We start from the raw sequence: 55,021 nt of genomic DNA, 5'->3' as shown, positions 1-55,021 counted from the left end.
CAAGAGCCTCGCCGCCGCCGTCCAGCCGTGAGCGGGGGCGCTCCGGTCCTCGAGATCTCCGACGCCGCACTTCACCGCGGGGATCGCGAACTCTGGTCAGGGCTCGACCTGACGGTGCAGCCCGGCGAGTTCATCGCGGTGCTCGGCCCATCCGGGTCGGGCAAGACCACGCTGCTGCGCAGCATCCTCGGCCTGCAGCCGCTGTCTTCCGGGTCGATCCGCGTCGCGGGGGAGCCCGTGCACCGCGGCAACTCCCGCATCGGGTACATCCCGCAGCAGCGCAACCTCGCTCCCGACACCAGTATGCGAGCTCGGGATCTGGTGGGTCTCGGCGTCAGCGGAAGCCGTTTCGGGTTCCCGGTCCCGCACCGCGGTGACCGCGCCAAGGTCGACCGGCTGCTCGATGCGGTGGGCGCCTCGCACTTCGCCGATCGTCGTGTCGGCCTGCTCTCGGGTGGCGAGCAGCAGCGGTTGCGGGTGGGACAGGCTCTCGCCGACGAGCCGGCGCTGCTGCTGTGCGACGAGCCGCTGTCGAACCTCGACCTCGCCAACCAGCTCGCCGTGACCGACATCATCGACCGCCAGCGCCGTGAGCGCGAGGCCGCGGTGCTGTTCGTCACGCACGACATCAACCCGATCCTCGGCCGCGTCGACCGCATCCTGTACATCGCCGGCGGCCGGTTCCTCCTGGGCACCCCGGATGAGGTGCTGCAGACCCGCGTGCTCAGCGACCTCTACGGCACCCCGGTGTTCGTGCTCCGCGCGGGCGACCGGCTGGTCGTCGTCGGCGTGCCGGATGCCGAGCCGCACCACGACCACGGCGACCACCACGAACACGGAGGGGCGGCATGAGCGTCTCCGCGGCCATGGTGCCGATGGTCGACTGGAGCGACGTCTTCTCGTTCCAGGACTACGGCGAGCTCGTCGCCCTGCTCTCGAACTCGATCATCGCGGGCGCCGTCCTCGGCATCGTCGGCGGTCTGATCGGCGTCTTCGTGATGCAGCGCGACCTGGCCTTCGCGGTGCACGGCGTGAGCGAGCTGTCTTTCGCGGGTGCCGCAGCTGCCCTGCTGTTCGGCGGCAGCGTGGTGTTCGGCTCGTTGGCCGGCGCCCTCGTCGCGGCGATCCTGATCGGCATCCTCGGCGCCAAGGCCAGGGACCGGAACTCGATCGTCGGAGTGCTGATGCCGTTCGGCCTGGGCCTCGGCATCCTGTTCCTCTCCCTGTACGACGGCCGCAGCGCCAACAGGTTCAGCCTGCTGACCGGGCAGATCGTATCGGTGTCCAGCCCCGACCTCGGCTGGCTCATCGGCATCAGCATGGTCGTGCTGATCGGGCTGCTGGTGATGTGGAACCCGCTGCGGTTCGACTCGCTCGACCCGGAATCGGCCGCCGCGCGCGGAGTGCCCACCCGCGCCGTGAGCCTGCTGTTCATGGTGCTGCTGGGTCTCATCGTCGCGGTGAGCGTGCACATCATCGGCGCTCTGCTGGTGATGGCGCTGCTGGTCACACCCGCAGCCGCCGCGATGCGGGTCACAGCCGGCCCCATCGCCGTGCCGCTGCTGTCGGCGCTGTTCGGATTCGTCTCGGCCGTCGGCGGGATCCTGCTCGCCCTCGCCGGCACCCTGCCCGTCAGCCCGTACATCACGACCCTCTCGTTCACCATCTACGTCGTGTGCTGGATCGTGCAGAAGTCGCGTTCCCGGGTGCGGCGTGTCGCAGCCTGAAATCCACTCCCAGCCGTCGCCAACCCCTGCGGCCTAGACTCTTCGTATGGCTCAGCGGAACACCTGGCAGCGCGAACGCGTGCGCGAAGCACTCGCCGACGCGCGCGGTTTCGTGAGCGCGCAGAACCTGCACGCCTCGCTGCGCGACGACAACACGGGCATCGGCCTCGCCACCGTGTACCGCGCGCTCGCCGGCCTCGCCGCATCCGGTGACGCCGATTCGCTGCAGAGTCCCGAGGGCGAGGCGCTCTACCGTGCCTGCACGACCCAGGGTCACCACCACCACCTCATCTGCCGGTCCTGCGGCCTGACGGTCGAGATCGAGGCCAAGGACGTCGAGCAGTGGGCGCACCGCACCGCGGCGCTGCACGGATTCACGGATGCCGCGCACGTGGTCGACATCTTCGGGCTCTGCACGCCGTGCACGAACAAGCGCGACGCCGAGAGGGCCGCGTCCGCGTGAGCCCCTCCGCAGCAACGGCGACCCGTCACGGCCACTCCCATCGCCCGGCACCCTCGCCGCGATCGGCATGGATCGGCGTCGGCCTCGGCGCCGTCATCATCGCGGCGCTGTTCCTGATCGACGCCTTCCTTCCGAAGCTCTTCCCCGCAGCTCTCCCGACCCGCGCGCAGGACGGTCTCACCCTCGCGCTGAGCGTGTTGATCGAGGCGCTGCCGTTCGTGATCCTCGGCGTGCTGCTCTCGATCGTGGTGCAGGTGTGGCTGCCGGCCGACGTCATCCACCGCTGGCTGCCCCGGCGGGCATGGGCTCGCCGCGCCGTGCTGTCGCTGCTCGGCATGCTGATCCCGGTGTGCGAGTGCGGCAACGTGCCCTTCGCCCGCGGCCTGATGATGCGCGGGCTCGCTCCGGCCGAGGCGATGACCTTCCTCATCGCGGCGCCCATCGTGAACCCGATCGTGATCCTCACCACGCATGCGGCGTTCGGCTGGGACGGCGGCATCCTGGTCGCCCGTCTCGTCGGCGGCTACCTGATCGCGAACCTGATCGGCTGGATCTACAGCCGCCACCCCGACCCCGACGGCATGCTCACGCAGCGCTTCGTCGACACGTGCGACCGCGTGACGCACGAGCCCGGCACGCCGGTGCGGCGCAGTCTCACGCAGTTCCTCGTCGAGCTGCGTGCCGTGATGCCCGCGCTGGTGATCGGCTCGGCGCTCGCGGGAGCGGTGCAGGTGCTCATCCCGCGCGAGTGGCTGCTGGCGATCGGGTCGAACCCGGTGCTGTCGATCGTCGCGATGATGATCCTGGCGATGACCGTCGCTATCTGCTCGAACGTCGACGCCTTCTTCGCGCTGTCGTTCGCCTCGACGTTCTCCTCCGGCGCCATCGTCGCCTTCCTGCTGGTCGGCCCGCTCGTCGACGTCAAGATGCTCGCGCTCATGCGCACCACCTTCACCGGTCGCACGCTCGTGGGCATCGTGGGCATCGTCCTCGCCTCGGCTTTCGCCATCGGAATCGGGGTGAACGTCCTTGTCTGAGCAGACCGTCGCCCGCGTGCGCGCGCTCGGCACCCGCTGGCTGGGTGTGGGCCTCGCGGCCGTGATCTCTGTCGTCACACTCGGACTCGGCCTCACCGGGCGCCTCAACCTCTACATCAGTCCCGAGTCGGTGTGGTTCGCGTGCACCGCCGCAGTCGTCACGCTCGCCGGTGCGATCTGGTCCTGCACTCTCCCACTGGGGGAGGAGGGCGACCACGGACACGACCACGGGCCTGCTCCGGAAACGTCGGATGCCGTCGATGACACGGATCACGGCTCGTCCCCCGCATCCCGTCGACGCTCGCTCGCGGGTGTCGGAGCCGTCGCGGGCGGTGTGATCGCCACGGGTGTCGTGGCAGCCGCCCTCGTGCTGCCGCCCGCCTCGCTGTCGGTCGAGCTGGCGATGTCGCGCGCGGGGGAGCAGAGCGCCCTGTTCGCAGGGGCCGACACGGTCGCGCTCGGCGTCGCCGACACGTCCACCTTCGGCGTGGGCGACTGGGCGAGCGTCTTCGCCGCGTCCACGAACACCGCCGCCTATGACGGTGCACCCGTGACGCTCACGGGCTTCGTGACGCCCGACTCATCGGGCGATGACGGCGTGAACCTCACGCGACTGGTCATCACGCACTGCGTGATCGACGCGCAGACCGCCGCGCTGCCCGTCGACGTCGACCCGGAAGACTACGCGACCGGCCAGTGGGTCGAGATCACCGGCACCGTGCGGGCGGACGCCGACGGAAAGCTCCGCATCGAGCCGACCGATGTCGTCGCGATCGACGAGCCGGGGGATCCGTATGAGTACTGACGACGATCGCCCCGAGGTGCCCGCCGTTCCGCAGACCCGTGCGGAGATGCGCGCGGCCAGAGAAGCAGCCGAGGCGGCCGAGGCCGAACGGATCGACCGCGCGCTCGCGACGCACCATGAGACCGAGCCGAGCATCGATGAGCCGCGTGCCGATGCAGGCGAGACCTCTGCGCATGAGGCGGCTGCTCGGGAAGCTGCTGCCCGCGAAGCCGCCGCTCGCGAAGCCGCTGCTCGCGAGGCCGCCGTCCGCGAGGCGGGTGATCGCGAGGTCGCCGAGCAGGAGGCCGCTGCCCGCAAGATGGCCGCCTTCGAGGCCGCCGCACGGGAAGATGCCGAGGCGACGGCACTCCCCTCCGTGCCCGTCCCCACGGCGCCCGTCTTCATCGGCGCCACTCCCGCCGGTTCGGTTCCCGTCGCCGGAGAGCCCGAGCTCGAGGCCGAGGCCGAGGCCGCGCGCGAAGAAGCATCCGCTCCGACCGACTCCCGTGGCCCGTCCGCAGAGGAGCCCGCACGCACTCCCGCGACGTCACGCGGTTTCCTCCTCACGATCGGTGCGGTCCTCGGCGTCCTGGTGCTCGTGGGCACCGGCTTCGGCATCGTGAGTCTCCTGCAGGGGCCACGGGTCAGCGAGGTGCAGGTGGATGCCGCGCAGGCGATCGAGTCGTCCGGAAGCAGGGTCATCCTCACGGCGAATCAAGCCCTCGCGCCGATCGACCCCGAGCAGGTCACCGTCGAGCCGGCCGTGCCGTTCACGGTCGACGCATCGGGGCGCGGCGTCGGCGTCCGCTTCACGGTTCCGCTCGACGACTCCACGAAGTACACGGTCCGCGTCGCCGATGTCACCGGTGCCGGCGGAGGTCCGGCGACGACGCTGACGACGAGCTTCGAAACCCCGGCGTCCCACATCTTCATCCTGCGCCGCGACGTCGACGGCAAGGACAAGATCTTCCTCACCGACCTCAAGGGCGACGGGGTGGCGGTCTACGAGCACGACAAGATCAACGACTTCCGCGCGACCTCGAACCAGCTCGTCGTCGCGGTCGAGGAGGACGAGGGGTCCCGGCTGCTCGTGATGGATCGTGATGGGAAGAACCAGCGTGAGCTGAAACTCCCGGGTGACGGCTACGTGGGCGCGATCCAGGTCTCCGAGCGCGGCGGTCTCGTCGGCTACAGCTACTCCGACCGTGAGCTGAGCGACGACGAGGGACGCGCGAGCGTGCTGGTCACGCAGTCGCTGAACGGCAAGGACGATCCTCAGATCATCGAGGTAGCGGGCAAAGAGGCGAGCGTGTTCGTCTGGCAGTTCGTGCCCGACAGCGCCGCCGTGCTGTTCATCGACTTCGACGGAGCGCTCTCGCTCGTCGACCGATCCACCGACGCGGGGGTGCAGTCCCTCGGGCTCGCCGCGACCATCCAGGGCATCTCCCGGGGCACGTACACGGCGATCGTCGAGCGGCTCGATGCCACGGTGGTGGAACTCAATCTCGCCGACGGATCCGAGCAGCCGCTCGCGGCATCCGACCCCGATTACGGCACGGCCTCGTCGATCACTCCCTACCCGGGCGGCACGCTGCGACACGTGGTCTCGCGCGACGATGCGGGGCTTCCGGTCGGGCAGGCGGTGATCCGCGTCGACGACGACGGCAAGGCGACTCCGCTGGTCGAGGTCAGCTCGGCGGATTCGATCCTGCAGGCGTGCGCGTCGCCGAGCGGCCAGTACGCGGCCGTCGTCATCGCGCCCGAACTGGCGAGCAATCCGTACGACGGGATGCTGCTCCCGCTGCCCGAGAACGTCGAGACGCACCTGATCGACATGGAGTCGGGCAAGGAGATGGTCGCCCTCACCGGGTTCGACGTCTCCTGGTGCCAGACGGCACCGCGGTTCTGACATGTCGACGCACGATGCTCTGCGCCGTGCCGTCCGCGCCGATCTGAGCGGCTCCGCGGTCGACGTGGCACCGCGACTCCTCGGGGCGGAACTGCGCACGTTCGTGACCGGGCCCGATGACACCGACCCGGTCGAGGTGCGGCTGCGCATCACCGAGGTCGAGGCCTATCACGGTCGGGGGACCGGGGAGATCGCGGATCCAGGGTCGCATGCGCGGATGGGGCCGACCGCCCGCAATGCCACGATGTGGGGCGAGCCCGGACACCTGTACGTCTACCTGAGTCACGGCATCCACTCGTGCGTCAACGTCGTGTGCGGGCCCGAGGGGCAGGGCGACGGCGTGCTGCTGCGTGCCGGTGAGGTCGTGTCCGGAGCGGATGCCGCGGCTCGGCGGCGGGGTGCGGCGCTGCCTCTCGGGCGTATCGCTCTTCGCGACCTCGCCCGGGGGCCGGGGCGTCTCGGTCAGGCGGTCGGGTTGCGGCATCCTCTGCACGACGGGATCGATGCCGTGACGGGGGAGCAGCTGCACGGCGCACGGGCGGAACTGTGGCTGGGCGAACCGCGGGACGACGTGGTGAGCGGGCCGCGGGTCGGTGTCGCGGGGGTAGCCGGTACGCATGCGTTCCCCTGGCGTTTCTGGATCGACGGCGACCCCACGGTGTCGCCGTTCCGCTGGGGTCGCGGTGCCGCCGAAGCTGCGGCCGTTCCTGGTGCCCCGCCCGTGCTAAACTGACTCTTTGTCTGCGCACACTCCTGTGCGCAGTTCGCGTGCCGCTGGGTGTTTCTCGGTTCCTGAGCCTGTCGAAGAAGTCGAAGGGCCCGCGGCGTGCAGACAAGGGATCTTGGGTGAGGCCGTCCGGTCTCACGGTATAGAAGGAGTCACATCATGGCAGCAGTGTGCCAGGTGACCGGAGCTGTTCCCGGCTTCGGACACAATGTCTCGCACTCGCACCGCCGGACGAAGCGCCGCTTCGACCCGAACGTGCAGAAGAAGACGTATTTCGTTCCGTCGCTCGGTCGTAAGATCACGCTCAACGTGTCCGCCAAGGGCATCAAGGTGATCGACGTCCGTGGCATCGAGAACGTGGTCAAGGACCTCCAGGCGAAGGGTGTGAAGCTCTAATGGCCAAGAAGGCTCAGGACGTACGTCCGATCATCAAGCTGCGTTCGACGGCAGGTACGGGATACACGTACGTGACCAAGAAGAACCGCCGCAACACCCCCGACCGCCTCGTGCTCAAGAAGTACGACCCGGTCATCCGTCAGCACGTCGAATTCCGAGAGGAGCGTTGATCAATGGCTAAGAAGAGCAAGATCGCTCGCAACGAGCAGCGCAAGGTCATCGTCGAGCGTTACGCCGAGCGTCGCGCCGAGCTGAAGAAGACCCTGGTCGACCCGAACGCCACCGACGAGGCCCGCGAGGCCGCACGCGTCGGCCTGCAGAAGCTGCCGCGCAACGCGTCGCCGGCTCGCGTGCGTTCGCGCGACGTCATCGACGGCCGCCCCCGCGGTGTCCTCACGAAGTTCGGCATCTCGCGTGTCCGCTTCCGTGACATGGCACACCGTGGCGAGCTGCCCGGCGTGACCAAGTCCAGCTGGTAAGACTCAGCAGACAGAGGGGGCGAGGATCTTCGGATCCTCGCCCCTTCTGCGTCCCCGGGCTTGGTCGCGCTCCCGGGGGATTCTGTGTTCCCGGGGCTTCTACATTCCCGGGGCTTCTGTGTTCCCGGGTCCCTCACGCTCTGAAGGAGATCTCACGGAATGAAGGAGCGGATGCCGCATCCACTCCTTCATTCCGTGAGATCTCCTTCGTTCCGAGCGGGGTCGTTTCGAGCGGGGTGGGGGATGCGAGCAGGCGAGGATGCGAGCAGACGAGCAGACCAGCGGGTACCGGGGCTGTTCTCCTGCACCGGGCCCTGCGCTGAGGAAAGTCTGACCGCATGCCGGAACCGCGGCGACATGCGGCTGCTCTTCGGCGGCAGGATCGTTCGATGGATCCCGTGGATGAGCTGAGGCGTCGCGGGGGAGTCGCGCCGGTGCGGACTCTCCGAGCAGCCGGGGTCAGCGCGCACGCGCTTCGGCGGTCGAAGGAGCGGCGCGAGATCTCAACGGTGCGGCAGGGGTGGGTGGCGCTCCCGGAAGCTGATCCGAAGGTCGTCGGCGCCGTCGCGCACGGCGTGGTGCTGAGCTGTGTCACCGCGGCCGCCCGGCAGGGGCTCTGGGTTCCCGAGAAGCCCGCACTGCATGTCGTTGCCAGACCGAATGCCGCGCGGATCCAGGTGCCGGCACACGTCGTCGTGCACTGGTCGAAGCCGGTCGTCGTGCGGCCACCCGACGCGACGGTGGATGAGTTGCTGAACGCCCTCGCCCTGGTCGCTCAATGCCAGCCGTTCGAGACGGCGCTCGTCGTCTGGGAGTCGGCCATGAACAAGGGGCTCGTCGATCGCGAGCGGCTTCGTGGGCTCGATCTTCCGCCGCCGGCCCGAGCGGTCCTCGAGCGAGCGCGACCGTTCGCCGACTCTGGGCTGGAGACGATCGTCATCCACCGGCTTCGCTGGCTGGGGCTTCGGATGCTGCCCAGGCCTGGTGCGTCGACCGGCGGGTGGATCTGCTGATCGGGGATCGGCTGGTCATCCAGATCGACGGGGCGACGCACGCGGGCGAGCAGCGGACCAAGGACATCGCGCATGACGCGCAGCTGATGATTCGCGGCTACCGCGTTCTTCGTTTCAGCTATGAGCAGGTCATGCAGCGTTGGCCCGAGGTGCAGTCGGTGATCATGGAGGCCGTCGCACAGGGCGCGCACCTCGCCTGAGCATCCCCCAAGCCTGAGCACCCCCAGCCTGAGCACCCCAGCCTGAGCATCCTCCTCACCTGAGCATCCACCAGGCCTGACCATCCACTCGCCTGCGCAGCCCCACGCACGACGCGAAGGAGATCTCACGGAATGAAGGAGCGGATGCTGTATCCACTCCTTCATTCCGTGAGATCTCCTTCATTCTGTGCGGGCAGTTGCTGACGCTGCACGAGGCGTCATGACTCAGCCTCCCAGCACCTCCCCAGCCCCCAGCGCCGGCGCAACCCGGCGTCACGCGACGGCGGTGGTGGTGTGCGCGACGGCCCAGGCGAGGGCCTCGTCGGCGATCTCCTCCCAGCCGTTCTGGCTGACGAGGCGGTGGGTGCGTCCGGGGTACTCCTTGTAGTCGACGACGGCGGGGCTGCCCGTGGAGCGGTACTTCTGCACGATCGCGCGACCGATGGCCGGCGGCACGACGTGGTCGATCTCACCCGTGATCACGTACAGCGGAGCCCGGTCGGTGCGCGCATAGTCGACGTGGGTGACGCCGCCCTTCTCGTTGAACGCGGAGGCGACGCCCTCGAAGAAGACCCGGTTGTAGGAGTTCACGGCGGATTCCTCCCAGAGGCGGTCGGACTCGGCGCGGCTCAGGTCGTTGCCGAACGTGAAGTGGAAGTGGCGCTTCGACAGGGGCTTGGCGCCGTTGCGGCCGAAGGGGTTCGCGAGGATCGGGGTGCCGGTCCACAGTGTCGACAACGGCAGGGTGGTGATGCCGGCGGTCTGTCCGGGGGCGACCCCCACGTACGCCGCTCCGACGCCGCGGTCGGCGAGCATCTGCGTGATGACTCCACCGAAGGAGTGGCCCATGACGATCGGCTTGACGGGGAGCGCGCGGATGATGCGCTCGTAGTGGTCGACGATCTGCTTCAGGCCGATGCCCTTCAGGGCGGACGGGTCGCGGCGGATGTCTTCGACGGAGCGGTCGTCGATGCCCGGCCATCCCGGGACGATGACCTCGTGGCCCTGGGCGCGGAAGCGCTCGGCCCAGGTGTTCCAGCTGGCGGGGGTCATCCACAGGCCGTGGATCAGGACGATGGGGGTCTTGTCGGTGGTGTTCATGATCTTCTTCTCTCTGTTCGGCTCCCGCTGATCGGAAGTGCGTTACGCTGATAGTAGACCGAACGTTCTATCTACCGCAACCTATTCCCGAAATCGGCAAATCGGATTCGGATGCCGGGGTTCGGATGACACGATGAGAGGAAGACCATGGACACCACGACGAAGCGCCCCAGCCCCGCCCGCGCCCGGCTGATCGATGCCGCCACCCGCCTCTTCTATGAGCAGGGCATCCACGCGGTCGGCGTCGACCGCGTGATCGAGGAGGCCGGGGTCACTCGCGCCACCCTCTACAAGCAGTTCGGCGGCAAGGAGAACCTCGTGCTCGCGTACCTCGGCCACGAGGACGAGATGCTCCGCGCGATGTTCACCGAGGCGGGAGCGGCCGTCTCCGACCCCGACGCGCTGCTGGATGCGGTGGTCCAGGGCATCGCCGCCGACATCCGCGAACACCACACGCGGGGCTGCCCCTTCATCAACGCGGCCGCGGAGTATCCGGACGCCGAGGGAGCCGTGCGGCAGCTCATCGACGAGCACCGGGAGTGGTTCCGCTCGACGCTGCAGCAGGTGGCCGAGGCGGCCGGGCTCGAGCGTCCAGACGAGGTCGCCGCTTCGCTCGTGCTGCTGCGCGACGCCGCGCTCGTCGGCGGATATCTCGACGGGGAGAACCGCGTCGCGCCCGCCTTCGAGCGCACGGCCGGCGCCGTGATCAACGCTCACCGGGCGCACTGACGACCCCGGAATCTGTGACTGGAGTGACAAAAGTGGTGCGACACGCCAAGTAATTGCCCAAAACCCGCGAAATGACGCGGAAATGAGGGTGGTGGTTGATACATTCAAGGCGGTCACTAGACCAGGAGCATCCGCTCCGATACCCACAACGATGCGACGGGATCTCGTCGCTGGAGGATGACATGGCTGACAAGTCCATCACCAAGACCGAGCTCGTCGCGAGCATCGCAAGCGCCACGGGCCAGAGCCAGGCCACCGTCTCCGGTGTCCTCGACTCGCTGTTCGCCACGGTCTCCGACGCTGTTGCCAAGGGCAGCAAGGTCTCCATCCCGGGCTGGATCTCCTTCGAGCAGGTCGACACCGCTGCTCGCACGGGCCGCAACCCGCAGACCGGCGCCGAGATCAAGATCCCGGCCGGCAAGCGCGTCAAGGTGACCGCTGGCTCCAAGCTCAAGGCTGCCGTCAAGTAATCGACCGCACCTCATCGAAGGCCGCTCCCGTTCCGACGGGGGCGGCCTTCGTGCTTTCCTCCCTCCGGGCGCGCCTAGGCTGGAGGGGTGAGTTCCCGCAGCGAGTCGACGAGTCGGATCTCGGCGTATCGCATCGCCGGGATCGTCATCCTCGTCGTCGCGGCTCTGGTCGCCCTGACGTTCGCGCTTCTCGTCGGCGGGGGCGCGAAGCCGCCGCTCCTGCAGGATCCGGGCCCGTTCGTGCTCTGGGGCACGCCGATCGCCAAGCTCGTGATGAACATGTCCGGCGCGGTGATGCTCGGCTCGCTGGTGCTGGCGCTGTTCGGCCTTCGCGCGGGGGAGCGCTCGTTCGACGCCGCCCTGAACATCGCCTCGGTCGGCGCCGCGGTCTTCACGATCTCCGCGGGTCTCGCCGGATTCCTCGCCTTCATGGCGGCCTTCAACCCGAAGCTCAGCATCGAGCGCGAGTTCGGCACGCAGCTGGGGCGCTTCCTGCTGGAGCTGCCGCTCGGCCAGTCCTGGCTCATCACGACGCTCTTCGGTGCGATCATCACGGTGCTCGCCTTCGCCTGGCGTTCGTGGACGCCCACGCTCATCACGGCCCTTCTCGCCGCGGCATCCTTCCTCCCGCTCGCGACGCAGGGTCATGCGGGCGATCTCGCCGGGCACAACATGGCGGTCAACTCGATCCTGTTGCACACGATCGGCGCTGCCGTCTGGCTCGGCGGCCTGCTGCTGCTGATCCTGCTGCGCGGACGTGCCGACGTCGACACCGCGCGGCTCGTCGGGCGCTACTCGTCGCTCGCGATCGCCGCCTTCGCCGTGGTCGCCGTCTCGGGGGTCACGCGATCGATCGTGGCCGTCGGCGACTGGAACGCGCTGTGGACCACGCCCTACGGCTGGATCGTGCTCGCCAAGGTCGCGCTGCTGGGCGGCATGGGGCTGCTCGGTGCCTGGTATCGCGCCCGCCTCATCCCGAAGCTCGCCGGAGCCCGCGCCGCCGGCTGGTTCTGGCTGCTCGTGCTGTGCGAGGTCGCCCTCATGGGGCTGGCCTCCGGCGCCGCGGCCGCTCTGGCCCGCACGCCTCCGCCCACCGGCGAGACCGCGTTCCTGCAGACGCCCGCTCAGATCCTCACCGGGTCGGAACTGCCGCCGGAGCTCACCCTCGAGCGCTGGTTCACGGCGTGGGACATCGACGTGCTCTGGCTGATCGCCGCGGGGCTGGGACTGTTCTTCTACCTGGCCGGCGTGCGGCGCCTGCATGTGCGCGGCGACCGCTGGCCGATCCATCGCACGGTCTTCTGGGTGCTGGGGATGCTGCTGCTCGTCTGGGTCACCGGCGGGCCCATCAACGCGTACCAGGAGTACCTGTTCAGCATCCACATGCTCGGGCACATGATGCTGTCGATGGCGATCCCGCTGCTGCTGGTCTCCGGCGCCCCCATCACGCTCGCGCTGCGCGCGATCCGCAAGCGCGACGACGGCACCCGCGGTGGCCGCGAGTGGATCATGTGGGCGGTGCACTCGCCCTTCGCCCGCGTGGTCACGCATCCGTTCGTCGCGGCGGCGATCTTCATCCTGTCGCTGTGGGCGTTCTACTTCACCGATCTCGTGCGCTGGTCGATGTTCGAGCACCTCGGCCACGAGTGGATGGTCATCCACTTCCTGATCTCCGGCTACCTGTTCGTGATGAGTCTCATCGGGGCCGACCCGGTTCCGTACCGGCTGCCGTATCCCGGACGCCTGATCACGCTGATCGCCGTCATGGCGATGCATGCGTTCTTCGGCATCGCGATCATGATGCAGGAGGGCCTGATGGTCGCTGACTGGTTCGGGGCGATGGGCCGCGACTGGGGTGTGAGCCCGATGCAGGACCAGTACGTCGGCGGCGGCATCGCGTGGTCGATCGGCGAGATCCCGACGCTCATCCTCGCGATCACGGTCGCCATCCAGTGGAGCCGCAGCGACACCAAGCTGCAGCGTCGGGCCGACCGGCACGCGGATCGCACCGGCGACGCCGAGCTCGAGGAGTACAACGCCAAGCTCGCGGCCCTCGCCGAGCGCGATCAGCGCCGCGTGGAGCGCGAAGGACGCTGAGACCCGTCGCGGGGGTGGTCCGTCGACCGGGACTCAGTCGACCGGGACCTCGCCCGGTGCGCCGACCCTGATCGACGCCGAGCCGTTCGGCAGGATCACGATCGTGCCGTTGAGCTGGAAGGGCACGTCCTCGGAGAGCGGTGCGATCGACCCGTCGAACAGCGACTGGATCTCGACGTCGACGTGCGCCACGGCCTCGGTGGTCGGGATCTGCCACTGCCCTCCGTCGGGGACGACCGTGACCTCGGGCTGGCGGGCGATGGACCACTTCGGCGGGGCGGTGATCCGGTTGGTGACCCGCAGTCCGAACGGGCAGGCGGTCGGCTGCAGCACCTCCTGCGTCGTGCACTCGGTGAGGAACTGCTCGACCTGCTGCTGCACGACCTTGACGAACTCCTCGGTCGGCTCGGTCTGCACATCGAGCGGCGTGACGGCGAGCGGTGTATCGGCGAGCACGCCGTGGCCGGATGCGGTCGCGATGGGGGTGTCGACGGTCACCGAGTACAGGCCCGGGGTGAACACCAGCAGCGGCAGCGGGTCGAGCGCGCCCGCCTCCGGGCCGAGGACCGACACCTGTCGACGGTCGACCTCGAAGCCGTTCACCGCGAACTGGTCTGCGCCCCGCACGGTGAGGTCGATCACGGCCAGCGGGCTGGTGGTGAAACGCCAGTTCGGGGTCACGCCCGCCCAGCCGTCCTGCTCGATGAGGAACGTGCTGGTGCCGGCGTGACCGCTCGCCTGGTAGCTCACGGTGACCGCGGTACCGCCGTCTGCGGGCTTCTCCGACTCCACCTTCACATCCGTCAGGGGCGCGAGCGCCGAGCGTCGGAGCATCGCCTCCGACGCCGACGGATCGATGCCCGCCTTCTCGAGGGTCTCGCGGTCGATCGCGACCCCGGGAATGCGCAGCGCGTCGGCAGCGCTGCCGGAGGAGAGCAGGTCGAGATAGCGGACCACGAAAGCGGACGGGCCGTAGAACTGCTGGTACAGGGTCGCCCCGCCGGCGCCCAGTGCGGCCACGAGCATGAGGCCCACGACGGCGAGCATCGCCAGATCGACGCCCAGGCGCGATCGCCGGGGCGCGCGCGTGCCGGCCCGTCCCATGGCGTCAGTCTAGGAGGGCGTCCTGGGGGGACGCCGAGCGTCGGCGGCCGCAGGCGAATGCCGGGACGTAGCATGGGTGGCGCCCCGTTTCCGCCCGCTTCCCCTGTGAGTGCCGTGTCCCTTCCCGCCCTGTCCGAGGAGCAGCAAGAGCTGTTCCGGCTCATCGAGGACACCGGCGAGCACGTCTTCATCACGGGGCGCGCCGGCACCGGCAAGTCCACGCTGCTGCAGCACTTCGCCTGGAACACCAAGAAGCAGATCGCGATCTGCGCGCCCACCGGCGTCGCGGCGTTGAACGTCGAGGGTCAGACCATCCACTCCCTCTTCCGGCTTCCGATCGGTCTGATCGGCGACGCCGACATCGATCAGAACGATGCCACGCGTCGCATCCTCAATGCCATCGAGACGCTCGTGATCGATGAGATCTCGATGGTCAACGCCGATCTGATGGATGCGATCGACCGCTCTCTGCGCCAGGCCAGAGGGCGCAGGGGGGAGCCGTTCGGCGGCGTGCAGGTCGTCATGTTCGGTGACCCGTATCAGCTGGCGCCCGTTCCTCCTCGCGGCGACGAGGCCCGCTACGTGCAGGACCACTACCGCTCGTTCTGGTTCTTCGACGCGAAGGTCTGGGCCGGCCCTTCAACGGGCTCAGGGACCCATGGATTCGGGTCGTCCGATCAGGAGGGCCTGTTCGAGGTCGACACCCGCGCCCACCTGCACGTGCGGGAGCTGGTGCAGATCCACCGGCAGTCCGACGACGGGTTCAAGGCGATGCTCAACGCCGTGCGCTACGGGCGGGTGACCGCCGAGATCGCCGGGGTGCTGAACACGCAGGGCGCCCGCACACCTCCGGAGCCGGAGCCGGGCGAGGTGCCGATGATCACCCTCGCCACGCGCAACGACATCGTGAACAGCATCAACAGCAGGCACCTCGCGGCGCTGCCCGGCAAGGAGCAGACGGCGCGGGCAGAGGTCAGCGGCGACTTCGGTCGCGGCGAGGCGTCGCTGCCGGCGGAGTCGGAGCTCAAGCTCAAGGTCGGGGCGCAGGTGATGTTCCTCCGCAACGACACGGCGATGTCCGGGGAACCGCCGCGCTGGGTGAACGGCACGATCGGCACGGTCACGCGCATCATCGGCAGTGCCGTGCGCGTCGACATCGACGGTGAGGAGGTCGACGTCGAGCCAGCCGTCTGGGAGCGGTTCCGGTACGCGTACGACCAGAACACCAAGAAGCTGTCGCGTGACGTGGTGGCCGAGTTCACCCAGTTCCCGCTGCGGCTGGCATGGGCGGTCACGATCCACAAGTCGCAGGGCAAGACCTATGAGCGTGCGATCATCGACCTCGGGTCCGGGGCGTTCGCGCCGGGGCAGACCTATGTCGCGCTGAGCCGGTTGACCTCACTCGAGGGGCTGTATCTCTCGCGCCCGCTGCGACCCCGCGACATCCGGGTGGATGAGGACGTGCGCCGGTTCATGCGCGACGCGTGGCTCGCGGCATCCACGCCGGAGCTGCCGAAGGGCTGATCCCCGGCTCAGGCCGCGGCGCGCGCCCGGTCGAGGTCTTCGAAGAGCTCGGTGTTGAAGCGGTAGGCGAGGAGCACCTCGTCGATCACGCGCTCGCGCTCGGCGTCGTCCCACGGTGCCGCATCCAGCTGCTCGCGGTACACGTCCTTGAAGGCCGAGGGGTCGGCGATGTCGTCGAACAGGTAGAAGCCGATGCCGTTGGTCTCGAAGCCGAAGCGGCGGGCCATCACGCGACCGATGAAGATCCCGCCGGAGAGGTCGCCGAGGTAGCGCGTGTAGTGATGAGCCACGAAGCCGCCCGCCCAGGTCGCCCCGACCTGACGGATGCGGTCGACGTAGCGCTGCGTGGTCGGCAGCGGCACGATCTGCTCGCGCCAGTCGGCGCCGAGGAGGAACTCCAGGTCGGCCTCGAGCGCGGGAAGGCGGGTGAGCTTGTCGCTGATGAAGACCGAGGCGATCGGGTCCTGGCGCATCCGGTCGCCCGCGCTCTCGAGCGCTTCGTAGATGAAGTAGTGCTGAGCGACGAGCGAGATGTAGTCCTCGCGAGAGCCCTCGCCCTTCAGGAGGTCGGACATGAAGCCGGCGGTCTCGCTGCGGGAGTGCGATCCGGACGAGCGCTCGCGCAGGGCGGCGGAGAAGGAGAGGATCTCGGGCATGACCTCAGTGTAAGGGGAGCCTTACCTCAGAGGAAAGCCCGGAGTCGACGGAAGTCGGGTCGTCGACGCGTCTCCGCGACGCTCAGGCGTGCGGGCGGGGCTCGACGCCGAGGCGGGCGCAGGCCTGGTCGTAGAGCGCCACGACCTCGCGACGCACCGACGGACGGTCGGCGATCGGTCCGCCCGGCCACGGCACGCGCAGCTCGGAGCTGGAGCCACCCGCGGTGATCTCCCACACTCCGCCGTCGCCGTCGAAACTCGTCATGACGGACTCGGTGATCTCGGCATCGGTCTCGGCGAAGGCGCGGGCGATGAGCAGATTGTCGTCGGTGTGGTCGCCGTTCATGTGGCGGAGAACCGCGGTGATCACGTCGGCATCGAAGAGGTGGGGCACGATTCTCACCTTACGCGCGCGCCGGGAACGCTCGGCTCGATGCCGTCTTTCAGGATCGGCGTTCTAGACTCGGGAGACACATCCTCGGGGGTTCTACATGCAGCTTCTCTCGTCGCGCCGTTGGCGTGCCGCAGCGGCCAGTGCGGCCGTGCTCGCTCTCGTCCTCACCGGATGCTCCTCCGAAGGCTCCTTCACCTACACTCCACCGGCTCAGGTCGACGCTGATCTGCCCGACGCGACGGTCGAGGCCATGCAGGCGGCGATCGACAACGCGATCACCGCATCCGGCGCCTCCGGGGCGATCGTGGGTGTCTGGGTGCCGTGGAGCGGCAGCTGGGTCGCCGCATCGGGCACGCAGAACCGTGACGGTGGCGAACTGTCCACCGACATGACGTTCCGCATCGCGGACGTGACCCGGCTCATGACGTGCGATGTGCTCTACGCCCTTGCGGACGAGGGGACCCTCAAGCTCGACGCAAAGGTGACTAAGTACGTCTCCGGGGTCGCCGACATGACCGACGTCACCCTCCTCCAGCTCTGCAACGGTACGAGCGGGGCCGGGTCGTCCGAGGCCACCATCAAGGGCGCGCTGCTGAACACCCCGGAGCGGATCTGGGCTCCCCTGGAGCTCGCTGGCTACGGGCTGGGGCGCGAGAGGGTGGCACCGGCGACGAGCTACCGCGACTCCGATGCGGGATACCTGCTGCTCGGCCTCGCGCTCGAGCGGGCCACGGGGATGTCGGCATCCGAACTGATCGCCGAGTACGTCACGGATCCGCTCGAGCTCTCCGCCACGGCACTTCCCGGATCGACGCCGTCCGCGCCGGGCGACGCTCCGCTGACGGGGCACTACATGTCGGCCGTCGAAGGCGGTTTCAACTGTGCCGCCCCGGTCGACATCAGCACCCTCTCCGCCAGCTCCGGCTACACGGACTCCGGCGTGGTCTCGAACATCACCGACCTCGGCCGTTACGCCCAGGCGGAGGCGAAGCAGGTGCTGCGCACGAAGGAGAAGCCCGACCGGTTCGGCGCCCCGCTCCCGACGAGCGAGGATGGTCCTTCCTGGTATCAGGCCACCGGTGGCGCTTATCTCGCGGGGTCGATGGTCGGTCAGCATGGTTGGGTTCCCGGCTACGCGACCTCGGCCTACTCGGATCCGGCGACCGGATTCACCGTCGCGGTCGTTCTGAACGACTCGACCGGCGGCTCGCGATTCGCCCAGCAGCTGTCGTGGGAGCTCGCGGCCATCGCGTCGAAGGCCCCCGCGGCTTCCGGCCAGACCGCGCCGGAGTTCGGGCTGCCCTTCACCGCGGAGCAGTACCACGACTCGATCACGAAGTCCGCGCTCGTCTGCGTGCCGCCCGCCGCGGAGTGATCACCCGCCCGACCTCGGAGCGGAAGGGAAGGGCGACGATGGCGATCATCGACAACGCGATCTACGTGGACGGTGTGCGCACCGAGAATCCGCAGAGCCTGAGTGAGACGTTCGAGCGCATGCGGGAACGCGGCGGCATGAGCTGGATCGGGCTGTACCGGCCCAGCGAGGAGGAGATCCGCGAGGTCGCCGACGAGTTCGGCATCCACGCCCTCGTCGTCGAGGACGCGCTCTCCGGGCACCAGCGCGCCAAGCTCGAGCGCTACGGCGACGTGCTGTTCATGGTGCTGCGCCCGGCCCGCTACCTCGACGAGGCCGAGGAGGTGGAGTTCGGTGAGGTGCACGTGCTGGTCGGACCCGATTTCGTCGTGACGATCCGGCATGCCGAATCGCCCGACCTCGGGCGCGTGCGGCATCGGCTGGAGAACGACCCCGCGCTGCTCGCCCATGGCCCCGAAGCCGTGCTGTACGCCATCCTCGACGAGGTGGTCGACGAGTACGCGCCGGTGCTCGCGGGGCTCGAGAACGACATCGACGAGATCGAGAGCCAGCTCTTCGAAGAGGACTCGGATGCCACGCAGCGCATCTACGAGCTCGGCAGGGAGGTCATCGACTTCCAGCGCGCGACGCAGCCGCTCTCCGGGATGCTGGAGGCGCTGCTGCGCGGCTCGGACAAGTACCAGGTGGAGGAAGAGCTGCGACGCTACCTGCGCGACGTGCTCGACCACACGCTCCGGGTGAGCGACCGCGCGACGACCTTCCGCACCGTCCTCGACAACGCCCTCACGGTCGAGTCGACCATCGTCGCCCGCCGTCAGAACGAGGAGATGCGACGGATGACGGAACTCAGCATCCGTCAGAACGACGAGGTCAAGAAGATCTCCGGATGGGCGGCGATCCTGTTCGCCCCGACGCTGGTCGGCACGATCTACGGCATGAACTTCGACCACATGCCCGAGCTGCACTGGCTGCTCGGCTATCCGATGGCGATCGCGATGATGGTCGCGCTGGGTTTCGGCCTGTACGCGGTGTTCAAGCGCAAGGGTTGGCTCTGACGCTGGCCGGAACCGTGCGGCCGTTGGCCGGATCGGATCTTGCCCGGCGCGACGGCGGCGATCACGATGAGTCCATGACGACTTCTTCCGACACCGCGCTGCTCATCGTCGACGCTCAGGAGTCGTTCCGCCAGCGCGCCGACGACTGGGCGGCCACCGCGAACCCGGCGGTGCTCGACAACATCGCTCTCCTCGTGGCGCACGCCCGCGAGGTGGGCGACCCGGTCGTGTGGATCACCCACTCCGAACCGGGCACCGGGGGCGTGTTCGATTCCGCCAACGGATTCGTGCGCGTGATCGAGGAGCTCGATCCTCGCGATTCCGAGGACGCCCTCACGAAGACGACCGTCAACGCGTTCGGCTCCACCGACCTCGAGGAGAGACTGCGACGCGCCGGCATCCGCCGCGTCGTGATCTGCGGCATCCGCACGGAGCAGTGCTGCGAGACGACCGCCCGTGTCGCCGCCGACCTCGGCTTCGAGGTCGAGTTCGTCACGGATGCGACGACCACCTCCGCCATCCCCGCCGCCGGCGCGCTCGCCGCGATCTCCGGGGAGGACATCATGCGCCGCACCGAGAGCATCCTCTCGGCCCGCGGGTTCGCGACCGTCACGAACACGCGAGAGCGGATCGGCGTGACCGCGGCCGTCTGAACCGCGGATCAGTCCTCGTCGACGTCGACCCCCGGTCCCGGGCCCGGTCGCACCGGAGCGTCGGGGGCGATGTCGATCCGGGTGTTGCCGTCGTGCTCGCTGACCTCGATGCGCGGGGCGGCGTCGGCCTCGGTGGCATCCGGTGCGGAGGTGAGCTGATCGTGGCGCTTCTCGGCGCTCGTCATGTCGTCGGCGCTGTTCTCAGGCGTGCTCATGGTTCTCCTTCGGGTCGGTCGTGGTGTCTGGGGTCAGGGCGGTACCGAGCGGCGCCCCACCGCTGCGCTTCCGGCTCCAACGGGCCAGCAGGTACAGGATGCCGCCGACGGCGAGCAGGATCGCACCGAAGAGCCAGACGACGGGGCGCTGCTGGGTGAGCAGCAGGATGCAGGAGGCGATGCCGAGCACGGGGACGAAGGTCCACACCCGGAAGTGATCGTTCTCGACGTGATCGCGCCGGAGGACCAGCACGGAGATGTTCACGCTGAGGAAGACGACCAGGAGCAGCAGGACCACGGTCTCGGCCAGGGTGGCCAGATCGCCGACGAGCGTCAGCCCCATCGCGACGAGGGTGGTGGTGAGGATCGCGACCCACGGCGTCTTCCGCTTCGGCAGCACGCGACCGAGCGCACCGGGCAGCAGACCCTGCTCGGCCATTCCGTAGGTCAGGCGGCTGACCATGATCATCGTCAGCAGGGCGCCGTTCGCGACCGCGACGAGGGCGATGAGGCTGAACAGCCAGGAGGGGACGCTGACGCCGGTGGCCTCGACCACCGCGAGCAGCGGTCCGCTCGACTCCTGCAGCTCGGCGGGCGGGAGGGCGATCGAGCTCGCGAGGCCGACCAGCACGTAGACCGCGCCGGCGGTGATGAGCGCTCCGAACAGGGCCCGCGGGTAGGTGCGCCGCGGATCCTTCACCTCTTCGATCATGTTGGCCGACGTCTCGAAGCCGACGAACGAGTAGTACGCGATGACGGCCCCGGAGAGCACGGCCATGGCGACGCTCGTGCCCTCGGGCGCCTGGGTCACGCGGGACACATCGCCGCCTCCGCCGCCGAGGAAGATCGCGACGACGGCGATCACGATCACGAGTCCGCTGAGCTCGATCGCGGTCATCACGAGATTGGCGCCCAGGGACTCGCGGATGCCGCGGGCGTTGAGCAGGCCGACCAGGGCGAGGAAGGCGATGGCGACCGGGATGGTCGGCAGGTCGAGGAAGGTGCCGAGGTAGTCGCCGGCGAACGCGATGGCGAGCCCCGCCGCGCTGGTCACGCCCGCCGCGAGCATGCTGAAGCCGACGAGGAAGGAGACCAGCGGGCTGTGGAACGCGCGCTCGGCGAAGACCGCAGCACCGCCGGCACGAGGGTATTTGGTCACGAGCTCCGCGTACGAGCCGGCGGTGAGCATGGCGAGCAGCAGCGCCAGGAGCAGCGGCGCCCACAGCATGCCGCCCACCTTCTCGGAGAGCACGCCCATCAGCGCGTAGATGCCCGCGCCCAGCACATCTCCGAGGATGAAGGCGAACAGCAGGGGGCCGGTGATCGCTCGCCGCAGGCGCGTGGGGGCCTCGGCGCCGGAGGCAGTGTCGGTGGTCATCCTCGCACGCTACGGGGGAGGGGGAGCGCGGGCCACGGGGTTGACAGCGACATGCTGCTTCCGCCAATCGCGGGTGCGCCTCGTCGCTCAGCGGATTCACAGAATCACCGCGCGGCATCCCGATATTCCGTCGCACGCACCGATAGCGTCAGTGCCGCACGAGGGGTGCGTCGGCCGGGGTGCGCGGGCAAACGGGTGACCTACTCCTCTCCTGAATCCCCAAGCAAAGGGCTCTCTCATGACTGGTACGGCACGCAAGGCGCTCGCAGAAGCGGTCGCCACCTTCCTCTTCGTTCTCGCGATCATCGCGGCGGTGAACAGCGACAGCCCGCTGACGCCCCTCGCGATCGGCTTCACCCTGATGGTGCTCGTGTTCTCCACGGGACACATCTCGGGCGCCCACCTCAACCCGGCCGTCTCGGTCGGCGTGTTCCTGCGCGGCGGCCTCAGCGTCGCCGACTTCATCGCCTACCTCATCGCCCAGTTCGTCGGTGGCGCACTGGCCGCACTCGTGAGCCTGGCCGTGTGGCCGTTCGGCGAAGAGGCGATGGTCATCGAGGTCGGCCCGGCGTTCCTCGTCGAGGCGCTCTTCACGCTCATCCTCGTGTGGGTCGTGCTCAACACCGCCACCTCGAAGGACACCGCCGGCAACTCGTTCTACGGCCTCGCGATCGGTGCGACCGTCTTCGTCGGCGCGGCCACGGTCGGCTCGATCTCGGGTGGCGGCTTCAACCCGGCCGTCGCGCTCGGTCTCTCGGTTAGCGGTCACTTCGACTGGAGCTCGCTGTGGCTCTACATCGTCGCCCCGGTCGTGGGCGCCGTGATCGCCGCGATCCTGTTCCGCGTGCTCAACACGGACGACGCCAAGAAGATCGCCGCAGCGGAGTAACGCGCGCTGCACGGCCGAAGCGCCGCATCCTCTTCGGAGGGTGCGGCGCTTCTTGCGTGTCCTGGACCTGTGGGAGCCTGGGATCGATGGACACCACCCCGGCGCCGCGGCGCACACTCCTGGTCGGATTCGGCAAGCTCGGCGCGCGCCTCGCGCCCCGGCTTCTCAACGACGGCGGTGAGGTCTTCGCGCTGCGGCGGAGTGAGGGGGAGCTGCCCGCCGGCGTGGTCGGCATCCGCGCTGATCTCTCCCAGCCGCTCTCGGCCCCGCTGCCCGCGGTCGATGCGGTCGTGATCACACTGCCGCCTGGCACCGGGGAACACTCCTACCGCACGGCGCTCGGACACCTTCGGGATGCCCTGCCGATGATGCCCGCCCGCACCGTGTTCGTGTCGTCCACCGGTGTTTTCGAGGGGAGTGTCTTCAAAGCCGACCGTCCTCTCACGGAGCAGGACGAGCCCGCGGCCGAGACGGCGCGTTCGCGGGGTCTGCGCGACGGCGAGCGGGCGGCCACCGAGCTGTTCGACGCGGTGGTCGCGCGCCCGGCGGGGATCTACGGTCCCGGTCGCGAGTTCCTGCTGCGCAAGGTCCGCGAGGGTGCGGCGGTCGATCACACCCGTCTCACGAACCGCATCCACGAGACCGACCTCGTGCGCACGCTCGATCTGCTCCTGCGCACCGACGACCCGCCGCGGCTGGTGCACGCGATCGACGAGCGACCGGCACCTCTCGGCGACGTCGTCCGCTTCATCGCCGGGGAGCTGGGCGTCGCGGTGCCTCCGCACGAGGCATCCGACGGCCCGCGAGGACTCGTGTACGACGGGTCGCTGCTCCATTCGCTCCTGGGCGGCCTCGAGTACCCGACCTACGAAGCGGGCTACGCGGAGATGATCGCCGGATCCGCCTCGCACCCGTAGCCGGCCCGTAGCCTGGACGCATGACGAGCATGAGCACGAGCGCCCGCACCGCCGTCGAGATCGTCGATTGGCGCCGCCGGGTCTTCGCCCTGTACGACGCCGTGCGCCTCGCGGAATCGCCCGAAGACGCCCACGAGCTGTGGCGGATGGAGCGGGACGAGCTGATGCTCCATCACCCCGCGACGCCGCTCCTGCCGGAGGACCGGCCGCTGTTCGAGGGGCTGCCCATCGCCTCGTACGATCCGGACTGGCGCTTCGAGCTGCCGATCCTGCCCGCCCATCCCGGAGGCTTCGACTTCGCCACCGGGACCGACGGCGTCGTGCCGTTCGAACGCATCGGGCGGGTCGAGATCCCCGATGCCGGATCGCTCGACGTCTGGCGACTCACCACCTACGGCGGCGGCCTGTTCATCCCGGTGCGCGACGCGCTCGCCGGGCGCGAGGGCGGCACGTACGGCGGCGGCCGCTACCTGATCGACACCATCAAGGGCGCCGATCTGGGATCGGATGCCGCGCGCGGCACGATCGTGCTCGACTTCAACTTCGCCTACAACCCCTCCTGCGCGTACGACCCTGCCTGGGCATGCCCGCTCGCGCAGCCGGGCAACGTGCTCCACGTTCCGGTCCCCGTCGGGGAGATGTACTGAGAGCTCTCAGCCGACGATCTCGATCGCGGTCGAGGTCTCCTCGTCGTCGCAGGCCGCCCCGACCCACAACCGGATCCGCCCCGGTTCCACACTCCGCTCGCCGTCGACACCGGTGAACGCGAGGCGGTCGATCGGCACAGTGAACTCCACCCGCCGCTCGGCGCCCGGCTCCAGCGTCACCCGCTGGAACCCGATCAGCTGCGCGACCGGGCGGGCCACGCTCGCGACCTCGTCGTGCGCGTACAGCTGCACGACGTCGGTGCCCGCGCGGGAGCCGGAGTTGCGGACGAGCACAGAGGCCCGGAACTCCGCGCCCGCGCCGACCGTCGCGTCGGCCGTCAGCTGCTCGTGCGCGAAGGTCGTGTAGCCGAGGCCGAACCCGAACGGCCGCGCCGGCGACGGATCGACGCTCGACACATCCGTGCGCCCGCCGAGCGCGGGATGCAGGTACGAATACGGCTGCACGCCGGCAGAGCGCGGGAGCGAAACCGGCAGTCGCCCGGAGGGGGAGACGGCCCCGCTGAGCACGGCGGCGACGGCAGGTCCACCCTCTTCGCCGGGGAAGAACGCCTGCAGCACGGCAGCCGGGAGCAGGCGCTCCTCGTCGGTGGAGGTGCCGGAGGCAGCGGGGGAGTTCACCGATCCGAGGCCGGCGTTCAATCCGGCTCGGGTCTCGCGGTGCGGTAGCGCCCAATCCAGCGCATACGGCCGACCGGTGAGCGCGATGACCACCACGGGAGTGCCGGTCGCGACGACGGCCTCGACCAGCGCGCGCTGCACGCCGGGGAGCTCCAGCGAGTCGACGTCGTTGCCTTCGCCGACCGTGCCGCGTCCGAACAGTCCGGCCCGGTCGCCGACCACGACGATCGCCAGGTCCGCGTCGTCGGCGGCGGCGATCGCGCTCGGGAGTCCGCTGCGGTCATCCCCCTCGACCTCGCAGCCGGCGACGGATGTGATGGTCGCGGCGGGGAGCTCGGCCCGGAGTCCGTCGAGCACGCTCGGCAGGGCGATGCCGGCGGGCACCTCCGGGTGATGCGCGAGCACGTGGTTCACGAACGAGTAGCACCCCATGAGCGCCTCGGCGCTGTCGGCGTTCGGTCCGATGACCGCGATCCGTGATGCGCGGGACGCCTCGAGCGGCAGCACGCCGTCGTTGCTCAGCAGCACGATCGACTCCTCCGCAAGGCGGCGGGCGAGTGCGCGATGCTCCGCGGAATCCAGGTCGATCGCATCGGGGGCGACCGTGAAGTCGGCATCCAGCAGCCCCAGCTCCTCCTTCTGCGCGAGCACGCGTCCGACCGCTCGGTCGAGGATGCTCTGGTCCAGCGACCCGTCGCGCACCTGCGCGGCGAGGGTCGTGTAGGCGTCGGGGGAGGGCAGCTCCACGTCGATCCCGGCGGTGATCGCGAGAGCTGCGGCCTGCGCCGAGTCGGCGGCGACGTGGTGCATGCTCCGCAGGAAGTCCACGGCGAAGTAGTCGGACACGACCACCCCGTCGAATCCCCAGCGTCCGCGCAGCACCTCGTCGAGGTAGTACGGATCGGCGGCTACCGGCACCCCGTCGATGTCGGTGTACGAGTTCATGACGCTGCGCACCCCGCCCTCGCGCACGGCCATCTCGAACGGCGGGAGCAGCACGTCTTCGATCTCGCGGCGCCCGGCGTGCACGGGGGCGTGATTGCGGCCCGCGGTCGATGCCGAGTAGCCGACGAAGTGCTTGAGGGTGGCGTGCACCCCCTCCGACTGCATGCCGCGGACATAGGCGGTGCCGACGGTTCCCACCAGCAGCGGGTCCTCGGCGATGCACTCGTCGACGCGCCCCCACCGTGGATCGCGGATGACGTCGAGCACGGGGGCGAGTCCCTGGTGGATCCCCAGCGCCCGCATGGACGACCCGATCGCCTGCCCCACCTGCTCGACCAGCTCTGGATCGAAGGATGCTCCCCACGCCAGCGGCGTCGGGAAGGTCGCCGCCTGCCAGGCGGCCAGTCCGGTCAGGCACTCCTCGTGCACCAGGGCGGGGATGCCGAGCCGGGTCTCGCGCTGCAGCCGCGCCTGCTCGCCCCACAGCCAGTGCGCGCGCTCGATCGGGTCGACCGGGCGGGTGCCGTACACACGCGTCAGGTGGCCGATGCCGTGCGCCGTCGCATCCTCGTACCGGGTCGAGGTCTTCATCTCGCCGGCCATCGGGGCGACGAGCTCGTCTCCCTGATCCACCCAGAAGCCGACGAGCTGCGCCTGCTTCTCCTCGAGCGTCATCTGCTCGAGGAGGTCCTCGACGCGCGCGGAGAATCGGGGGCGGAGTGTGGGAGCGAGCACGTGCGTCTCCTTCTGTGGGGTGTGCGTCGACATGGTCAGCCCTTGACCGCGCCGGTCAGCCCGCCGACGATGCGGCGCTCGAACAGGCTGAAGAAGATCAAGGCGGGGATCATCGACAGCGACGTGAAGGCCAGCACTTTCGCGGTGTCGACCGAGTACTGCGACGCGAACGACTGCACGCCGAGCGGGAGGGTGAACGCCGCCGCATCGTTGAGCACGAACAGCGGGAGGAGGTATCCGTTCCAGCTGCCGATGAACGCGAGGATGCCGGTGGTGATCACGCCGGGGATCGACAGCGGCAGCACCATGCGCCAGAAGAAGCCGATCCGGCTGCATCCGTCGATGAACGCCGCCTCCTGGATCTCGTCGGGGATGGCCCGCAGGAACGGGACCAGGATGATGATCGTCGTCGGCAGGGCGAAGGCGATCTGCGGCAGGATGACCCCGCCGAGCGAGTTCATCAGCCCGAGGCTGCGCACCACGATGTACAGCGGGGTGATCGCGACCGTCAGCGGGAACATGAGGCCGGCGGCGAAGAACGCGTAGAGGACGCCGCGGCCCGCGAACCGGTAGCGCGCGAGCACGTACGCGGCCATCAGGCCGAGCGCGACGACGCCGATCGTGGTGGCGAGGGCGACGATGGTGGAGTTGAGCACCTGCCGCCAGAACACGCCGCCGGTGATCACGTCGAGGTAGTTCGAGAACACCCACGGCTGCGGCATCCCCGACGGGTCGGTCGTGATCTGCGCGTTCGTGCGGAAGCCGCCGATGATGATGTACGCGATCGGGGCGAGCATGAGCCCGACGACGATGAGCGCGACGAAGTAGACGGTGGGGTTGGCCCAGGGCGGTCGCGGGCGCGGGGTGCGCCCGGGGCGTCCGGCGCGGCCGGGCCGCTGGGTGACGAGTACCGAGGTGGCGGTCATCGCGTGGTCCTCTTCTTCCGTGCAGGGGCGCCGGTCAAGGCACCGTCCGTGTCGCGTCGCAGCACCGCGCGCTGGTAGATCAGCGCGACGACGAGCGAGATCAGGAACAGGACGACCGCGACCGCATTGCCGTACCCGAAGTTGCCGGCGTTGCGTCCCTCGGAGACCATGTAGGTCGCCATGGTCGAGGTGCCGGCGGTGGAGGCGATGTACTGCCCCCAGATGATGTAGACCAGGTCGAACAGTTGCAGCGACCCGATGATCGACAGGAACGCCCAGATGCGCAGGGTCGGCGCGAGCAGCGGCAGCGTGATGCGCCACTGGATCTGCCAGTAGGACGCGCCGTCGATCGAGGCGGCCTCGTGCAGCTCCTCGGGAATCCCCTGGAGCCCGGCGAGGAACAGGATCACCGCGAACCCGACGTACTTCCAGGTGATGATCACCATCAGGGTCCAGATCGCGATCTCCGGGTTCGACAGCCAGTCGTTCGCGAGGAACCCGAGGCCCATCTTCTCCAGCAGATCGTTGAACGCGCCGCTGGTCTGCAGCATCAGGCTCCAGCCCGTGCCCACCACGACCTCGGAGATCACGTAGGGGATGAAGATCAGAACGCGGATCAGCGACTGGCCGCGCATGCGCCGGTTGAGCAGGAGTGCCAACAGGATCGCCGCCGGTCCCTGCAGGATGAGCGAGAACACGAGGATGAACCCGTTGTGGGCCAGCGCGTCGTGGAACAGCGGATCCTGCAGGATCGTCAGATAGTTCTTCAACCCGACGAAGTCGGTGGGCGGGCCGTAGCCCTGCCAGCTAAAGAAGCCGTAGTAGCCCGCCATCAACACCGGGAAGATGACGAAGGCGAGGAAGACCAGGAGGGCGGGCCCGGCCAGAAGGATCACTTCCAGCCGGGCGGCCGCCCTATGCCTTGGCTGCGGCATCCTGGACGGCCTTGACGATGTCCTCCGGGGTTCCCTGACCGGCGAGCATGTTGACCACGGCGACGTTGAGCGCGTTGCCCACGTTCTGTCCGTAGACCGTGTCGAGCCACTGCGTCGCGTACGGCGCCGCGTTGTAGGCCGCGAGGATGTCCTTCAGGTACTGCTCGGTCACGGCCTCCTGCGCCACGGTGTTCACCGGCGGGGCGTTGAATGCCTTGTAGTAGGCGGTCTGCACGTCGGAGGTGCCGAGGTAGTTGAGGAAGTCGACGCAGGCGTCGGGGGCATCCACCGAGCACGAGTATCCGTCGACGCCGCCCATCATCGAGCCGGCCTCGCCGTCGCCGCCCTCGACCTCGGGGAACGGGAACCACGACAGGTCGGGCAGCGGCTTCTGGTCGGGCGTGAGCGATCCGATGACGCCGGGGTTCCAGGCGCCCATCAGCTCCATGCCGGCCTGGTGGTTGGCGATGAGTCCGGCCGAGCTGCCGGCACCCTGCTGGGCCGTGGTGGTGAGGAAGCCGGAGTTGAACGGCTCGGTCGCCGCGAACGCCTGCAGGTCTTCGCCCGCGCGCACCCAGCAGTCGTCGTCGAAGTTCATCTCGTCGGCGGCCTTGGCGAGCGTCTCGGCACTGCACTCGCGCAGCGCGAGCCAGTAGTACCAGTGGGCCGCGGGCCAGGCATCCTTCGCGCCGAGGGCGACCGGGTCGATGCCGGCGGCCTTGAGCTTCTCGGTCGCAGCCTCGAGCTCGTCCATCGTGGTCGGGTTCTCGGTGATGCCGGCCTCGTCGAACAGGTCCTGGCTGTAGAACAGGCCGCCGGGGAGCACGGCCACGGGCATCGCGTAGATCTTGTCGTCCAGGCTGCTGGCCGAGTAGGCGGCGTCCGAGATCTCCTCCGCGGCGCCGCCCTCGATCGAGTCGGTCAGGTCCTTGAGCTGGCCGGCCTTGACCATCGCGGCCATCTTGCCGCCGCCGCGCTGCAGGAAGATGTCGGGAGCATCTCCGGAGTTCAGGGCGGTCTGGAGCTTGCCGTCGAGGTCTTCGTTCTGGATCGACTGGATCTCGATCGTGACTCCGGGGTTGTCCTTCTCGAAGTCGGCGACGGTCTGCTCCCAGAACTCGACGCCCGGCCCGGTGGTGGAGTTGTGCCAGAGGGTCATGGCGGCATCGCCACCGCCTCCGCCGTCCGGGGTGCTCGCCGTGCACCCGCTGAGTGCGAGAGTTCCGACGGCGGCTATCGCCGCCGCGGAGATCAAGGAACGCCGTGTGTTCATGTGATGCTTCTCCTCATCGAGAGTTGCGCCGCGTCACTGCGGCGCCGCGGCAGCAGGGGGTGTGACCGCGTCGCGTTGCAGTCTGCTGTCGTTCGCGAAGGCCGTCAAACGTTTTCGAAAACAGTTTCCATCGAGGCCCGCCGGGCGGATACGCTGGGCGATCATGAGCGGGCGAACCACGATCCACGACGTCGCGAAGGCGGCCGGCGTCTCGGTGTCGACCGTCTCGAAGGCGGTCAACGGGCGTTACGGCATCGCGGATGCGACGGTGCGTCGCGTGCTCGACGTGGTGCAGGAGCTCGGTTACGAGTCGAGCCTGGTGGCGAGCAGCATGCGGGCCAGACGCACTGGTGTGATCGGCGTGCTCCTGGCCGACTTCGAACCGTTCAGCGCCGAGATCCTCAAGGGCGTCGGCGCGGCCGTGCACGACACGGCCTTCGACCTGCTGGCGTACAGCGGATCGCGGCACGGCCAGGGCGAAGGGTGGGAGCGGCGGTCGCTCAGTCGACTCTCCGGCACGCTCATCGACGCTGCGATCATGGTCACCCCCACGGTCGTCGGGGCCTCGACCGAGATCCCCGTCGTCGCGATCGACCCGCACACCGGCCGCGCCGATCTGCCCACGGTCGAGTCGGACAGCTTCGGCGGTGCGCTGACGGCGACCCGGCACCTGCTCGAGCTCGGCCACCGCCGCATCAGCTTTCTGGGCGGCCGCCCCGACCTGCGGTCAGCCGGTCTCCGTGATGCTGGCTATCGACGCGCGCTGAGCGACGCCGGCATCCCGGTGGATCCCGACCTGATCCGTTCGGGACGCTACGAGCTCGAGACCACGCGGGAGTCGGCGCGGATCCTGCTGGCCGGACCTTCTCGGCCCACGGCCGTGTTCGCCGCGAACGACCTCTCGGCCATCGCCGTGATCGAGGTCGCGCACGAGCTGGGGCTGCGGGTGCCGGAAGACCTCTCGGTGGTCGGGTTCGACGACGTGCCGGAGGCTTCCCGCCGCGCCCTGCCGCTCACCACGATCCAGCAGCCGATGCGTCGCCTGGGGGCGGTGGCGGCCGAGATGGTCTTCGCCCTCCTCGCCGGGCAGCCCGTCGAGGAGATGCACGTGACCCTGCCGACGAGGCTGGTGGTGCGGGCGACGACCGCGGCGCTCCGCAACGGCCAGGGATGAGACCACGACGCCTGCCCTCGCGCGGTATATACTGTCTTATATAGGCATCGCGAAGGAGGAATCATGACCGTCACGTCCATCGACATCGACCCTCACGAGCTGAAGCAGGCGAAGGAGCTGGCGGGCACGACATCCAATCGTGAAACCGTGGACCTCGCGCTGCGCACTCTCATCGCGGTTCGTCGTCAGCCTGCAGCCGTCGAGCGCATCATCGGTCGTCGCTTCACGCCCGATCAGATCGATGCATCGACGATCGACCCAGCTGCGAGCACGACCGCGTGACGACGTATCTCGTCGACAACAGCATCTGGCAGAAGGCCGGCACCAGCACGAGAATCGCTGACACGCTGCGGTCGCTTTCCCCGAACCATCTCATCATCACGTGTCCGCCGCAGGTCCTCGAGTACTGTCATTCGGCACGGGATCCTCGCGAGTACGCAGAGCTGCGCGAGGACATGGCGGGTCTGCTGCCGGCGTGGGAGCATCCGGACGAACGGCATGCTCTCGACATCCAGCAGGCGCTCTGGGACGGCGGACTCGTGCGTGCCGCCGCGGCGTTCGACTGTCTCATCGCCGCCTACGCGCAGGTCAACGACGCCGTGATCCTCAATTCCGACCGCGATTTCGGGTACATCGAGCTGGCGACCGAAGGGCGCGTGCGACAGGAGTACGTCGCGGCCTGACCGCTACTCACAAGGTCACAAGACGGGACCTAGTCGGGGCGTTGCGCACGGCCCAGCGCAATGGAGAACATCGTCGTCACGACGATTCCGGCGGCCGTGAAGCCTGCAGCGGCTATCTGGGTTGCACCGGTCGCTTCGTCACCTGACGCGACCGTGATGATGATGACGACGAAAAGTGCGACCCCGGTCAGGGTGAGCACTGTTCCGAGAAGCACACCCCATGTCAGTCCACGCGTTCGATGGTCGGTGAGATTCTGACGTAAGCGCGCCGGAGGCATCGTCACTCTCCCGCCACTACCCCGAGTGCGGCCGAGTGGGTTCCTTTCGGTCGTCACCCGCGAACCAGACGATGCTCCTCGGCTGCTTCGCTCGACTGCGACCTGCTCGGCGTCTTTGAAAGGCTCCAGATGAAGAGGAACGCTGTGAACATGACGAAAGCGCTCGAGGTTGCAATGAAGTGTCCGCCGCGCTGCCAGATCGGGAGCGCGTCTAGAGGCCAACCGGCGGGGGTCGTGATCTGAGAGAGGATCGCGAGAAGCAGGATGATCGCGCCTGTCGCGATCGCTGACTTCAGCCGGGCACGCCTGTGCGCGGCCACCGGGTCGCGCACCAGCCAGATCGCGCACGAGGCGCATGCGAGTCCCTCTGCGAGGACAAACGTCCAGGACACCATGGGCGTGGGGTAGGCCACGGGGGTGAGAGAGAAGTCAAGAAGTGTCCCGCGGCTTGTCGCCCACGAAAATGCTTCGGCATACATGCAGAACAGTGCGATCACGAGCACGGTCGCGGCTCCCGCAATCGCTGCGACCATGCCGGACTTACCGCGTCGAGAGGACTTCACTCGCTGTCCTCGATATCCACCGGGTGCGGCAGCCGCATTTCGCATCGACTCTCAGCCTCCGGGACTCGCGAACACTCTTCTGGTCGTCACGTTACGGAGCCGCGGGGCGCTTGTCTGTAGGCCAAATGGGGCACATGTAAAATTCTAGATGCCGCGTGCGTCCCGCGAGCTCAGCGACGCCGAGGCCGCTGAGCCCGAAGGTGCGTCAGCCCCGAGCCACGTCGAGCTCGATGACCGACCACGACAGCGGCGGCAGGGTCGCGCGTACGGCGCCGTCGACGACCGCGGTAGACCCGAGCGGCACCATGTGCACGCTGTCGGGGGCGGTCTCGAGGTTCGACGTGTGACGGTCGCCGCCCTCGGGAATCGTCAGCGTCTCGGCGGTGACCACGCGCAGGTCGCCGAGCCCGTGCAGGTCGATCGTCAGGTCGCTCGACTCGTCGAGGGAGCGGTTCGCGACGAACACGACCACGCGACCGGTCGCCTCGTCCCAGGTCGCGGCGGCGTCGACCGCGTCGACCCCGCCGTACCGCTTCGTCTCGATCTGCGGAGCGGAGACCGCGAGGCGCAGGATGCGGCCCTTCGCGAGGCGCGCCATCCGCTCGAACGGCCAGAAGCTCGTCTGCCGCCAGGCCGGACCGTTCTCCTCCGAGCGGATCGGGGCGATCACGTTCACGAGCTGCGCCTGGTTGGCGATCTTCACACGGTCGCCGTGCCGCAGCAGGCTGTTGAGCAGCGTGCCGACGACCACGGCATCCGTCACCGAGTAGGTGTCTTCGATGAGTCGCGGATGCTGTCGCCACCCCGCCTTCTCGATCTCCTTGGCCTCGACGTCGTTGTACTTCACCTGGTCCCACACGTTCCACTCGTCGAACGAGATGTCGACCTGCTTCGTGTGCTTGCCGGACGCCTTGACCGCGTCGATCGTGGCGATGACGCCCTCGATGAACGCGTCCATGTCGACGGACTCGGCGAGGAACGACTCGGCGTCGCCGTCGTGCTCCTGGTAGTACGCGTGCATCGAGATGAAGTCGACCTCGTCGTAGGCGTGCGTGAGCACGGTGTGCTCCCAGGTGCCGAACGTCGGCATCGTCCGGCCGGAGGAGCCGACCGCGACCAGCTCGATCGAGGGGTCGACCAGCCGCATCGCCTTGGCGGACTCCTGGGCGAGCCGACCGTACTCGGTCGCGGTCTTGCCGCCGATCTGCCACGGGCCGTCGAGCTCATTGCCCAGGCACCACAGCTTGATGTCGAAGGGCTGCTCGGCTCCGTTCTTGCGCCGCAGGTCCGACCAGTACGTGCCGCCGGGGTGGTTCGCGTACTCGACGAGTGCCCGCGCCTCCTCGACGCCGCGGGTGCCGAGGTTGACGGCCTCCATCACCTCGACATCCGCCTCCTTCGCCCAGTCCATGAACTCGTGCAGGCCGAACGCGTTCGTCTCGATCGTGTGCCAGGCGCCGTCGATGCGGACCGGGCGGTCCTCGACCGGGCCGACGCCGTCTTCCCAGCGATAGCCCGAGACGAAGTTGCCGCCGGGATAGCGGACCACGGTCGGTCCCATCTCCTTCACCAGCGCCAGCACGTCCTGCCGGAAGCCGCGTTCGTCGGCCTGCGGGTGCCCCGGCTCGTAGATGCCGGTGTAGACGCAGCGCCCCATGTGCTCGACGAACGAGCCGAAGAGTCTCCGGGGGACGTCGGCGATCGTGAAGTCGCGGTCGATGGTGATGCGGGCCTGAGACATTGCTCTCCTAGATTTCTGGCTCTCGAGCCGGGTGGGTGACTACTGACCGCCGAAGCCGCTCGTCGCGACTCCCTTGACGATCTGCTTCTGGAAGATCATGAACACGATGATGAGCGGCAGCGCCGCGAGCACGGCCTGGGCCATGACCTGGGCGTACTGCACGCCGTAGGCGCTGATCACGGTCTGGAGTCCGACCGGCAGCGTCATCAGCGTCGTGTCGTTGATCACGAGGAACGGCCAGAGGAAGTTGTTCCACGCGCTGATGAACACGAAGATCGCGACCGAGGCCATGATCGGGCGGGAGAGCGGCAGCACGATCGACCAGAAGATCCGGAATCGTCCGGCGCCGTCGACGCGCGCCGCGTCTTCCAGCTCGATCGGGATGGCGTCGAAGAACCGCTTGAGGATGAATACCATCGCCGGCGCCACGACCTGCGGCAGGATCAGACCCCAGTAGGTGTCGACCATGTTGAAGGCGAGCATCTCGTAGAACAGGGGGATGATCAGCACCTGCGGCGGGACGACGATCGAGGCGATGATCACCACGAACAGCCACTTGCGGCCGGTGAAGTCCAGGCGCGAGAAGGCGTAGGCCGCGAGTGCCGAGATCGCCAGCGTGATCACGGTGATCGCCGCGGAGGTCAACAGGCTGTTCAGCGCCCAGGTGTAGACGTTGCCCTGCGAGAGGATCGCGGTGAACGCGTCGATGGTGGGGCCACTCGCGCCGATCCAGCCGGGGTCGCCGGATGCGGCATCCGTCTCGGTCTTGAACGCGGTCGCGACCGCCCAGAGGAACGGCAGCAGCCAGCCGATCGCGAGGAGCAGGAGGACGACGAACGCGGTGATGCGGAGCGGTCCGAACGGCTTCTGGCCGGGCAGGTGCGAGCGCCGGGGGCGACGCGACGACGCCGTCGTGATCGTCTCGGTGGCGGTGGGAACGATGGGGGATGCGGTGGCGGTGGACATCAGAACTGCTCCTTCCGGCGGCGCGTGATCAGGGCCTGCGCGACGCCGAGGATGACGATGAGGGCGAAGAAGACGTAGGAGATGGCGGCCGAGTAGCCGAACCGGTAGCTGACGAACCCGGCTTCGTAGATGTACTGCACGATGGAGCGGGTGGTGTCGCTCGCGACCCCGCCGAGCATCTGATACGCCTGGTCGAACAGCTTGAGCGAGGCGAGGATCTGCAGGATCAGGATGAGCACCGTCGCCGGTCCCAGCTGCGGGAGCGTGATGGACCAGAACTGGCGCCAGGCGCCGGCGCCGTCGAGGGAGGCGGCCTCGTACTGCTGCGGCGGGATGTTCTGCATGGCAGCGAGGTACAGCAGGAAGTTGAAGCCGACCGTCCACCACACCGTGGCGATCACGATCGACAGCATGTTGGTGTCGGGGTTCTGCAGCCACGCGAGCGGCTCCAGGCCGAAGAACTTCAGGATGTTGTTGGCCGCGCCCACCTGCGGGTTGAAGATCCAGACCCAGATCTGCGAGATCACGGTGGAGGCGAGCAGGAACGGCATGAAGAACGACAGCCGCCACAGCCACTGGCCGGGGATGCCGCGGTCGACGAGCGCCGCCATCGCGAGGGCGATCACGACGAGGGGCACGGTGGAGAGCAGCGTGAACCAGACGGTGTTGCCCATCGACTGCCACATCTTCGGGTCGACGAACGCCTCCGCGTAATTGGCGAATCCGATGAAGGAGCCGCCGGCGCCGGTGAGGGACTGGTCGGTGAAGCTGAGGATGATCCCGTGGATGATCGGCCAGACCAGGAACAGGGCGAAGGCGACGAGGAACGGCGCGAGGAAGGCCCAGCTGATGAGCTGCTCGCGGTTGCGGGAGCCGGCGCGGCGACCGCGCGGAGTGGTGCGCGACCCGGTGACGATCGTGCGGGTGGAGTCGGTGGCGGAGGTCATGATCCGAACGTCCCTTCGGGGTCTGCCGGGTTGGGCTGTCGGAGCAGGGCGTTCACCCGTGCTTCGAAGCGGTCGATCGCGGCTGCCGGGTCGTCGCCCGAGAGCAGTGCGCCCTGCACGGCCGCGCCGAACTCGGCCTGGAAGTTGGATCCCGAGCCGGTGAACCAGGCGGTCGGGTCATACACGACGTGCTGCGCGGCCTCGGCGTAGTTCGCCTGGGGGATGAGGTCGGCGTACTCCGGGGATTCGGTCACGGGGAGGAACGCGGGGATGTGGCCGGCCTCGGCCCAGCCGAAGGAGTTCTTCAGCATGTCGGCGACGAACTCGTAGGTGAGGTCGCGCCGCACCGGGTCGGCGTTGGACTGGTGCGGGAGGACGAAGGAGTGCGAGTCGGCGTAGACGGCGGGGGTGCCGTAGAGCGTCGGGATCATGGTCGCGTCGAACGGGATGCCGGCAGCCTGCATGGTGCGCAGCTCCCAGACTCCGGTGAAGAGCATGCCGCTCTTGCCGGTGGCGAACTCGGCGATGGCGCTGCCGTAGTCGTTCTGCGCGGCTGCGATCTCGCCGTCGAGCAGTGTCTGCATGAGCGTGAGCGATTCGACCGCGACGTCCTTGTCGATCACGGCCGGGCCGCCGGCGGGCAGCTCCATCGCGCCACCGTGCTGCGAGTAGAAGGTGTAGAACAGGCGCCACATCTGCGCGCCGTCGCCGAGATAGCCGTACGAGAGCGCGTGGCTCTCGGCCTTGCCGCCGACGGTGCGCAGCTGGTCGAGGAACTCCTCGGGGGAGCTCGTTTCCTGCAGCTTTCCGTCGGAGTCGAGGACTCCGGCGGCGTCGCAGATGTCCGTGTTGAACATCATCACGAAGGGGTGCGCGTCGAGCGCGATGCTGTACATGCCCTCGCCCACGAAACCCTTCTCCCAGATCGGCTTCGGGAAAGTCGAGCTGTCGACGCCGAGCTCGGCGAGCCGGTCCACGTCCCAACGGTCGAGCAACCCGCCGGGTGCCCAGCCGACGGTGCGCGTCGCGTGCATGATGGCGACATCGGGGGCACGGCCGCCGGCACCCGCCATCGCGAGCTTCGTGTAGTACGGGGTGCCCCAGGCGAGGACAGTGGGGCGGATGCGGAACGCGGACTGCGCGGCGTTGACCTCATCGAGCAGGGCCGACATCGTGACGCCGTCGCCGCCCGAGAGCAGGTGCCAGAACTGCAGGGTCTGCGGACCGGAGGCGGGAGTCGTGCCGGGCGCGCACCCGGCGAGCAGGGCCGTGCCGGCGGCGAGCGAGGCGGCAGTGAGGAACTGCCGGCGGGACAGATCGAGTGGGGGTGTCATCGTCACTCCTTCGTGACTGTGCGGGGGTCGGCCCATCATTACATCGATGTAATCAACTGCGCAAGCGCGAGATGCGGAGGGAAGAGTGGGGGTGTCAGGGGCGGTAGCCGCGTGGGCGGCCCTGCGTGCTCGCGCGCTCGAGGAGGTGATGCGGGAGGGTGACGGCGCGCGGAGCAGCGGCGCGATCATCCATGCGCGACTCGAGCAGACCGAGCGCCGCGATCGCGAACGCCTGCCGATCGAACGCCACCGAGGTCAGGGCGGGCGAGGTGTATCGCGAGAACTCGACGTCGTCGAACCCGGTCACGATCACATCGTCGGGCACGCGGATGCCGTTGTCGTGCAGGGTGTGCAGGGCCCCGAGCGCGAGTGAGTCCGTGAACGCGACGATCGCGTCGAAGGGAACGCGACGGTCGAGCAGCGTGCGCACCGCATCCGCCCCACCGTCCATCGACCACGGCAGCCGGTTGATCTCGAGCGCCGGATCCCGGGGGATGCCCGCTTCGCGCAGGGCGTCGTGCACGCCTTCGAGGCGCAGGCGGCTGGTGGCCGTGGCGATCGACGGATCGTCGTCGGCGCCGACCACCGCGATCCGCGTCGCGCCGCGGGACAGCACATGGCGCGTGGCGTCGGCGGCGGCCTGTCGGCTGTCGATGCGCACGTGATCCGCGCGGTTCTGCTCGACCTCGCCGATCACGACGAGCGGGGGAAGGCGGTCGGCGTACTTGAGCACGCTGTCTTCGAGGCGGATCGGGTTGAGGATGAGGCCGTCGACCAGATGCGCCCGCGCGCGGGAGACGAGCTCCTTCTCGCGCTCGGGCTCGGACGCCGTCTCCTCGATCTGCACGGCGAGGCCCCGTTCGTGGGCGGCCTCGACGATGCGGTGCACGAGCTCGGCGGAGAACGCGGTGGCCAGATCCGGGAGCGCGACGGCGATGATCCCGGAGCGGCCCTTGCGCAGTCCCCTGGCGCTGAGGTTGGGCACGAAGTCGAGCTGCGCCATGGCGGACTCGACCTTGGCCCGCGTACTCTCGTTGACGGGAACCGTGCCGGTGACCACGTTCGAGACCGTCTTCGGCGACACCCCGGCGAGGGCCGCGACGTCTTTCATCGTGGCGCGGGGCGGCGGCTGCGCTGTCATCCGGTCAGCCTATCGGCGAGGTCGGAGCGCGAGCAGTACATCGATGTAGCCGATGCCGCGCTGGCTATCATGGCGCCATGACCACCGAACGCAACTGGGCAGGCAACCTCACGTACCGGGCCTCGACGATCGCGCACCCCGAATCGGTCGACCAGCTCGGGGCGCTGCTCGCGCAGGGCGGGCCGGTGCGCTTCCTCGGATCGCGGCACTGCTTCAACGACATCGCCGACACCGACGGCGTGCTCATCGCGCTCGACCGGCTGCCCGCGGTGTTCGAGGTCGCTCCCGCGCGGGATGCGGTCCGGGTATCCGGTGCCGCACGCTACGGCGACATCGCGCCGCTCCTCGAGGCCGAGGGGCTCGCGCTCGCCAACCTCGCCTCGTTGCCGCACATCTCGATCGCGGGTGCGATCGCCACCGGCACCCATGGCTCCGGTGACGCGATCGGCTCGCTCGCGAGTGCGGTCCGCGGCCTCACGATCCTCACGCCGTCGGGTGAGACCCGCACGCTCGCGCGTGGCGACGCCGACTTCGACGGTGCGGTCGTGAGCCTCGGCGCGCTCGGCGCGGTGCTCGACGTGACGCTCGACGTCGAGCCGACCTACGCGGTCGCCCAGCACGTGTTCGAGCGCCCGGACTGGGACGCGGTGCTCGCCGACTTCGACGAGGTGACCTCGATCGGCACCAGTGTGAGCCTGTTCTCGACCTGGGAGCGCACCGACTTCGTCGACCAGATCTGGGTGAAGCAGCGCCAGCCCGAGGCGCGCGAGGCCGCGCGGGAGTCGCTGTTCGCGAAGCTCGGCGCCACGCCGGCCGTGAGCAAGCGGCATCCGATCCTCGGCGTCGACCCGGCGGCGTGCACCGAGCAGCTCGGGGTGCCGGGGCCGTGGTTCGAGCGGCTGGCGCACTTCAAGCTCGAGTTCACGCCGTCGGCCGGTGCCGAGATCCAGAGCGAGTACCTGGTTCCCCGTGCGGATGCGGTTGCCGCGATCCAGGCCGTGCGCACGCTCGCCGGGCAGATCGCCCCGCTGTTGCTGGTGAACGAGATCCGCACGGTGCGCGCGGACGACCTGTGGCTCAGCTCGTCGCACGGGACGGATGCCGTGGGCCTGCACTTCACGTGGAAGCCGGACGAGGCCGCGGTGCGCGCCCTGCTGCCGACGATCGAGGCCGCGCTGCCCGAGACGGCCCGCCCGCACTGGGGCAAGGTGTTCACGCTCGACGGTGCCGAGACGCGCTCGCGGTACACGCGGTGGGACGACTTCGCCGCGCTCGCCGCCCGTTACGACCCCGAGCGCCGTCTCGTGAACCCTTACCTGGAGCGGTTGGGGCTGTAGCCCGCGGCTGCCACTGCGTTCCGGTCGCAGTTCGTGTCGCTATAACGCGCGTGAAGCGGCAGAAAGTGCGACCGGAACGGAGCCGGCAGACCGGCTCCGCCGTCACACGTGGTCGCGCCAGGAGTGCTGCGGGTCGTAGCCGAGGATCCGGCGTGCGCGGTCGATCGACAGCAGCGTCTCGTTCGGGCCGAACTCGCGGCGCCTCGGCACGTCGGGGAAGACCTCGGCGAGCAGTTCGTCGTTGGGCCGCGACATCACGGTGTCGGCCGCCGCGATGATGAACCGGTCGAATCCGGGGGCCGCGACCTCGAGCGCGCGCTGCACCGCCTGAGCTCCGTCGCGGGCGTCGATGTAGCCCCACAGGTTCCACTTGCGCCGCAGGGCGTCGGCGTCGAACGAGGGGAACTCCGCGTAGTCCTCGGGAACCATCACGTTCGAGAACCGCAGCGCCGTGATCGACAGGTCGGGATGCCAGCGCACCAGCTCGGTCGCGAGCTGCTCCTCGAGCGTCTTCACCAGCGAATACACGGATTCCGGGCGCGCGGGATAGTCCTCGTCGACCGGCACGTAGGGCGGCGCCACGTCGAACGGCAGCCCGAGCACCGTCTCGCTCGACGCGTACACGATGCGACGGATGCCGAGGCGCACAGCCGCCCAGAACACGTTGAACGTGGCCGGCATGTTGTTGTGGAAGGTCGCCACGTCGGTGCGGATGCCGGGAGCCGGGATCGCCCCGAGGTGCACGACCGCGTCGATGCCGTCGTGCCTGTCGCCGACCGCGGTGAACGCGTCGACGACCTGGCCGTAGTCGGTCAGGTCGACCTGCACGAAGTCGGGGCCGCGGGTGCCGGTGAGGTCCATGCCGATGACGTCGTAGCCGTTCGCACGGAGTTCCCGCGCGACGACGCGGCCGAGTTTGCCGGAGGAGCCGGTGAGAGCGATGCGCATGTCACCAGAGTGGCACGGCGGGGGGCCGACGGCATCGGTCGTCGTACACTCGTCGGCGTGAGTGACACGAGCAGCGGCCGCAGCCGATCCATCGGCGTCCGCGACGTCGCCGCCCGCGCAGGGGTGTCCCGGCAGACCGTGTCGCGGGTGCTGAACGACCACCCCGACGTCGCCACCGAGACCAAGGAGCGCGTCGTCGCAGCGATGGCCGAGCTCGGCTATCGCATGAACAACGCCGCCCGCGCGCTCGGCACCCGGCGCTCCCGGACCCTCGGTGTGCTGGCCTCGGATGCGCTGCAGTACGGACCGTCGCGGAGTCTCGCCGCGCTGGAGGCTTCGGCGCGCGAGGCCGGGTACTGGGTGAGCGCGGCCTTCGCGGATGCCGCGGATGCCGGAGCCGTCGTCGCGGCGGTCGACCACCTCGTCGTGCAGGGGGTGGAGGGGATCGTGGTCGTCGCCCCGCACGCCCAGACGCTGGAGGCGCTCGCCGCGCTGCGCATCGGCGTGCCGGTCGTGACGCTGCACTCCGCCGGACTCGGGGCGACCGGGCTGTCGGTGGATCAGGCGGCGGGTGCGCGGTTGGCGGTCGCCGCGCTCGCCGACGCCGGGCACACCCGCATCGCGCACCTCGCGGGACCGGCGGATTGGCTCGAGGCCGAGTCGCGCGCCGAGGGGTTCGCCGCCGAGCTCGCGGCCCGCGGGCTGACGCCGGGGCCGGTGATCGCCGGGGACTGGTCGGCAGGGTCCGGGTATGCGGCGGTCGATGCTGTTCGCGGTTCCGGGGTCACGGCGGTGTTCGCGGCGAACGACCAGATGGCGCTCGGTCTGCTCAGCGCCCTGCACGAGGCAGGGCTCACGGTTCCCGGCGATGTCAGCGTGGTCGGGTTCGACGACGCCCCGGATGCCGCGTACTACTGGCCCCCGCTCACGACTGTGCGGCAGGACTTCGACGAGCTCGCGCGTCGGGCGGTCGGCGCGGTGATCGGCGGAACCGTTGCCGCCGCATCCGCTCTCACCCCGGTGGCGCCGGTGCTGGTCTCCCGCGCCTCCGTCGCCCCGCCCCGCTGACTCCCGCCCGCTCCCGCATCCCCGCTCCCGCTCCCGGCGCCGGCGCCTGCTCCCGCCCCCGCGCCCTACGACGCCGAGTGCACGGCTTGTCGTCGAGCGCACGGCTTGTCGCCGTGAACGTCCCGTGCACTCGGCAGCTTCCCGTGCACTCGCGGTAACCGATACCGCTGCATCCGCTGTTGCGCAGCACCTTGCCGCGCCCCGCTCGCCCCCGCCCCCGGCGTCGAGTGCACGGCTTGTCGTCGAGCGGACGGCTTGTCGCCGTGAACGTCCCGTGCACTCGGCAGCTCCCCGTGCACTCGCGGTAACCGATACCGCCGCATCCGCTGTTGCGCGGCGCCCTGCCGCGCCCCGCCCCGCCTCGCCTCGCCGCGCCCCGCCGAGTGCACGGCTTGTCGTCGAGTGGACGGCCTGTCGCCGTGAATGTCCCGTGCACTCGGCACCTTCCCGTGCACTCGGCGAGAGGGGGCGGGAGAGGGCGAGAGAGAGGCGGGCGAGAGGGGGCGGGAGAGGGCGTGAAAGGGAGCGGGAGAGGGGGCAGGAGGGGGGGAGGGTTGACGCCCGCGCGACTCCCGTGACAGACTTCTGTGACCGGTCACAGTGGCCGGATGCGAACCCTGAGGCAGCTGTGAGCGACGACGCCCCCACCTTCGAACCCGACATCGAGCACGCGATCGCGGCTGCCCGCGCGGATGTCGCCCGTCTGCACGGCGAGCTGGTCCGCTACGGGCTGGTCGTCTGGACCGGCGGCAACATCTCGGGCCGCGTGCCCGGTGCCGATCTCTTCGTGATCAAGCCGAGCGGGGTGAGCTACGACGACCTCGCGCCCGAGAACATAATCCTGTGCGACCTCGACGGGAACGTGATCCCGGGCACGCCCGGCAGCGACCGCTCCCCGTCGAGCGACACCGCAGCGCACGCCTACGTCTACCGGCACATGCCCGCGGTCGGCGGGGTCGTGCACACGCACTCGACGTACGCCGTCGCCTGGGCTGCCCGCGGCGAGGAGATCCCCTGCGTCATCACCGCGATGGCCGACGAGTTCGGCGGTCCCGTCCCGATCGGACCCTTCGCGATCATCGGCGACGACTCGATCGGCCGCGGCATCGTCGAGACTCTCCGCGGGCACCGCTCCCGGGCGGTGCTCATGCAGAACCACGGTCCGTTCACGATCGGCGCGGATGCGGAGGATGCCGTGAAGGCCGCCGTCATGGTCGAGGACGTCGCCCGCACTGTGCATCTCGCCCGCGAGGCCGGGCCGCTCATCCCGATTCCGCAGGCCGCCATCGACAGCCTGTTCGACCGCTACCAGAACGTGTACGGCCAGACCGAAGACACCCGCCGATGACCCTTCGACAGAGCTCAGTGACCGCGCTCGACGACATCCGTGATGGGCGTACGAGCCTCGGCATCGAGCTGGGTTCGACCCGCATCAAGGCCTGCCTGATCGGCTCCGATGCGACCGAGGTGCTCGCGACCGGGTCCTTCTCATGGGAGAACCGGCTCGAGGACGGTCGCTGGACCTACGCGATCGACGAGGTGTGGAGCGGCCTCCAGGCGGCGTATGCGGCTCTGATCGACGATGCGCAGGAGCGCCACGGCATCCGCCCCGACACGTTCGGCGCCATCGGGGTCTCGGCGATGATGCACGGCTACCTGGCGTTCGACGCGTTCGGCGAGCTGCTCGTGCCGTTCCGCACCTGGCGCAACACCAGCACGGGAGCGGCATCCGCCGAGCTGGGGGAGCTGTTCGGGGTGAACATCCCGCTGCGGTGGTCGATCGCGCACCTGCACCAGGCCGTGCTCGACGCCGAGCCGCATCTCGCCCGGGTCGCGAGCGTGAACACCCTCGCCGGCTATGTGCACCACCGCCTCACCGGCGAGCGGGTGCTCGGAGTCGGCGACGCCTCGGGCATGTTCCCGATCGACACGGCGACCGGTGATTACGACGAGTGGATGCTGCGCGCTTACGACGCCCTCGCCGGCGAGCGTCTGGCCGCGCCGGCCGCACGGCTCCTGCCTGCCGTGCTCCCCGCCGGCGCCGCGGCCGGCACGCTCACCGCCGACGGTGCCGCCCTCCTCGACCCGAGCGGCGCGCTGCGCCCCGGTATCCCGCTCTGTCCGCCGGAGGGTGACGCGGGCACCGGCATGGTCGCGACGAACTCGGTCGCGCCGCGCACCGGCAACGTGAGCGCGGGCACGAGCATCTTCGCGATGGTCGTGCTGGAGCATCCGCTCGCCGACGTGCACCACGAGCTCGATCTCGTGACCACCCCGGCGGGCGATGCGGTGGCCATGGTGCACTGCAACAACGGCGCCAGCGAGCTCGCGGCGTGGGCCGGGCTGTTCACGCGATTCGCCGCCGCGGCCGGGCAGCCGATCGACGACGATGCGGCATTCGACGTCCTGTTCCGCGAGGCGCTCGAGGGCGAAGCCGATGCCGGTGGCCTCCTCGTCTACAACCACCTCGCGGGCGAGCCGATCGCGGGTCTGGTCGAGGGTCGTCCGCTGTTCGTGCGCACCCCCGACAGTGCCCTCACGCTCGCGAACTTCATGCGCTCCCAGGTCTACGGCGTGTTCGGCACGCTCGCGCTCGGCATGCAGGTGCTCGCGGCCGAGGGCGTGCAGCTCGACCGGATGTTCGCCCACGGAGGCATGTTCCGCACCGCCGGGGTCGCCCAGCGCTTCCTCGCCGGTGCGCTCGATGCTCCGGTCGCGGTCGGCGAGCTCGCCGCGGAGGGTGGCGCGTGGGGCATCGCCGTGCTCGCCTCCTACCTTTCCCATGCCGAAGACCTCTCGCTGGCGGAGTACCTCGACCAGCGCGTGTTCGCCACCGCATCCCTCACCACCGCCGACCCTGACCCGGCCGATGTCGCCGGGTTCTCCGCCTACCTCGACCGCTACCGGGCGGGTCTGGCCGTCGAGGCCGCCGCCGTCGCATCCCTGTAAGGACCGTTCATGACCCGCACCCCGCTCACCACCTCCCTCGACGGCTACGAGGTCTGGTTCCTCACCGGCAGCCAGCACCTCTACGGTCCCGAGACGCTCGCGCAGGTCGCGGCGCAGTCGCAGGAGATCGCGCGGCTGCTCGACGAGTCGCCCGAGGTTCCGGTCCGGATCGTCTGGAAGCCGGTGCTGACGGATGCCGCCGCCATCAAGCGCACGGCGCTGGAGGCCAATGCCGACGACCGGGTCATCGGCCTCGTCGCGTGGATGCACACGTTCAGCCCGGCGAAGATGTGGATCGCCGGACTCGACGCGCTGCAGAAGCCGCTCGCGCACCTGCACACGCAGGCGAACGTGGAGCTGCCCTGGGCCGACATCGACTTCGACTTCATGAACCTGAACCAGGCGGCGCACGGCGACCGCGAGTTCGGGTACATCCAGACGCGCCTGGGCGTGCCGCGCAAGACCATCGTCGGGCATGCCTCCGACCCGAGGCTGCGTCGTGAGCTGGGCACCTGGCAGCGGGCGGCGGCGGGTCTCGCGGCCTCCCGCGACCTGAAGCTCGCCCGCTTCGGCGACAACATGCGCTTCGTCGCGGTGACCGAGGGCGACAAGACCGAGGCCGAGCTCCGGTTCGGCGTGCAGGTGAACACCTGGGGCGTGAACGAGCTGGCGGAGGCCGTGGCCGCGGCATCCGCCGCCGACATCGACGCGCTCGTCGCCGAGTACGAGGAGCTGTACGAGGTCGTGCCCGAGCTGCGGAAGGGTGGCGAGCGGCACGAGTCGCTGCGTGACGGCGCCGCGATCGAGATCGGACTGCGGTCGTTCCTCGAGGAAGGCGGCTTCGGTGCGTTCACGACCTCGTTCGAAGACCTCGGCGCGCTGAAGCAGCTGCCGGGCCTCGCGGTGCAGCGGCTGATGGCGGAGGGCTACGGCTTCGGCGCCGAGGGCGACTGGAAGACGGCCGTGCTCGTGCGCATCGCGAACGTCATGGGCGCGGGCCTGCCGGGTGGTGCGAGCCTGATGGAGGACTACACCTACGACATGACCCCCGGCGACGAGCTGATCCTCGGGGCGCACATGCTCGAGGTGTCGCCGTCGCTCACTTCCGCGAAGCCCACGCTCGAGATCCACCCGCTCGGCATCGGCGGCAAGGACGACCCGGTGCGCCTGGTCTTCACGGCAGACCCCGGCCCCGCCGTCGTGGTGGCGCTCAGCGACATGCGCGACCGGTTCCGGCTCACCGCCAACGTGGTCGAGAACGTACCGCCGCGGGCCGCGCTGCCGAAGCTGCCGGTCGGGCGCGCGGTGTGGAAGCCGCAGCCCGACTTCACCACGAGCGCCGCCGCCTGGCTCACCGCCGGCGCCGCGCACCACACGGTCATGTCGACCGCGGTCGGGATCGAGGCGTTCCGCGACTTCGCCGAGATGGCCGAGGTCGAGCTGCTCGTGATCGACGACAGCACCACGCTGCCCGAGTTCCAGAAGCAGGTGCGCTGGAACCAGGCCTACTACCGTCTGGCGCAGGGCCTGTGACGACGATGCCGCGCTCCGGCCGTCAGCTGCGGATCGCCGCGCACGGGTACGAGGCCGTGATCGTCAGCATCGGGGCGACGCTGCGAACGCTCACGTTCGAGGACCGCGACCTGGTGGTGCCGTTCGACGCGGATGCCGTGCGCCCCGGGTACCGCGGCGCGACGCTGGCCCCCTGGCCGAACCGCATCGTCGACGGGCGCTACTCGTTCGGCGGGGCGGAGCAGCAGCTGGCGCTCACCGAGCCGGAGCGGGGCCACGCGCTGCACGGGCTGCTCGCCTGGGTCGAGTTCGAGGACCGTCTGGTGCTCGACGACCGGGTCGTGCTGGCCGCCGTGATCGTGCCGCAGACCGGTTATCCCTTCCGCGTCGAGGTCGAGGTCGAGTACCGAATCGATGTCGACGGGCTGCATCAGACGGTGACCGCGCACAACGTCGGGGCGGATGCCGCGCCCTGGGGCACCGGCCCGCACCCGTACCTCGTGGCGGGGCCTTCGACCGGCTCAGGGGCCCAGCGTGTCGACGACTGGACTCTGCTGCTCCCGGCATCCGAGGTGCTCACGGTCACACCCGACCGGCTGAGCCCGATCGCGGTCGAGCCGGTGTCGCAGCATCCGGAGTGGGACTTCCGCTCGGCGCGCCCCATCGGCGACGTGTTCATCGATCACGCGTTCACCGGCCTGACGCGTGACGGCGGCCTGGCCGAGGTGCGGCTCACTGCCGCCGACGGTCATGGCGTCGGCATGGCGTGGAACGAGCGCTGCCCATGGGTGCAGGTGCACACCGCCGACACTCCCGCCGTCGCGGACACGCACCGCATCGGCCTCGCGGTGGAGCCGATGACGTGCCCGCCCGACGCGTTCAACTCCGGCTTGGACCTCGTGACCCTCGCTGCGGGAGCGACGCACGCCGCGTCGTGGCGGATCTTCGCGCTGTAGCATTCGTCCAATACTTTGGACATAAATAGCATTTGCGCCTAATCTATTGGACATGGGCAGGGTGCGAGTGGGGACCACGCGAGCTGCGGAAGACGCGCTCGCGGTGTTGGGCCAGCAGATCCGAATGGCGCGCGCGAGTCGCGGCATGACAGCCGATGAACTCGCAGGCACCGCCGGCATATCCCGTACGACTCTCAACTCCATCGAGCGCGGTAGCGCCGCAACCAGCATCGGAACGGTCTTCAACGTCGCAACCATCGTCGGCGTGCCATTGTTCGGTGTCGACGACCCCAGTGAGCTCATCGCCTTGCGTCGTCGGGGTGAAGAACGCCTCGCGCTGTTGCCTGCCCGTGTCGACCGACCTCGGAGGGATGAGGGCGATGGCCTCGACTTCTGACGTCTATGTCTGGGCGTGGCTGCCCGGTGAGACCGCGCCGGTTCCGGCGGGGAGGCTGCGAGAGAACGCCCCTGAGCAGTTCTCGTTCGACTATGGCCGGCTGTACCGCGAACGGGAGAACGCCATCTCCCTGTCGCCGACCCTTCCCCTATCGGGCGACACCTATGGCCCGACAGGTTCAATGGGGCTACCCGGAGCGCTCCGTGACGCCTCGCCGGATGCGTGGGGGCGACGCGTCGTGCAGTATCAGGTGACCGGCGACCGTGGCAGGGACGCAGACACCGGGGACGTGGATGAGCGCACCTACCTGCTTCGCTCCGGATCCAACAGGTTCGGTGCCATCGACTTTCAGATGTCGCCGTCGGAGTATGCTCCCCGCAACGCTGAGTCGGCACCGCTAGATGAGCTGCTGACCGCAGCCGACACCGTCGATGCGGGGGGAAATCTGCCCTACGAGCTCGAGCGCGCTCTGCTGAGTGGCACCGCGATGGGCGGTGCTCGCCCGAAAGCCATCCTCCGCGATGGTGATCGAGAGTACATCGCGAAGTTCAGCGCGTCCAACGACAATTTCCCGGTCGTGGGGGCCGAGGCGGCGAGCATGTTCCTCGCTGGACGGGCAGGTATCAACGTCGCCGCCACTCGTGTCGAGAGTGTGCTCGGTCGCAGTGTGCTGCTCGTCGAGAGGTTTGACCGCGTCGCCGTGAATCAGCGCGTGCTCGCCGTGAGTGCGCTGACGATGACAGGTCTCGACGAACTTCAGGCGCGCAGCGGAAGCTATGTGGACTTCTTGGATTCGTTGCGTGTGCATCGAGCGCCGGACGGAACAGCCGAAGAGCTCTTCACCCGCATCGCCTTCAACATGGCGATATCCAACTCCGACGACCACCTTCGCAATCATGCCGCTCTGTGGGACGGGAAGAACGCGATACTCAGCCCTGCCTACGACCTGTCGCCCATGAGGCGCAGCGGGGAAACAGCATCGCAGGCCATCGCCTATGACAGGCGTGGGGCGCGGAGCAACAATTTCGCAGACCTCCTGTCCGCAAGAAGCCTGTACGGGCTCACCGAAGTCGAGGCGACGAGCATCCTGGAACGGATCGAAGGTGTCATTCGCGACGACTGGGAGGACGCAGCCGAACACGGGCGATTGACGTCAGCAGATCGGAGCCTCCTCTGGGGAAGGCAGTTCCTCAACCCGGGCACGCTCTACGGGTTCGGGGGGCGCTAGGTCCTGCAGGTGCGCCTCCTCGAGGCGCGGATGAATGCTCAGGACCGCACGAGTCGCGCGATCGCGTCGGACGCCTCTTTGATCTTCGCGTCGGCGTCGTCGCCGCCCATGCGCGCCGCGTCCACGACGCAGTGCTTGAGGTGGTCGTCGAGAAGCCCGACGGCCACCGCCTGCAGTGCGCTGGTGAGTGCACTGATCTGGGTGAGGATGTCGATGCAGTACTTCTCGTCGTCGACCATCTTCGTGATCCCGCGCGCCTGACCCTCGATGCGGCGCATCCGGTTCAGGTACTTGGTCTTGTCGGTGATGTAGCCGTGGGTGTGCTCGTCGGCCGTCGCTTCGGGGGTCATCTCTGCTTCCTTCGTCGCATGATCGGGGTCTCAGCGGCCGAGGACGGCGCGCGTGCTCGCTTCGGGGGTGATGTCGATGCGTCTCAGCAGCTGCGCGTTCAGTGCGACGACGACGGTCGACAGGGACATCAGGATAGCCCCGACCGACATGGGCAGGACGAAACCGATGGGCGCCAGCACGCCGGCGGCGAGGGGGACCGAGAGCAGGTTGTAGCCGGCCGCCCACCACAGGTTCTGCTTCATCTTGCGGTACGCGGCTCGGGACAGCTCGATCACGGAGACCACCGACCTCGGGTCGGAGCTCGCGAGGATCACTCCGGCCGAGGCGATGGCGACATCCGTCCCCGCGCCGATCGCGATGCCCACGTCGGCCTGGGCGAGGGCGGGAGCGTCGTTGACGCCGTCGCCGACCATCGCGACCTTCTTGCCCTCGGCCTGCAGCTCCTTGACTTTGGCGGACTTGTCTTCGGGCCGCACGCCGGCGAAGACGCGGTCGATGCCGAGCTCGGCGGCGACCGACTCGGCGACGGCCTGGGCGTCGCCGGTGATCATGACCACTTCGACGCCGAGCTTGTGCAGGGCGTCCACGGCCTGCTGTGATTCGGGGCGCACCTCGTCGGCGAGCTTCAACCCGCCCACGACCTGTCCGTCGACCACCGCGTGCAGGATGATGGCGCCCTCGTCCCGCCACTCGTCGGCGGCCGCGATCTCGTGCCCGCCGACCTCGTCGAGGAGCTTCGGGCCGCCGACGCGCACTTCCCGGCCGTCGACCGTCGCCGTCACGCCGACCGCGGGCGACGAGGTGAACCCCGACGCCTTCGCGAGAGACATGCCCTTCTCCTGGGCGGCGCGCACGATGGCGCGGGCGAGCGGATGCTCACTGTCGGCCTCGGCGGATGCGGCGAGGGCCAGCAAGGTGTCGGCGTCGATGTCTCCGGAGGGCTCGACGGCGGTCACGGTCGGTGCTCCCTTGGTGAGCGTGCCGGTCTTGTCGAAGAGCACGGCGTCGACCGTGCGCATGCTCTCCAGCGCGAGGCGGTCCTTGATGAGGACTCCTCCGCGGGCGGCGCGCTCGGTCGCGATCGACACGACCAGCGGGATCGCGAGGCCCAGTGCGTGCGGGCAGGCGATGACGAGGACGGTGATGCTGCGCACCACGGCCGCATCCGGGTTGCCGACCAGGGTCCAGACCACGGCGGTGAGGGCGGCCGAGAGCAGCGCGAACCAGAACAGCAGCGCGGCGGCGCGGTCGGCGATGCGCTGGGCCCGCGAGGAGGAGTTCTGCGCCTCGGTGACGAGACGCTGGATGCCGGCCAGGGCGGTGTCGTCGCCGGTGGCGGTGATCTCGACGCGCAGGCCCGAGTCGGTGGCGACCGTTCCCGCCGTGACGGTGTCGCCCGAGGTACGGGTGACCGGACGCGATTCCCCGGTGACCATGGACTCGTCCATCGCCGCCGTGCCGTCGATGATGCGGCCGTCGGCCGGGATGCTTCCGCCAGGACGGACGACTACGACATCTCCGACGACGAGATCGGCGGGCGAGACCGTGACGACGATGTCGCCCTCGACGCGCTCGGCCTCATCCGGCAGCAGGGCGGCGAGCGAGTCGAGCGCCGAGGTGGTCTGCGCGAGGGAGCGCATCTCGATCCAGTGGCCGAGCAGCATGATGACGATGAGCAGGGCGAGCTCCCACCAGAACTCGAGCTCGTGATGGAGCATCCCGAGCGTCGCGCCCCACGACGCGACGAATGCCACCGTGATGGCGAGGCCGATGAGGAGCATCATGCCCGGCTTATGCGTCTTGAGTTCGCTCACGGCGCCGGTGAGGAAGGGCCAGCCGCCCCAGACGTACATGACCGTTCCCAGCACCGGTGCGATGAACCGCGCCCACCCGGGGACCTCGTAGCCGAAGATCATCGCGAACATCGGCGAGAACGCCACCACGGGCACGGCGATGACGAGGTTGATCCAGAACAGGCGACGGAACTGGCCGACATGGTCGCCGTGACCTGCGTGCCCGCCGTGGCCGCCGTGGCCGCCGTGGCCGCCGTGGTTCTCGTGCCCGCCGTGGTTCTCGTGCCCGGCGTGCGCATCCGGGGCGTGCGGAGTCTCCACGGAAGGCGCGGGTGCGTGGTGGTGGGCGTGCGGATCGGTCATGGGGTCATCCTCTCGTTCTTCGGAGGGGTTCAGGTGGTCAGGGCTTGGCGATGCTCTGGAACCCGCGCAGGCGCAGGCTGTTGCCGACGACGAAGACGCTCGAGAGCGCCATCGCCGCACCGGCGAGCATGGGGTTCAGCATCCCGAGGGCTGCGACGGGGATGGCGGCGACGTTGTAGGCGAAGGCCCAGAACAGGTTGGTCTTGATCGTTCCGAGGGTCTTGCGGGACAGGCGGATCGCGTCCACCGCGCTGCGCAGGTCGCCGCGCACCAGGGTGATGTCGGATGCTTCGATCGCGACATCCGCCCCCGTGCCCATGGCGAGGCCGAGGTCGGCCTGAGCGAGGGCGGGGGCGTCGTTGACGCCGTCGCCGATCATCGCGACGGTCTTGCCCTCGCGCTGCAGCCGGGTGACGACATCGACCTTGTCCTTCGGGAGGACCTCGGCGATGACCTCTTCGATGCCCACCTCGGCGGCGATCCGGCGGGCGACCGCCTCGTTGTCGCCGGTGAGCAGGATGGGGGTCAAGCCGATCGCCTTGAACTGGGCGATCGCCTCGGCGCTGCTCGGCTTGACGGTGTCGGCCACGACGAGGATGCCTCGTGCCTGCCCGTCCCAGCCGACTGCGACGACGGTCTTGCCCTCGCCCTCGGCGCGCGCCTTGGTCGAGGCGAGCTCGCGGCTGAGCTTCTGCGACCACTCGGCGAGGAGCGAATCACGGCCCACCAGCACGGCGTGACCGTCGACGACGCCCTGCACGCCCTTGCCTTCAATGTTCGCGAAGTCCTCGGGTGTCGGCAGTGCACCGACCTCCTGGGTCGCACCCTTGGCGATGGCCTGCGCGATGGGGTGCTCGGAGGCATCCTCCAGTGCACCGGCGAGCCGCAGCAGCTCCGCGCGGTCGGTGCCGTCTTCGACGAACACGTCGACGAGGGTCATCCTGCCGGTGGTGACCGTTCCGGTCTTGTCCAGCACGACGGTGTCGATCTTGCGGGTGGACTCCAGAACCTCCGGGCCCTTGATGAGCACGCCCAACTGCGCGCCGCGGCCGGTGCCGACCAGCAGAGCGGTGGGGGTGGCGAGGCCGAGTGCGCACGGGCAGGCGATCACGAGCACGGCGACGGCCGCCGTGAATGCCGCGGACACCGGGAACCCTGCTCCGAGCCAGCCGCCGAGCGCCACGACCGCGATCACGATGACGATCGGCACGAACACCCCGGAGATCCGGTCGGCGAGGCGCTGCACCTCGGCCTTCCCGGTCTGCGCGTCTTCGACGAGCTGCGCCATCTGCGCCAGCTGCGTGTCCGAGCCGATGCGGGTCGCCCGCACCACGAGTCGACCGCCGACGTTCGTGGTGGCGCCGGTGACGGAGTCGCCCTCGGCGACCTCGACGGGCACGGCCTCGCCCGTGAGCATGGATGCATCCACCGCCGAGGTCCCGGAGACGACGATGCCGTCGGTGGCGATCTTCTCGCCCGGACGCACGATGAACTCGTCGCCCACCTGCAGGTCCTCGACGGGGATCTTCGTCTCCACGCCGCCGCGGAGGACCGCGACCTCCTTCGCTCCGAGTTCGAGGAGAGCGCGCAGGGCGGCACCCGCCTGCTTCTTGGACCGCTTCTCGAAGTAGCGCCCGGCGAGGATGAACATGGTCACCCCGGCGCCCACCTCGAGGTAGATGTTGGCCGCTCCGTCGGAGGGTGCCAGCGCGAACTCGAAGGGGTGCGTCATGCCCGGCGTGCCGGCCGTGCCGAAGAACAGCGCGTACAGCGACCACAGGAACGCAGCCGAGGTGCCCATCGAGATGAGCGTGTCCATGGTCGCTGCGCCGTGGCGGAGGTTCGTCCACGCGGCCTTGTGGAACGGCCAGGCCGCCCAGACGATCACGGGCGCGGCCAGGGCGAGAGAGGCCCACTGCCAGTAGGTGAACTGCAGGGCGGGGATCATCGCCATCGCGATCACGGGCACCGTCAGCACGACGGAGCCGATCAGCCGGTTGCGCAGCGAGCGCAGCTCCGGATCCTCGTCGTCGCCGGTCGACCCGTCGTCGGTGCGCTTCGTCTTCGGTGCCGGCAGCGCGGCCGAGTAGCCGGTCTTCTCGACCTCGGCGATCAGCAGCGCCGGGTCGTAGCCGTCGGGAACGGTGACCTTCGCCTTCTCGGTCGCGTAGTTGACGGTCGCCACGACACCCTCGAGCTTGTTGAGCTTCTTCTCGATCCGCATCGCGCAGGAGGCGCAGGTCATCCCGCCGATCTCCAACTCGACGCCGGACCCCACGCTCGAGGGTGCTGATGTGGTCATGTCCTTCTCTTTCTGCTCTGACTGGTGCGGACGGCTGCGGCGGGTGGCCGGTGGCCGGGCGGCGTGCGAGGCTCAGTGATCGTCGTCGTGCGAATCGTCGTCGGATGCCGGTGCATCCCCGGCGGGGGCTGCGGCATCGAGCACGAACTCGGCGGTGTGCACCTCGCCGTCGACCTGGAAGTCCAGGTACAGCAGGTAGCGGCCCGCGGTCGGGGCCTCGGCGGCGAAGGCGATCTCCGGACCGGAGGTCTCTCCCGCCTTCGGCTCGTCACCCGCGGCGTGCACGTGCAGGTAGGCGAGGTCGCCCTCGCGCAGCGCGACCAGGTGGCCGAAGGCGCCGAGGTACGGTTCCAGGCCGGTCACCGGGGTGCCGTCCTTCGTGAGGGTGAAGGTCAAGTCGCTCGCCGATCCGGCTTCGAGTGCCCCGTCGAGCGACACCGTGAAGCCGTCGACCTGGGCGGTCTGCGTCGGCGCGGCGGTCACGGGCGTGAACTCACCGGCGACCTGCACGGTCTGCGTGAGGGTGAGCGACGGTGCGTCGGGCCCGGCCGGTGTGAAGTCGGCGAAGACGCGGTAGGTCCCGGCGGCGTCCCAGTCCCAGGGCAGCGACCACGTGCCCGTGGCCTCGTCCAGTGTGGGGTGCACGTGCCGGAACTGACTTCCGTCGGAACGCACCACGATCAGGTGCAGGTCCTTGTCGTGCGCGGTCGTGTACTCGGTGACCGGGGTGCCGTGCGCGTCGCGGATCTCGAAGCTCAGCTCGCCGGGCTCGTCCACTCCCGCCGGTGCCGCGACGGGCGACAGTGCGTATCCTTCGAGGCTCAGCGAGAGCCCCTTGAGGGTCTCCGCTGCCGCGCTCGCCGCATCCTCGGTGGTCGCGGCCCCACCGTGTGCGCCGTGCTCTTCCATCTCCGTACCTTTCGTCCACTCACTGACAACGCTCGGGGGAATGATGACCTGGGCGAGGCCGAATGCCGCGCCGAACGCCACCACCACCCCCGCCCCGTAGAGGGCGAGCCGCGCCCCGGCGTTCATGCCTTCCGCACCGCCGAGTACCCGGCCTCGGCGACGGCGGCCAGGATCTGCGCGTCGTCGAGGGAGTCGGAGCCGGTGACGAGGAGCACGCCGGTCTGCGCGCTCACCTGGATGTCTTCGACTCCGGGGACCTCGGCGACCTCTTCGCGGACCGACATCTCGCAGTGTCCGCAGGTCATTCCGGTCACCTGGAATTCGTTCGTGGTCATCGCGTATCCTCTTCTCGATCAGTACCCGTACCGGGTATTAGTGACAACGGTATACCCATGAGGGGTATTCCTCAACCGGCCGGATCCGTTGGTCGGACCCGGCCGGGTCAGCGGTTTCGGCGGCATCCACGATTGCCGCGGCGGTCAGGGGTCACTGGTCGTCGTCGGAGAGTCGTGGATCAGGCCGATACTGACTCCTCGGAGACGAAGGCCGCCGCGTGGGGCTTCCTCATGGCGGTCGCGGTGATGACCGCTCCCAGCAGGGCGAGGATCGCCGCGCCGATGAAGGCGGCGGAGTACCCCTGGGTGAGCTCGACCGTGGTCGAGTCGTGGCCGGCGATGCCGTAGACGATC

General features: G+C 69.2%; 58 protein-coding genes (2 of these 58 running past the window's edge). 34 read left to right on the top strand and 24 right to left on the bottom strand.

Features of this window, described 5'->3' with window-relative positions; genetic code table 11:
* The 13 genes from ACWGO6_RS07540 to ACWGO6_RS07480 form a co-directional block, all read left to right on the top strand.
* A protein-coding gene (locus ACWGO6_RS07540; RefSeq protein WP_452326334.1) for a metal ABC transporter solute-binding protein, Zn/Mn family crosses the window boundary here: on the top strand, positions 1-31 show its 3' end. The gene continues 971 nt to the left of window position 1, outside the view; the window shows 31 of its 1,002 coding nt (coding positions 972-1,002); the start codon falls outside the window, past its left edge; the stop codon is at positions 29-31.
* Positions 28-852, top strand: coding sequence for a metal ABC transporter ATP-binding protein (locus ACWGO6_RS07535; protein WP_376101438.1), 825 nt, complete (start codon positions 28-30; stop codon positions 850-852). Before ACWGO6_RS07540 ends, ACWGO6_RS07535 begins: the two co-directional genes overlap by 4 nt.
* 14 nt (positions 853-866) lie before the next feature.
* On the top strand, positions 867-1,727 hold the full coding sequence (locus ACWGO6_RS07530) for a metal ABC transporter permease (protein ID WP_452326527.1): 861 nt from the start codon (positions 867-869) through the stop codon (positions 1,725-1,727).
* A 46-nt stretch (positions 1,728-1,773) separates the two neighbouring features.
* Positions 1,774-2,190, top strand: coding sequence for a Fur family transcriptional regulator (locus ACWGO6_RS07525; protein ID WP_136041922.1), 417 nt, complete (start codon positions 1,774-1,776; stop codon positions 2,188-2,190).
* The gene (locus ACWGO6_RS07520) at positions 2,187-3,227 is read left to right on the top strand and encodes a permease (RefSeq protein ID WP_452326333.1); all 1,041 of its coding nucleotides are present in this window, start codon (positions 2,187-2,189) and stop codon (positions 3,225-3,227) included. Before ACWGO6_RS07525 ends, ACWGO6_RS07520 begins: the two co-directional genes overlap by 4 nt.
* On the top strand, positions 3,220-4,032 hold the full coding sequence (locus ACWGO6_RS07515; protein WP_452326332.1) for a TIGR03943 family putative permease subunit: 813 nt from the start codon (positions 3,220-3,222) through the stop codon (positions 4,030-4,032). Before ACWGO6_RS07520 ends, ACWGO6_RS07515 begins: the two co-directional genes overlap by 8 nt.
* Positions 4,022-5,920, top strand: coding sequence for a hypothetical protein (locus ACWGO6_RS07510; protein WP_452326331.1), 1,899 nt, complete (start codon positions 4,022-4,024; stop codon positions 5,918-5,920). Before ACWGO6_RS07515 ends, ACWGO6_RS07510 begins: the two co-directional genes overlap by 11 nt.
* 1 nt (position 5,921) lies before the next feature.
* A complete protein-coding gene (locus ACWGO6_RS07505) occupies positions 5,922-6,653 on the top strand; it encodes a DNA-3-methyladenine glycosylase (protein ID WP_452326330.1) in 732 nt (243 codons plus the stop codon).
* A 153-nt stretch (positions 6,654-6,806) separates the two neighbouring features.
* Positions 6,807-7,043 carry a 50S ribosomal protein L28 gene (rpmB, locus tag ACWGO6_RS07500; RefSeq protein WP_017203559.1) on the top strand — a complete coding sequence of 79 codons (237 nt, stop codon included), beginning with the start codon at positions 6,807-6,809 and terminating at the stop codon, positions 7,041-7,043.
* Positions 7,043-7,213, top strand: a complete 171-nt coding sequence (gene rpmG / locus ACWGO6_RS07495) for a 50S ribosomal protein L33 (RefSeq protein WP_017203558.1) — start codon at positions 7,043-7,045, stop codon at positions 7,211-7,213. The genes rpmB and rpmG overlap by 1 nt, the downstream gene beginning before the upstream one ends.
* A 3-nt stretch (positions 7,214-7,216) precedes the next feature.
* A complete protein-coding gene (gene rpsN, locus ACWGO6_RS07490) occupies positions 7,217-7,522 on the top strand; it encodes a 30S ribosomal protein S14 (protein WP_017829734.1) in 306 nt (101 codons plus the stop codon).
* 389 nt (positions 7,523-7,911) lie between these two features.
* Positions 7,912-8,535 carry a DNA/RNA helicase gene (locus ACWGO6_RS07485; RefSeq protein WP_452326329.1) on the top strand — a complete coding sequence of 208 codons (624 nt, stop codon included), beginning with the start codon at positions 7,912-7,914 and terminating at the stop codon, positions 8,533-8,535.
* The gene (locus tag ACWGO6_RS07480) at positions 8,523-8,735 is read left to right on the top strand and encodes an endonuclease domain-containing protein (RefSeq protein ID WP_452326328.1); all 213 of its coding nucleotides are present in this window, start codon (positions 8,523-8,525) and stop codon (positions 8,733-8,735) included. The genes ACWGO6_RS07485 and ACWGO6_RS07480 overlap by 13 nt, the downstream gene beginning before the upstream one ends.
* Positions 8,736-9,008: 273 nt before the next feature.
* On the opposite strand, the gene ACWGO6_RS07475 is transcribed toward ACWGO6_RS07480, so the two are convergent.
* Positions 9,009-9,836: an alpha/beta hydrolase gene (locus ACWGO6_RS07475; protein ID WP_136043451.1), complete on the bottom strand. Its 828-nt coding sequence runs from the start codon at positions 9,834-9,836 to the stop codon at positions 9,009-9,011.
* Positions 9,837-9,983: 147 nt separating this feature from the next.
* On the opposite strand from ACWGO6_RS07475, the gene ACWGO6_RS07470 reads away from it, so the two are divergent.
* From ACWGO6_RS07470 to ACWGO6_RS07460, 3 genes are all read left to right on the top strand, one after another.
* Positions 9,984-10,565, top strand: coding sequence for a TetR/AcrR family transcriptional regulator (locus ACWGO6_RS07470; protein ID WP_452326327.1), 582 nt, complete (start codon positions 9,984-9,986; stop codon positions 10,563-10,565).
* A 182-nt stretch (positions 10,566-10,747) separates the two neighbouring features.
* Positions 10,748-11,035 (top strand): HU family DNA-binding protein, encoded by a 288-nt coding sequence (locus tag ACWGO6_RS07465; RefSeq protein WP_017203554.1) that lies wholly within the window; start codon positions 10,748-10,750, stop codon positions 11,033-11,035.
* Between the two features lie 87 nt (positions 11,036-11,122).
* Positions 11,123-13,132, top strand: coding sequence for a cytochrome c oxidase assembly protein (locus ACWGO6_RS07460; RefSeq protein WP_452326326.1), 2,010 nt, complete (start codon positions 11,123-11,125; stop codon positions 13,130-13,132).
* A 33-nt stretch (positions 13,133-13,165) separates the two neighbouring features.
* On the opposite strand, the gene ACWGO6_RS07455 is transcribed toward ACWGO6_RS07460, so the two are convergent.
* On the bottom strand, positions 13,166-14,236 hold the full coding sequence (locus tag ACWGO6_RS07455; RefSeq protein WP_136043454.1) for a hypothetical protein: 1,071 nt from the start codon (positions 14,234-14,236) through the stop codon (positions 13,166-13,168).
* Positions 14,237-14,350: 114 nt separating this feature from the next.
* On the opposite strand from ACWGO6_RS07455, the gene ACWGO6_RS07450 reads away from it, so the two are divergent.
* Positions 14,351-15,760: an ATP-dependent DNA helicase gene (locus ACWGO6_RS07450; protein ID WP_205820405.1), complete on the top strand. Its 1,410-nt coding sequence runs from the start codon at positions 14,351-14,353 to the stop codon at positions 15,758-15,760.
* A gap of 8 nt (positions 15,761-15,768) precedes the next feature.
* On the opposite strand, the gene ACWGO6_RS07445 is transcribed toward ACWGO6_RS07450, so the two are convergent.
* The gene (locus tag ACWGO6_RS07445) at positions 15,769-16,416 is read right to left on the bottom strand and encodes a biliverdin-producing heme oxygenase (RefSeq protein WP_029264391.1); all 648 of its coding nucleotides are present in this window, start codon (positions 16,414-16,416) and stop codon (positions 15,769-15,771) included.
* An 82-nt stretch (positions 16,417-16,498) separates the two neighbouring features.
* A complete protein-coding gene (locus ACWGO6_RS07440; protein ID WP_136043456.1) occupies positions 16,499-16,810 on the bottom strand; it encodes a DUF2470 domain-containing protein in 312 nt (103 codons plus the stop codon).
* A gap of 97 nt (positions 16,811-16,907) precedes the next feature.
* Here ACWGO6_RS07440 and ACWGO6_RS07435 point away from each other — a divergent pair, with 97 nt between their 5' ends.
* From ACWGO6_RS07435 to ACWGO6_RS07425, 3 genes are all read left to right on the top strand, one after another.
* Positions 16,908-18,185 (top strand): serine hydrolase domain-containing protein, encoded by a 1,278-nt coding sequence (locus ACWGO6_RS07435; RefSeq protein ID WP_136057596.1) that lies wholly within the window; start codon positions 16,908-16,910, stop codon positions 18,183-18,185.
* A 38-nt stretch (positions 18,186-18,223) separates the two neighbouring features.
* Complete coding sequence (gene corA, locus ACWGO6_RS07430) at positions 18,224-19,240, top strand: magnesium/cobalt transporter CorA (RefSeq protein WP_452326325.1); 1,017 nt, start codon at positions 18,224-18,226, stop codon at positions 19,238-19,240.
* Positions 19,241-19,314: 74 nt separating this feature from the next.
* Positions 19,315-19,893 (top strand): cysteine hydrolase family protein, encoded by a 579-nt coding sequence (locus ACWGO6_RS07425; protein ID WP_452326324.1) that lies wholly within the window; start codon positions 19,315-19,317, stop codon positions 19,891-19,893.
* Positions 19,894-19,901: 8 nt separating this feature from the next.
* Here the strand turns inward: ACWGO6_RS07425 and ACWGO6_RS07420 are convergent, their stop codons facing one another.
* Entirely contained in the window at positions 19,902-20,108 is a 207-nt protein-coding gene (locus tag ACWGO6_RS07420) for a multidrug transporter (protein WP_136040543.1), read from the bottom strand.
* A complete protein-coding gene (locus ACWGO6_RS07415) occupies positions 20,095-21,486 on the bottom strand; it encodes an APC family permease (protein WP_452326323.1) in 1,392 nt (463 codons plus the stop codon). Before ACWGO6_RS07415 ends, ACWGO6_RS07420 begins: the two co-directional genes overlap by 14 nt.
* 238 nt (positions 21,487-21,724) lie before the next feature.
* On the opposite strand from ACWGO6_RS07415, the gene ACWGO6_RS07410 reads away from it, so the two are divergent.
* The 3 genes from ACWGO6_RS07410 to ACWGO6_RS07400 all read left to right on the top strand — a co-directional run bounded on the left by ACWGO6_RS07410 (position 21,725) and on the right by ACWGO6_RS07400 (position 23,939).
* The gene (locus ACWGO6_RS07410) at positions 21,725-22,375 is read left to right on the top strand and encodes an MIP/aquaporin family protein (protein ID WP_136040545.1); all 651 of its coding nucleotides are present in this window, start codon (positions 21,725-21,727) and stop codon (positions 22,373-22,375) included.
* Positions 22,376-22,461: 86 nt separating this feature from the next.
* Positions 22,462-23,292, top strand: coding sequence for a hypothetical protein (locus ACWGO6_RS07405; RefSeq protein WP_452326322.1), 831 nt, complete (start codon positions 22,462-22,464; stop codon positions 23,290-23,292).
* A gap of 20 nt (positions 23,293-23,312) precedes the next feature.
* A complete protein-coding gene (locus tag ACWGO6_RS07400; RefSeq protein ID WP_452326321.1) occupies positions 23,313-23,939 on the top strand; it encodes a DUF1684 domain-containing protein in 627 nt (208 codons plus the stop codon).
* Positions 23,940-23,945: 6 nt separating this feature from the next.
* On the opposite strand, the gene ACWGO6_RS07395 is transcribed toward ACWGO6_RS07400, so the two are convergent.
* Genes ACWGO6_RS07395 through ACWGO6_RS07380 form a run of 4 tightly spaced genes read right to left on the bottom strand, consistent with a single transcriptional unit; the run spans position 23,946 to position 29,392 of the window.
* Entirely contained in the window at positions 23,946-26,291 is a 2,346-nt protein-coding gene (locus ACWGO6_RS07395) for a beta-xylosidase/alpha-l-arabinosidase (protein WP_452326320.1), read from the bottom strand.
* A gap of 2 nt (positions 26,292-26,293) precedes the next feature.
* On the bottom strand, positions 26,294-27,184 hold the full coding sequence (locus tag ACWGO6_RS07390) for a carbohydrate ABC transporter permease (RefSeq protein WP_452326319.1): 891 nt from the start codon (positions 27,182-27,184) through the stop codon (positions 26,294-26,296).
* The gene (locus ACWGO6_RS07385) at positions 27,181-28,119 is read right to left on the bottom strand and encodes a carbohydrate ABC transporter permease (RefSeq protein ID WP_240744958.1); all 939 of its coding nucleotides are present in this window, start codon (positions 28,117-28,119) and stop codon (positions 27,181-27,183) included. Before ACWGO6_RS07385 ends, ACWGO6_RS07390 begins: the two co-directional genes overlap by 4 nt.
* A complete protein-coding gene (locus tag ACWGO6_RS07380; protein WP_452326318.1) occupies positions 28,100-29,392 on the bottom strand; it encodes an extracellular solute-binding protein in 1,293 nt (430 codons plus the stop codon). The genes ACWGO6_RS07385 and ACWGO6_RS07380 overlap by 20 nt, the downstream gene beginning before the upstream one ends.
* A 163-nt stretch (positions 29,393-29,555) precedes the next feature.
* On the opposite strand from ACWGO6_RS07380, the gene ACWGO6_RS07375 reads away from it, so the two are divergent.
* The 3 genes from ACWGO6_RS07375 (at position 29,556) to ACWGO6_RS07365 (ending at position 31,249) form a co-directional block, all read left to right on the top strand.
* The gene (locus tag ACWGO6_RS07375; RefSeq protein WP_452326317.1) at positions 29,556-30,566 is read left to right on the top strand and encodes a LacI family DNA-binding transcriptional regulator; all 1,011 of its coding nucleotides are present in this window, start codon (positions 29,556-29,558) and stop codon (positions 30,564-30,566) included.
* A gap of 63 nt (positions 30,567-30,629) precedes the next feature.
* The gene (locus ACWGO6_RS07370; protein WP_452326316.1) at positions 30,630-30,848 is read left to right on the top strand and encodes a type II toxin-antitoxin system VapB family antitoxin; all 219 of its coding nucleotides are present in this window, start codon (positions 30,630-30,632) and stop codon (positions 30,846-30,848) included.
* Positions 30,845-31,249: a PIN domain nuclease gene (locus ACWGO6_RS07365; RefSeq protein ID WP_136040553.1), complete on the top strand. Its 405-nt coding sequence runs from the start codon at positions 30,845-30,847 to the stop codon at positions 31,247-31,249. Before ACWGO6_RS07370 ends, ACWGO6_RS07365 begins: the two co-directional genes overlap by 4 nt.
* Positions 31,250-31,278: 29 nt before the next feature.
* Here ACWGO6_RS07365 and ACWGO6_RS07360 read toward each other — a convergent pair whose 3' ends face one another.
* The 7 genes from ACWGO6_RS07360 to ACWGO6_RS07330 all read right to left on the bottom strand — a co-directional run bounded on the left by ACWGO6_RS07360 (position 31,279) and on the right by ACWGO6_RS07330 (position 38,219).
* Entirely contained in the window at positions 31,279-31,449 is a 171-nt protein-coding gene (locus ACWGO6_RS07360; protein ID WP_452326315.1) for a hypothetical protein, read from the bottom strand.
* Between the two features lie 131 nt (positions 31,450-31,580).
* Positions 31,581-32,060, bottom strand: coding sequence for a hypothetical protein (locus tag ACWGO6_RS07355; RefSeq protein ID WP_452326314.1), 480 nt, complete (start codon positions 32,058-32,060; stop codon positions 31,581-31,583).
* Between the two features lie 235 nt (positions 32,061-32,295).
* Complete coding sequence (gene arfA / locus ACWGO6_RS07350; protein ID WP_452326313.1) at positions 32,296-33,831, bottom strand: arabinosylfuranosidase ArfA; 1,536 nt, start codon at positions 33,829-33,831, stop codon at positions 32,296-32,298.
* A gap of 39 nt (positions 33,832-33,870) precedes the next feature.
* Positions 33,871-34,797 (bottom strand): carbohydrate ABC transporter permease, encoded by a 927-nt coding sequence (locus ACWGO6_RS07345; protein ID WP_136040556.1) that lies wholly within the window; start codon positions 34,795-34,797, stop codon positions 33,871-33,873.
* Positions 34,797-35,744: a carbohydrate ABC transporter permease gene (locus tag ACWGO6_RS07340; protein WP_136040557.1), complete on the bottom strand. Its 948-nt coding sequence runs from the start codon at positions 35,742-35,744 to the stop codon at positions 34,797-34,799. Before ACWGO6_RS07340 ends, ACWGO6_RS07345 begins: the two co-directional genes overlap by 1 nt.
* Entirely contained in the window at positions 35,741-37,078 is a 1,338-nt protein-coding gene (locus ACWGO6_RS07335; RefSeq protein ID WP_136040558.1) for an extracellular solute-binding protein, read from the bottom strand. The genes ACWGO6_RS07340 and ACWGO6_RS07335 overlap by 4 nt, the downstream gene beginning before the upstream one ends.
* 94 nt (positions 37,079-37,172) lie before the next feature.
* Positions 37,173-38,219, bottom strand: coding sequence for a LacI family DNA-binding transcriptional regulator (locus tag ACWGO6_RS07330; RefSeq protein ID WP_136040559.1), 1,047 nt, complete (start codon positions 38,217-38,219; stop codon positions 37,173-37,175).
* 77 nt (positions 38,220-38,296) lie between these two features.
* Between ACWGO6_RS07330 and ACWGO6_RS07325 the strand changes: the two genes are divergently transcribed.
* The gene (locus ACWGO6_RS07325; RefSeq protein WP_136040560.1) at positions 38,297-39,556 is read left to right on the top strand and encodes an FAD-binding protein; all 1,260 of its coding nucleotides are present in this window, start codon (positions 38,297-38,299) and stop codon (positions 39,554-39,556) included.
* Between the two features lie 102 nt (positions 39,557-39,658).
* Here ACWGO6_RS07325 and ACWGO6_RS07320 read toward each other — a convergent pair whose 3' ends face one another.
* Entirely contained in the window at positions 39,659-40,504 is an 846-nt protein-coding gene (locus tag ACWGO6_RS07320) for an NAD-dependent epimerase/dehydratase family protein (RefSeq protein WP_452326312.1), read from the bottom strand.
* 57 nt (positions 40,505-40,561) lie between these two features.
* On the opposite strand from ACWGO6_RS07320, the gene ACWGO6_RS07315 reads away from it, so the two are divergent.
* The 7 genes from ACWGO6_RS07315 (at position 40,562) to ACWGO6_RS07285 (ending at position 48,614) form a co-directional block, all read left to right on the top strand.
* Positions 40,562-41,572 (top strand): LacI family DNA-binding transcriptional regulator, encoded by a 1,011-nt coding sequence (locus ACWGO6_RS07315; protein WP_452326311.1) that lies wholly within the window; start codon positions 40,562-40,564, stop codon positions 41,570-41,572.
* A gap of 628 nt (positions 41,573-42,200) precedes the next feature.
* Positions 42,201-42,920, top strand: coding sequence for an L-ribulose-5-phosphate 4-epimerase (locus tag ACWGO6_RS07310; RefSeq protein WP_452326310.1), 720 nt, complete (start codon positions 42,201-42,203; stop codon positions 42,918-42,920).
* Positions 42,917-44,521: a xylulokinase gene (locus ACWGO6_RS07305; RefSeq protein ID WP_452326309.1), complete on the top strand. Its 1,605-nt coding sequence runs from the start codon at positions 42,917-42,919 to the stop codon at positions 44,519-44,521. The genes ACWGO6_RS07310 and ACWGO6_RS07305 overlap by 4 nt, the downstream gene beginning before the upstream one ends.
* Before the next feature lie 9 nt (positions 44,522-44,530).
* Positions 44,531-46,054 (top strand): L-arabinose isomerase, encoded by a 1,524-nt coding sequence (araA, locus tag ACWGO6_RS07300; RefSeq protein WP_452326308.1) that lies wholly within the window; start codon positions 44,531-44,533, stop codon positions 46,052-46,054.
* A gap of 5 nt (positions 46,055-46,059) precedes the next feature.
* Positions 46,060-46,989, top strand: coding sequence for an aldose 1-epimerase family protein (locus ACWGO6_RS07295; protein ID WP_452326526.1), 930 nt, complete (start codon positions 46,060-46,062; stop codon positions 46,987-46,989).
* 52 nt (positions 46,990-47,041) lie between these two features.
* Entirely contained in the window at positions 47,042-47,386 is a 345-nt protein-coding gene (locus ACWGO6_RS07290) for a helix-turn-helix transcriptional regulator (protein ID WP_452326307.1), read from the top strand.
* Positions 47,340-48,614, top strand: a complete 1,275-nt coding sequence (locus ACWGO6_RS07285) for a type II toxin-antitoxin system HipA family toxin (RefSeq protein ID WP_452326306.1) — start codon at positions 47,340-47,342, stop codon at positions 48,612-48,614. Before ACWGO6_RS07290 ends, ACWGO6_RS07285 begins: the two co-directional genes overlap by 47 nt.
* A gap of 38 nt (positions 48,615-48,652) precedes the next feature.
* On the opposite strand, the gene ACWGO6_RS07280 is transcribed toward ACWGO6_RS07285, so the two are convergent.
* The 6 genes from ACWGO6_RS07280 to ACWGO6_RS07255 form a co-directional block, all read right to left on the bottom strand.
* The gene (locus tag ACWGO6_RS07280) at positions 48,653-48,964 is read right to left on the bottom strand and encodes a metal-sensitive transcriptional regulator (protein ID WP_029264439.1); all 312 of its coding nucleotides are present in this window, start codon (positions 48,962-48,964) and stop codon (positions 48,653-48,655) included.
* Between the two features lie 30 nt (positions 48,965-48,994).
* Positions 48,995-51,121 (bottom strand): heavy metal translocating P-type ATPase, encoded by a 2,127-nt coding sequence (locus tag ACWGO6_RS07275; RefSeq protein ID WP_452326305.1) that lies wholly within the window; start codon positions 51,119-51,121, stop codon positions 48,995-48,997.
* Positions 51,122-51,158: 37 nt separating this feature from the next.
* Positions 51,159-53,423 carry a heavy metal translocating P-type ATPase gene (locus ACWGO6_RS07270; protein WP_452326304.1) on the bottom strand — a complete coding sequence of 755 codons (2,265 nt, stop codon included), beginning with the start codon at positions 53,421-53,423 and terminating at the stop codon, positions 51,159-51,161.
* A gap of 72 nt (positions 53,424-53,495) precedes the next feature.
* Entirely contained in the window at positions 53,496-54,458 is a 963-nt protein-coding gene (locus tag ACWGO6_RS07265; protein ID WP_452326303.1) for a heavy-metal-associated domain-containing protein, read from the bottom strand.
* The gene (locus ACWGO6_RS07260) at positions 54,455-54,667 is read right to left on the bottom strand and encodes a heavy-metal-associated domain-containing protein (RefSeq protein WP_301111910.1); all 213 of its coding nucleotides are present in this window, start codon (positions 54,665-54,667) and stop codon (positions 54,455-54,457) included. Before ACWGO6_RS07260 ends, ACWGO6_RS07265 begins: the two co-directional genes overlap by 4 nt.
* 179 nt (positions 54,668-54,846) lie before the next feature.
* Positions 54,847-55,021: the end of an MFS transporter gene (locus ACWGO6_RS07255; protein WP_452326302.1), read on the bottom strand. The gene runs 1,256 nt beyond the window's last position; the window shows 175 of its 1,431 coding nt (coding positions 1,257-1,431); its start codon lies beyond the right edge, outside the window; it ends in the stop codon at positions 54,847-54,849.

It is taken from the genome of Microbacterium sp. NPDC055665, assembly GCF_053618035.1.
This window is presented reverse-complemented; position numbering and strand designations above follow the sequence as displayed.

Excerpts from the sequence above, each read along its gene's own strand:
- ACWGO6_RS07530 (WP_452326527.1), top strand. The coding sequence starts at position 867 with ATGGTGCCGATGGTCGACTGGAGCGACGTCTTCTCGTTCCAGGACTAC.
- ACWGO6_RS07525 (WP_136041922.1), top strand. The coding sequence starts at position 1,774 with ATGGCTCAGCGGAACACCTGGCAGCGCGAACGCGTGCGCGAAGCACTC.
- ACWGO6_RS07510 (WP_452326331.1), top strand. The coding sequence starts at position 4,022 with ATGAGTACTGACGACGATCGCCCCGAGGTGCCCGCCGTTCCGCAGACC.
- ACWGO6_RS07505 (WP_452326330.1), top strand. The coding sequence starts at position 5,922 with ATGTCGACGCACGATGCTCTGCGCCGTGCCGTCCGCGCCGATCTGAGC.
- rpmB (WP_017203559.1), top strand. The coding sequence starts at position 6,807 with ATGGCAGCAGTGTGCCAGGTGACCGGAGCTGTTCCCGGCTTCGGACAC.
- rpmG (WP_017203558.1), top strand. The coding sequence starts at position 7,043 with ATGGCCAAGAAGGCTCAGGACGTACGTCCGATCATCAAGCTGCGTTCG.
- rpsN (WP_017829734.1), top strand. The coding sequence starts at position 7,217 with ATGGCTAAGAAGAGCAAGATCGCTCGCAACGAGCAGCGCAAGGTCATC.
- ACWGO6_RS07485 (WP_452326329.1), top strand. The coding sequence starts at position 7,912 with ATGGATCCCGTGGATGAGCTGAGGCGTCGCGGGGGAGTCGCGCCGGTG.
- ACWGO6_RS07475 (WP_136043451.1), bottom strand. The coding sequence starts at position 9,836 with ATGAACACCACCGACAAGACCCCCATCGTCCTGATCCACGGCCTGTGG.
- ACWGO6_RS07470 (WP_452326327.1), top strand. The coding sequence starts at position 9,984 with ATGGACACCACGACGAAGCGCCCCAGCCCCGCCCGCGCCCGGCTGATC.
- ACWGO6_RS07465 (WP_017203554.1), top strand. The coding sequence starts at position 10,748 with ATGGCTGACAAGTCCATCACCAAGACCGAGCTCGTCGCGAGCATCGCA.
- ACWGO6_RS07455 (WP_136043454.1), bottom strand. The coding sequence starts at position 14,236 with ATGGGACGGGCCGGCACGCGCGCGCCCCGGCGATCGCGCCTGGGCGTC.
- ACWGO6_RS07445 (WP_029264391.1), bottom strand. The coding sequence starts at position 16,416 with ATGCCCGAGATCCTCTCCTTCTCCGCCGCCCTGCGCGAGCGCTCGTCC.
- ACWGO6_RS07435 (WP_136057596.1), top strand. The coding sequence starts at position 16,908 with ATGCAGCTTCTCTCGTCGCGCCGTTGGCGTGCCGCAGCGGCCAGTGCG.
- corA (WP_452326325.1), top strand. The coding sequence starts at position 18,224 with ATGGCGATCATCGACAACGCGATCTACGTGGACGGTGTGCGCACCGAG.
- ACWGO6_RS07425 (WP_452326324.1), top strand. The coding sequence starts at position 19,315 with ATGACGACTTCTTCCGACACCGCGCTGCTCATCGTCGACGCTCAGGAG.
- ACWGO6_RS07420 (WP_136040543.1), bottom strand. The coding sequence starts at position 20,108 with ATGAGCACGCCTGAGAACAGCGCCGACGACATGACGAGCGCCGAGAAG.
- ACWGO6_RS07415 (WP_452326323.1), bottom strand. The coding sequence starts at position 21,486 with ATGACCACCGACACTGCCTCCGGCGCCGAGGCCCCCACGCGCCTGCGG.
- ACWGO6_RS07410 (WP_136040545.1), top strand. The coding sequence starts at position 21,725 with ATGACTGGTACGGCACGCAAGGCGCTCGCAGAAGCGGTCGCCACCTTC.
- ACWGO6_RS07405 (WP_452326322.1), top strand. The coding sequence starts at position 22,462 with ATGGACACCACCCCGGCGCCGCGGCGCACACTCCTGGTCGGATTCGGC.
- ACWGO6_RS07400 (WP_452326321.1), top strand. The coding sequence starts at position 23,313 with ATGACGAGCATGAGCACGAGCGCCCGCACCGCCGTCGAGATCGTCGAT.
- ACWGO6_RS07395 (WP_452326320.1), bottom strand. The coding sequence starts at position 26,291 with ATGTCGACGCACACCCCACAGAAGGAGACGCACGTGCTCGCTCCCACA.
- ACWGO6_RS07390 (WP_452326319.1), bottom strand. The coding sequence starts at position 27,184 with ATGACCGCCACCTCGGTACTCGTCACCCAGCGGCCCGGCCGCGCCGGA.
- ACWGO6_RS07385 (WP_240744958.1), bottom strand. The coding sequence starts at position 28,119 with ATGCCGCAGCCAAGGCATAGGGCGGCCGCCCGGCTGGAAGTGATCCTT.
- ACWGO6_RS07380 (WP_452326318.1), bottom strand. The coding sequence starts at position 29,392 with ATGAACACACGGCGTTCCTTGATCTCCGCGGCGGCGATAGCCGCCGTC.
- ACWGO6_RS07375 (WP_452326317.1), top strand. The coding sequence starts at position 29,556 with ATGAGCGGGCGAACCACGATCCACGACGTCGCGAAGGCGGCCGGCGTC.
- ACWGO6_RS07370 (WP_452326316.1), top strand. The coding sequence starts at position 30,630 with ATGACCGTCACGTCCATCGACATCGACCCTCACGAGCTGAAGCAGGCG.
- ACWGO6_RS07355 (WP_452326314.1), bottom strand. The coding sequence starts at position 32,060 with ATGGTCGCAGCGATTGCGGGAGCCGCGACCGTGCTCGTGATCGCACTG.
- arfA (WP_452326313.1), bottom strand. The coding sequence starts at position 33,831 with ATGTCTCAGGCCCGCATCACCATCGACCGCGACTTCACGATCGCCGAC.
- ACWGO6_RS07345 (WP_136040556.1), bottom strand. The coding sequence starts at position 34,797 with ATGTCCACCGCCACCGCATCCCCCATCGTTCCCACCGCCACCGAGACG.
- ACWGO6_RS07340 (WP_136040557.1), bottom strand. The coding sequence starts at position 35,744 with ATGACCTCCGCCACCGACTCCACCCGCACGATCGTCACCGGGTCGCGC.
- ACWGO6_RS07335 (WP_136040558.1), bottom strand. The coding sequence starts at position 37,078 with ATGACACCCCCACTCGATCTGTCCCGCCGGCAGTTCCTCACTGCCGCC.
- ACWGO6_RS07330 (WP_136040559.1), bottom strand. The coding sequence starts at position 38,219 with ATGACAGCGCAGCCGCCGCCCCGCGCCACGATGAAAGACGTCGCGGCC.
- ACWGO6_RS07325 (WP_136040560.1), top strand. The coding sequence starts at position 38,297 with ATGACCACCGAACGCAACTGGGCAGGCAACCTCACGTACCGGGCCTCG.
- ACWGO6_RS07320 (WP_452326312.1), bottom strand. The coding sequence starts at position 40,504 with ATGCGCATCGCTCTCACCGGCTCCTCCGGCAAACTCGGCCGCGTCGTC.
- ACWGO6_RS07305 (WP_452326309.1), top strand. The coding sequence starts at position 42,917 with ATGACCCTTCGACAGAGCTCAGTGACCGCGCTCGACGACATCCGTGAT.
- araA (WP_452326308.1), top strand. The coding sequence starts at position 44,531 with ATGACCCGCACCCCGCTCACCACCTCCCTCGACGGCTACGAGGTCTGG.
- ACWGO6_RS07295 (WP_452326526.1), top strand. The coding sequence starts at position 46,060 with ATGCCGCGCTCCGGCCGTCAGCTGCGGATCGCCGCGCACGGGTACGAG.
- ACWGO6_RS07290 (WP_452326307.1), top strand. The coding sequence starts at position 47,042 with ATGGGCAGGGTGCGAGTGGGGACCACGCGAGCTGCGGAAGACGCGCTC.
- ACWGO6_RS07280 (WP_029264439.1), bottom strand. The coding sequence starts at position 48,964 with ATGACCCCCGAAGCGACGGCCGACGAGCACACCCACGGCTACATCACC.
- ACWGO6_RS07275 (WP_452326305.1), bottom strand. The coding sequence starts at position 51,121 with ATGACCGATCCGCACGCCCACCACCACGCACCCGCGCCTTCCGTGGAG.
- ACWGO6_RS07270 (WP_452326304.1), bottom strand. The coding sequence starts at position 53,423 with ATGACCACATCAGCACCCTCGAGCGTGGGGTCCGGCGTCGAGTTGGAG.
- ACWGO6_RS07265 (WP_452326303.1), bottom strand. The coding sequence starts at position 54,458 with ATGAACGCCGGGGCGCGGCTCGCCCTCTACGGGGCGGGGGTGGTGGTG.
- ACWGO6_RS07260 (WP_301111910.1), bottom strand. The coding sequence starts at position 54,667 with ATGACCACGAACGAATTCCAGGTGACCGGAATGACCTGCGGACACTGC.